Below are 56,270 nucleotides of genomic sequence, written 5' to 3'. Positions count from 1 at the left end.
GTACCAGTCCGGCGCCGGCACGGGCACCTCGAAGCCGCCGTAGACGACGTCGGGCTCGGAGCTGACGACGTCGTCGCTGAAGGTCATGCCCCACACGATGCGCTTGGTCTTGCCGCGGGCGCCGCACCCGGGGCACTGCGGCCGCATCCGGGCGCGCTGCGCGGAGACGGAGTGGGCGTGCATGAGGTCGTGGCAGTGCGTGCACATGAGGTGCACGTCGCGGATGACCTGCTCGAGGGTGCGCCCGCCGGCGGTCGTCGTGCCCAGCCGCACCGCGCCGTCGTCGTGCGCCTGGAGCTCGTGGACGTCGACGAACCGCTCGCAGGTGGCGCAGCGCTCCTCGCGACGCATGGCCCAGCCGGACACCGCGCGGTGTCCGAGGACGCGCAGCACGTGCACGTCGGGGGCCGCGGTGCCCTCGGCGCAGTCGCCCGGGTCGATGGTGTGCACCGGGCCGTCGTGGAACTGGTTGGCGACACCGTCCAGCACGGCGCGGGCGTGCTCGGCGGGCAGCCAGCCGGAGGAGCCGATGTAGGTGTCCGCGCCGTCGAAGAGGTCGGCCCACACGATGGGCCGGTCGGGGCCGAACAGCTCGTCCGTCACCCAGGAGTCGCCGTCGGAGGAACCCATGAGCTCCACCGACGCCACGACGCCCGCGTCACCGAGGACGGTCACGACGACGTCGCCCCGCTTGGGGCCGTCCGGACCGCCGGGCAGCGAGTGCTCGTGGGAACGGGTCGCGATCGCGATGGACTCGTTCAGCCAGTCGGTGGACCAGTTCAGGTACACGGACGGCACGAGCCATGCCGGCAGCGACGACACGGACGGGAAGGCCTCGGCTTCGGTGCTCACGGAGTGCAACATAGCCGGTCGGGCCCCCGGAGCGGTACCCCGGGGACGCGCCCCGCTCAGCGGCTGAACGCGGCGCGCAGCTCGTCCTTCGCCTGTTCCAGGGTCCGGCGGCGGGACTCCGGCAGATTGTCCCCGGCCCGGTTGAGGTAGAAGGTCAGCATCGACATCGCGGACTGGTAGGGCGTGCCCTTGCGCCGCTCGCTCGCCTCGGCTGACCGTTTGAGGGACGCGGCGATCCGGGCCGGGTCGTCCCAGGTGAAGACGTCGTCCTCCAGGTCGAGCGCGTCGGAGTGCTCGGTGACGTCCTGCGACCACCGCTCGTCGTCGTGCTCGGGCTTCGTGGCTGCCATCGTCCGACGCTAGGACGATCGGCGCGAGCTCGCGAGGGCGTTCAGTCGCGCAGCGCCTCCGCCTCGGCGTCGGTGAAGAGCCGCGAACGGATGAGGAACCGCACTCCCTCCGGCGCCTCCACGCTGAACCCGGCACCGCGACCCGGCACCACGTCGATGGTCAGGTGCGTGTGGCTCCAGTACTCGAACTGGGCCCGGCTCATCCAGACCGGCACGTTGAACGTCGCGCCGCCGTCAGCGCCGCCGTCGGCCCCCGGCGCGTCCGGCACGGTCAGGTCCCCGAGGTGGACGTCCGCGTCGCCGGTGAGGAACTCCCCGGCCGGGAAGCACATCGGGCTGGACCCGTCGCAGCACCCGCCGGACTGGTGGAACATCAGGTTGCCGTGCCGGCGCCGCAGCCGAGCGAGCAGCTCGGCCGCGGCGTCGGTGACCGCGACGCGGGCGGGCCGCTGCCGCGCAGCGACCGCCCCGCCGTCGTCCGTCATCTCGCCTCCTCGTGCGAACAGTCGGCCTAGAAGAACCCGTCCCGCACGCCGGAGTAGCTGACGAGCAGGTTCTTCGTCTGCTGGTAGTGGTCCAGCATCATCTTGTGGTTCTCGCGCCCGACGCCGGACCCCTTGTACCCGCCGAACGCGGCCGCGGCCGGGTAGGCGTGGTAGCAGTTGGTCCACACCCGGCCGGCCTCGATGGCGCGGCCCGCGCGGAACGCCGTCGTGCCGTTGCGGGTCCAGACCCCGGCACCCAGCCCGTAGAGGGTGTCGTTGGCGGTCTTGATCGCGTCGTCGAAGTCCGCGAAGTCGGTCACGGACACCACGGGGCCGAAGATCTCCTCCTGGAAGATCCGCATGGAGTTCTTCCCCTCGAAGATGGTCGGGGCCACGTAGTAGCCGCCGGACAGGTCCCCGCCCAGGTCGACGCGCTCGCCCCCGGTCAGCACGCGCGCGCCCTCGGCCTGGCCGATGTCGAAGTAGGACAGGATCTTCTCGAGCTGGTCGTTGCTGGCCTGCGCCCCGATCATCGTCTCGGTGTCGAGCGGGTTGCCCTGCACCGCGGCCTTGGTCCGTTCGAGCGCGTCGCCGAGGAACTGGTCGTAGATGTCGGACTGGATGAGCGCGCGGGACGGGCACGTGCACACCTCGCCCTGGTTGAAGGCGAACATGGTGAAGCCCTCGAGCGCCTTGTCGTAGAAGTCGTCCCGCTCGGCCGCGACGTCGGAGAAGAACACGTTCGGCGACTTGCCCCCGAGCTCGAGGGTCACGGGGATGATGTTCTGCGACGCGTACTGCATGATCAGGCGGCCGGTCGTCGTCTCGCCGGTGAAGGCGATCTTGCGGATCCGTGACGAGGACGCGAGCGGCTTGCCCGCCTCCGCGCCGAACCCGTTGACCACGTTGAGCACGCCCGGCGGCAGCAGGTCGCCGATGATCTCCATCAGGTAGAGGATCGAGGCCGGGGTCTGCTCTGCCGGCTTGAGGACGACGGCGTTGCCTGCCGCGAGCGCCGGCGCCAGCTTCCAGGTCGCCATGAGGATCGGGAAGTTCCACGGGATGATCTGGCCGACGACGCCCAGCGGCTCGTGGAAGTGGTACGCGATGGTGTCGCCGTCGATCTCGGAGATCGAGCCCTCCTGGGCCCGGATGGCCCCCGCGAAGTAGCGGAAGTGGTCGACGGCGAGCGGGATGTCGGCGCCGAGCGTCTCGCGCACGGGCTTGCCGTTCTCCCAGGTCTCGGCCACGGCGATCTTCTCGAGGTTGGCCTCGATGCGGTCGGCGATCCGGTTCAGCACGTTGGCCCGCTCGGTGACGGAGGTGCGTCCCCAGGCGGGGGCGGCACCGTGGGCCGCGTCGAGCGCCCGCTCGATGTCGTCGGCGTTGCCGCGTGCCACCTCGCAGAAGGTCTGCCCGGTGACGGGGCTGGGGTTCTCGAAGTACTCCCCGCTCGACGGCGGCACGTACTCGCCGCCGATCCAGTGGTCGTAGCGGCTGCGGTACTCGACGATCGCCCCGGGCTGCCCCGGGGGCGTGTAGACGGTCATGCTGGCTGCCTCCTCGCAGTACACACCTCGTCGGGTGCGCGGCCTGCGGCGCGGTGCCCGACGGCGGCGCCTCGACGCGCCGTGACGGTCACGTTAGGCGGGCGGGGTTGCAGCACCGTTGCAACGGGCGGGGAACCGGCCGGACGACATCAGCGCAGCACCGCGTCGACGACGGAAAGGTGTGCCCGCGCCCGGCTCCACAGGGGGCTGCCGTGCTCGGCCCGCTGCACGAGGAGGCTCCACGCCTCGACGTCGTCCACGCCGTCGTCGGTCCGGGTCCACGCGTCGAGCGCTGCGGCGCCGGGGCTGCTCAGGACGGCGGAGCGGAGCTCGGCGGTGAGCTCGGCGCGGGCCCGCTCGACGCCGGGGGCCAGCGAGCGCGGGAGCAGCGGCCCGGCGCTGGCCGCGAGCGCCGCTGTCGGGTCCCCTGCCGCGAGGTGCTCGCGCACGACGTCGACGTCGCTGCGCACGCCGGGCGCCAACCGGTAGGGGCGTGACCCGCTGACCAGGGAGCCGGCGACGCGCCGCAGCCGGGAGATCTCGACGCGGACCGCGACCTCGGACAGGTCGCCCGGGTGCAGCAGCACGGCGAGCTCCTCGGCGGTGAGCCCGCGGGGGTGCTCACCGAGGAGGGCGATGATCTCGGCGTGCCGCGGCGAGAGGCGGTGGTCGCCGCCCGGGCCGTGGAGCACGGGTGTGCCGAGGAGCTGCACGAGGGGCCGGCCAGCGTCGACGCCGTCCCCGGGCCACCCTGGCTCCACGCGTTCGCGCGCCGCGAGCTCTCGCTCGAGGCTCGCCACGGTCGCGCGGACCAGGGAGAGCGCGACGTGCGAGGCGGCGGCACGTCCGCCGGTCACGTCCAGGACGCCGAGCACCCGGCCGTCGGCGCCACGGATCGGTGCGGCGGCGCAGTTGAGCGACTGGACGGGTCGGGAGAAGTGCTCGGCGCCCAGCACCTGCACGGCGCGGCGGGTCGCGAGCGCCGTGCCGGGGGCGTTGGTGCCGACGCTCTCCTCGCGCCAGACGGCGCCGGCGACGAACCCGACGCGCTCCGCCGTCGTGCGGGTTCGGGCGTCGCCCTCGACCCACAGGAGCCGACCGGCGTCGTCGCAGACGGCGACGACGAGGCCGTCGTCGCGGGCCGCGTCCACGACGAGCTCGCGCACGAGCGGCATGAGCGGCGCGAGGGGGTGCGTCGTGCGGTAGTCGTCCAGGTCACGGTCGGCGAGGCCGGTCGCGGCGTGCAGCGAGTCGGGGTCGACGCCGGAGCTCCGGCTGCGGCGCCAGGACTCGCCGACGAGGGGGTCCAGCCCGGGCGGGAGGCAGCCGGTACCGAGGAAGGTGTCGTAGGCGGTCCGCACGGAGCGACGGTCGCGACGGACGGTGCCGCGGGGCGCGGGCGTGCCTCCGGGGGCACGGGCGGAACCGGCGAGGTCCTGCGCGGCAGCACGGTCGAACATGGCGCCTCCGACGTCGTCGTGCGGTGGTGGCCTCAGTCTAGGGCTCGGCCGGAGGCCCTGGCAGAGCCGTCGTCTCACATCGTGGTCCCAAATGTTGGACGCCGGGTGTCCTCCCAGGTCGCCGCGTGCCTAGGGTGTGGGCAGACCCCCGCGGCCCCGCCCGTTCACCCACCCACCGGAGGACACCATGCCCGCTCAGCTCGACCCGGACCCCCGCCTGCAGGAGTACGCCCACCCCGAGCGGCTCGTCACCACCGAGTGGCTCGCCCAGCACCTCGACGACCCCGGCCTCGTGGTCGTCGAGTCCGACGAGGACGTGCTGCTCTACGAGACTGGCCACATCCCCGGTGCGGTGAAGGTCGACTGGCACACCGACCTGCTGCTGCCCGTCGAGCGCGACTACCTCGACGGCCCCGGCTTCGCCGACCTGCTCGGCTCCAAGGGCATCGCCCGGGACACCACGATCGTGCTCTACGGCGACAAGAACAACTGGTGGGCCGCGTACACCGCCTGGGTGTTCACGCTGTTCGGCCACGAGGACGTCCGCCTGCTCGACGGCGGCCGCAACCTCTGGGTGGCCGAGGGCCGCGAGCTGACCACCGACGTCCCGAGCCCGGAGCCGGCCGAGTACCCCGCCGTCGACCGCGACGACTCGACGTTCCGTGCCTTCAAGGAGGACGTGCTCGCCCACCTCGGCAACGGCCCGCTCGTGGACATCCGCTCCCCGCAGGAGTTCAGCGGCGAGCGCCTCCACATCCCCGACTACCCGGAGGAGGGTGTGCTGCGGGGCGGCCACATCCCCACCGCGCACAACGTCCCGTGGGCCACCGCGGTCGCCGAGGACGGCACCTACAAGCCGCGCGCCGAGCTCGAGAAGATCTACCTCGACGGCGGCCTGGGCATCCAGGCGGACGACAAGGTCATCACCTACTGCCGCATCGGCGAGCGCTCCAGCCACACGTGGTTCGCCCTGCACTTCCTGCTGGGTCTGCCCGACGTGCGCAACTACGACGGCTCGTGGACCGAGTGGGGCAACGCGGTCCGGGTGCCGATCGTCGCGGGCGACCAGCCGGGCGAGGCACCGCGACGGGCCGCCTGAGCAGCCGGACCGCCTGGGACACTGGAACCATGACCGACGACGCGTCCACCACGCCCGAGCTGCCCGCGCAGCTCGCCGAGATCCGTGAGGACTTCCTGGCGCTGACCGAGCCCGACCGGCTCCAGCTCCTGCTCGAGTTCTCCCGCGAGCTGCCCGAGCTCCCCGAGCGCTACGCGCTCGCACCCGGGCTGCTGGAGAAGGTCGAGGAGTGCCAGTCGCCCGTCCGCGCCTTCGCCGAGCTGGACGACGGCGTGGTGCACTTCTACGCCTCGGCACCGCAGGAAGCACCCACCACGCGCGGGTTCGCCTCGATCCTCGCCCAAGGGCTGTCGGGACTGACCGCCCAGCAGGTGCTGGACGTGCCCGAGGAGTTCCCCCTGCAGCTCGGGCTGACCCGCGCGGTCAGCGCGCTGCGCCTGAACGGCATGGCCGGGATGCTGACCCGCGCCAAGCGGCAGGTCGTGGAGCAGCTCGCCGCGGCCTGACCTCCCGCTCACCCGAGAGGCTCACTCGCCCGTAGCCTGGGCGGGTGAGCCTCTCGAGCGTCCTGCTCCTCCTGGCCGGCTTCGTCCTGCTCGTCGGCGGCGGGGAGGCACTGGTCCGCGGGGCTGCCTCGCTCGCGCGGACGATGGGCATGTCCTCCCTCGTCGTCGGCCTCACCGTGGTCTCCTTCGCGACGTCCAGCCCCGAGCTCGCCGTCAGCGCCGGCGCCGCCCTGTCAGGGTCCCCCGGGCTGGCCGTGGGCAACGTCGTCGGCAGCAACATCGCCAACATCTTGCTCGTCCTCGGCATCTCGGCGCTGATGGTCCCGCTGATGGTGACGTCCCGCGTCGTGCGCACGGACATCCCGGTGATGATCGGACTGTCAGTCCTCGCCCTGGTCCTCGCGCTCGACGGTACGATCAGCACGGCCGACGGCGTCCTGCTGCTCGCCCTCCTGGCCGCCTACCTCGTGGTCACGATCATCCGCTCCCGGCGCGGACGGGACGACGCGCCGCCGGCAGCCGCCGCCGGAGCAGCCGGTGCACCCACGAAGGCGGCCTCCGCACCGAGCCGCTTCCGCGCGACCCGCACGCGCTCGATCCTGCTCGACGTGGTGCTCGTCGCCGTCGGCGTGGCCCTCCTGGTGCTCGGGGCGCAGCTCCTGGTCCGCGGAGCGACGCAGATCGCCGCCACCTTCGGGGTGAGCGACCTGGTGATCGGGCTCACCGTGGTCGCCGTCGGCACCTCGCTGCCCGAGCTGGCCACCACCGTCATCGCGGTCCGCCGCGGCGAGGGCGACCTGGCGGTCGGCAACATCGTCGGCAGCAACATCTTCAACATCGGCGCCGTCCTCGGCCTCACGGCCATCGTGGCGCCCGGCGGGATCGGCGTGGACCCCGCGGCCGTGCACTTCGACCTGCCCCTCATGGTCGCCGTCGCCCTGGCCCTGCTGCCCGTCGCGTTCACCGGCCAGCTCATCCGGCGCTGGGAGGGCACGCTCTTCGTCGTGCTCTACCTCGCCTACGTCGCGTTCGTCCTGCTGGCGGCGTCCGAGCACGCCGCGCTGCAGCCCTTCAGCACCGCGATGCTCGGGTTCGTCCTGCCGGTCACCGCCGTGTGGCTCGTGGCGCTCGCGGCCTACGAGCTCGGGCTGCGGCGCGGCCGTCGCCAGGTGTGACAGAGTTGGTGCCATGACGGTGCTCGTGGCCTACAACGTCTCCCCGCACGGCGAGGCGGCAGTCCGCACGGCGCTGGAGGAGGCCCGGCGCCGCGACCTCCCGCTGCACGTGCTCGTGCTCGACCCGCAGGCTGCCGACGCGCCCGCCCCGGCAGGGCTGGCGGCGGTGCTCGACGGGTCAGCGACGAACCCGACCGTCGTGTACCGGGACGAGCGGACCGAGCCGGCCGACGCCATCCTCGACGCGGCCGAGGAGACCGGGGCGACACTCGTCGTCGTCGGCTCCCGCAAGCGCTCCAGCCAGGGCACCTTCCTGATGGGCACCACCACGCAGCGCGTCCTGCTGGACTCCCCCGTGCCCGTCCTCGTGGTCAAGGACGCCTACGGCGCCTGAGGGCTCAGCGCAGCCGGCGCAAGAACTCCTGAGTCCGTCCGCGCTGCGGGTCGTCGAGGACCTGCCCCGGCGTGCCCCGCTCGTGCACCCGGCCCTCGTGCAGGAACACGACCTCGTCGGCGACGTCGCGCGCGAAGCTCATCTCGTGCGTGGCGACCACCATCGTGGTGCCCTCGTCCCGCAGCGCGACGAGCAGGTCGAGCACCTCGCCCACCAGCTCCGGGTCGAGCGCGGACGTGACCTCGTCCAGGAGCAGCAGCTCCGGGCTGCTGACCAGCGCCCGTGCGATCGCCGCCCGCTGCTGCTCCCCGCCGGACAGCTCGTCGGGGTAGGACCGCGCCTTGTGGGACAGCCCGACCTTCTCGAGCATGCCCGCGCCCGCGGCCTCGGCCTCGGCCCGGCGGCGACCGTGCACCAGCCGCAGCGCCAGGGTGACGTTGTCCAGCACGCGCAGGTGCGGGAACAGGTTGTACTGCTGGAACACCATCGACATCCGGGCGCGGGCGGCGTCGGCGTCCACCCACGGGTCCGCGACGTCGACGCCGTCGAGCAGCACCTGGCCGTCGTCGACGTCCTCGAGCAGGTCGATCACCCGCAGCAGCGTCGACTTGCCGGAGCCGGAGGACCCGACGACCACCACGCACTCGTGCTCGGTGACGTCCAGGTCGATGCCGTCGAGCACGACCTTGCGCGGACCCCGCCGTCCGGTGCCGGGATAGCTCTTGCGCACGCCCCGCAAGGACAGCAGCGCGCCGGTCACCGGATCACCCCCGCGCCGCTCACGCCGCGCAGACGTCCGCGCCACCCCTGCCGGGCCGACCAGGCGTCCACCAGACGGGTCAGCGGGATGGACAGCAGCAGGAACAGCACGCCCGCGACCACGTAGGGCGTGAAGTTGTAGTCGCCCGTCGTGGCGATCTGGGCCGCGCGGATCGCGTCCACGGCACCCAGGATCGAGATCAGCCCGGAGTCCTTCTGCAGCGAGACGAGCATGCTGGCCGTCGGCGCCGTGACGTTGCGGACCGCCTGCGGCAGCACCACCCGGCGCACCGTCTGCCCCCGGGTGAGCCCGAGGGACCGCGCCGCCGCCACCTGCGACGGGTGGACCGACTCGATGCCCGCGCGGAAGATCTCCGCGAGGTACGCGGTGTACGTCAGCACGATGGCGAGGCCGCCGAGGAACGCCGCGCTCACCGGCAGCCACTCGAGGCGCAGGGCCGGCAGCCCGAACCCGGCGAGGAGCAGCACCAACAGCACCGGCACCCCGCGGAAGACGTCGACGTACACCACGGTCAGCACGCGCAGGGGGAACAGCGCCGGCAGCCGCGAGGTGCGCACCACGGCGAGGAGCAGGCCGACGACCAGGCCGATCACCGAGGCCACGACCCAGACCCGCAGGTTGAGCCACAGCCCCTCGGCGACGTCGGGCAGCACCTCGACCGCGCGCTCCGGGGAGAAGAACGCCGTGCGTGCCCGCTCCCAGCCCGGCGCGGTGGCCACCACGTACGCGACCGAGCCGACGACGACGGCGGTCGCCACGGTCGCGACGGCGAGCGCCCGGCGGCGCTGGGCACGCCGGAAGGCGTCGCGCTCCAGCGCCCGCGCGGACGGCTGCCAGTCGGTCATGCGCTCAGGAGAGCTGCTCGATGTCGTCCGAGCTCAGCCAGGTGGTGCGCAGCTCGTCGAGGGTGCCGTCGGCCTCCAGCTCGTCGACGGCCGCCGAGACGCAGTCCGTCAGCTCCGAGTCCTTGTCGAGGACGAGACCCAGCTGCTCGGGCTCGCCGGCGTCCGGCAGCGTGCCGATGACCGTCGCGTCCGGGAAGTACACCGTCGAGGCGGCGACCCCCTGGTCGACGTCCATGACCATCGCGTCGACGGTGCCCGACGTGAGTGCCGTCATCCCGTCGCCGGCGGCGCTGAACGGCACCACCTCGACGTCGTCGCCCCAGGCCTGCTCCGCGGCGTCGAGGGACGTCTGGGAGGCGGTCACGCCCACGGTGGCTCCGGCCAGGTCCGCCAGGCTCGCAGCGTCCGCGAACTCGCCGTCGTCGGCCACGATCACGCCCTGCCGGCTGGTGAGGTAAGGGCTGGAGAAGTCGACGGCCTCGGCACGTTCGTCGGTGATCGTCGTCTGGTAGGCGGCGACGTCGAACGTCTTGATCGCCGGGGACACGATCTGCTCGAAGGTGACCGAGGTCCACTCGACGTCCTCGGCGGCGTAGCCGAGGCGGTCGGCGACCTCGTAGACCAGCGCTGCCTCGAAGCCCTCGCCGCTCGACGGGTCGCCCACGTACCAGGGCTCGAACGGCTCGGAGGCGCCGACGGTGAGGGTGCCGTCGGTCAGGGTCGGCAGGTCCGCCGCCTCGCAGGCAGCGGCGTCGGTCGGCGCCGACGCGGCGTCGTCGGCGGTGGCCTCGGCGTCCGAGGAGGCGTCGTCGGCGCCGCACGCGGCGAGACCGAGCGCGAGGACGGGAGCGAGAGCGGTGGCGAGGACGAGTCGGGAGCGCACGGTGGTTTCCTCCTGGTCAGGGGCGACGGGACCGTCGCAGGCCGATATCGACCCTATGCGCGGCGCGTTCCCCGCGGAACGGCGGGCGCTGTGCGTCCGCTCACAGCTCAGGCGTGCACGTGGCCCTGCTCGCCCGTCGCGGCCGCGATGTCCGACTCCGCCTGCCCGAGCAGCGAGTCGGCGAGCCGTCGCAGCGCGCGCCCGGCGGCCACCTCGTCACCGATGACCGGGACCTCCTCGTCGCCGGGGTCCTTGCGGGCGTGCCCGACCGCCCGGAGCGCACCGACGTCGGCGTGCTCGGGAGGACCGGCCACGAGCACCGCCTCCGCCGTGGTGCTGCCGGCGGACTCGACCAGCGCCACCTGCACCTGCCACGTCACCGACCGTGCGGGCCGTGGCTCGGCCTCCTGCTCCTCGCCCGTACCGTCGCCGCGCTCCTGCACGAGCGAGTCCGGGCCGGGGAAGAGCAGGGTCTCCTCGCCGGTGTCCGACCAGCGCACCCGGTACGGCGGGCTGCCGTCACCGTGCGGGCACTCGACCACGACTCCGTCGCGCACCGCACCACCCACCACGCCGGCGGCGGTCACGATCCTGTCCCCTACCGAGGCCTTCATGATGCTCCCTCCCCGTGCCCTCGAGACGACGCTCCCGTCCCCCATGGTGCTCCCGGCGTCGTTCGCTCGCGTGCCGGCAGGACGGGTCCCATCTCAGTGCGAGCGCAGGGCGTCGATCAGCTCGTCCTTCTTCATGCTCGACCGGCCTTCGATGCCGATCTCGGCGGCACGTTCCCGTAGGTCGTCCACCGTCCAGTCCTCGTAGGACCCGGACTTCCCGCCCTGGGAACCCACCGTGCTGCGGCCCTTGTTCGCCGACGCGTTCGCGATCCGGGCCGCCTTCTCCTTGCTGTTGCCCTCGTCGCGGAGCTTCTCGTACAGCTCGTCGTCCTTCACGCTGGGGCCGGGGTCTCGCTGCGGCATGGGGGCTGCTCCCTTCGCATCGGTGGCCGGCCGCCCGACGACGGCCGTCTCGCCGCCATCGTCACCCCGGCACCGCGGTGGTCGCATCCCGACCGGCGGGCCGCGTCAGGACGAACCCGGCGTGGTGGAGCACCCCGTCCACCAGCTGACCGAACGCCCAGAAGCCCGAGTCGTCCAGGTACGTGATCCGGTCGGCGTGGACCCAGTAGCTCCCGGTGTACGCGTCGGTGCGCCCCCCCACGGGTCTCGGTGTAGCGACCGTCCGGCCGCAGATGCTGCTGCATGTCCCGGCGAGGGTCGTCCCAGGTCGCCACCCAGGTCTCCCGCGCCACGGGGTCGGCGACGTCCTGCCCCGCCGGCCGGGTCGGTCGGCCGTCCCACACCTCGAGCCGGCCCGCGACCCACACGGCGAGCAGGTCGGCCGGGTCGACGACCAGCATGGTGCGGACCTCGCCGGCCCGGACCGGGCGCCGCAGCACCGCGAAGGTGGCCGCGTTGCCGGGACGCAGGTCGTACGCGTCCCGGCGGGCGGGCGGCAGCTGCGCCACGGCGCTGTCCACGAGCAGCGGGACGGCGTGTGCCCCCTCGGCACGGACCACCTCGACACCGGCGTCCGCCGGGCCCGGCGCCAGGCGGCCACCGACGACGTACAGGTCACCGGCCGTCGGCGCACTCGAGCCCTGCCAGACCTGCGCTCCGGTGACGACGAAGGTCCGAGACGTCATGTGGTTCAGCGGCATGTCGTCATCCTCGTGCGTGAGGACGCACCGGACAACGCCGGGGCGCTCCCGGGAGCGGCACACCCTGTCTCCGAGGTCACGCCACGATCTGCAGACGTCGAAGGGCCCCCGGGAGATCCCGAGGGCCCTTCGACGAGGACCGCCTGTGCGGTCCTCCGTGGTAGCGGGGGCAGGATTTGAACCTGCGACCTCTGGGTTATGAGCCCAGCGAGCTACCGAGCTGCTCCACCCCGCGTCGACGTCCTGAACACTACGGCATGCCTCGCACCCGGCGCCAACTCGGCCGCGGAGACCTCGGACACAACGATCCGGGCACGCGGAGCGGCCACGACCAGCCCGGGTACGGCGAAAGGCCCCCGGGATTCCCGAGGGCCTTTCGATGAGGACTGCCTGTGCGGTCCTCCGTGGTAGCGGGGGCAGGATTTGAACCTGCGACCTCTGGGTTATGAGCCCAGCGAGCTACCGAGCTGCTCCACCCCGCGTCGATGTGTTCAACGGTACGGCATCGATTCGGTCGAAGTCCAACCGATCCGGGCGGATGGGACGCAGGTCACAACCGCGTCCCATCCGTCCGGCAGCACCGTCAGCCCTCCAGCTCCTCCTCGGCCGCGAGCGCCTGCTCGAGCGCCGTCTGGAGTCGCTCCTGGGCCTCGCCGTAGGCCGCCCAGTCCCCGGCCTCCAGGGCTTCCTGGCCGGCCGTGAGCGCCTCGTTGGCGTCAGCCAGAGCAGCGTTCAGGCGAGCCTGCGCGTCACCCGTCGGCGCAGCCGGCTCGTCGCTCGGCTCGGACGGCTCCGTGGTCTCGGTCGGCTCCGGCTCGGCCGTGGGCTCCGCCGCAGGATCCTCGACCTCGTCCGTCGGGACGTCGGTGGGCACTTCCGTCTCCGCCTCGTCGGCGTCGCCTGCCTGGGCACCGGAGTCACCACCGAACACCTGGTCCAGCGCGTCGTCCAACGTCTCGGCATAACCGGTCTGGTCGCCGAAGGCCACCAGCACGCGCCGCAGCAGCGGGAACTGCGTCCCCTCCGCCGACTGGATGTAGACCGGCTGGACGTACAGCAGGCCGCCGCCGACCGGCAGCGTCAGCTGGTTGCCGCGCACCACCACGGAGTCGCCGCGACCCAGGATGTTGAGCTGTTCCGAGATGGTCGGGTTCGAGTTGAAGTTGTTCTGCACCTGACCCGGCCCGGGGACCGTCGAGTCACGTGGCAGCTCGAGGAGGCGCAGGGTGCCATACCCCTCGGCGACCTCGCCCGTCGTCGACCCCGCGTCCGCGTCGGCCGCCAGATAGCCCGTCAAGATCTCTCGGTCGGTGTTCCCGCCCGGGATGAACGTGCTCGTGAGCGAGAACGACGAATCGTCCTGCCCCGGCATCTGGAGGGTCAGGTAGTACGGGGGCTGCTTGGAGGCAGCGGTCTCGGACGACGCCACCGGGTCGTCCGGGGTGACCCACTCGTCCGAGCCCGAGAACAGCGCGATCGCGTCCGTGACGTGGTAGCGCTCGAGCAGCGTGCGCTGCACCTTGAACATGTCCTCCGGGTAGCGCACGTGCGCCATGAGGTCGCCGGAGATCTCCTCCATCGGCTGCAGCGACGCCGGGAAGACCTGGCTCCAGGCCTGCAGCAGCGGGTCCTCGGCGTCCCAGGCGTACAGCGTGACCGTGCCGTCGTACGCATCGACCGTCGCCTTGACCGAGTTGCGGATGTAGTTGACCTCGGGCGGCAGGTCGACCGGGACGCCCTGGGCCGCCAGCGTCAGGGAGTCGGTCGTCGCCTCCTGCATCGGCGCGGACGTCGAGTAGGGGTAGGCGTCGGTGGTCGTGTAGGCGTCGACGATCCACTTGACGCGACCGTCCACGACGGCGGGGTACACCTTGTTGTCCAGGGTGAGCCACGGCGCGACCTTCGCCACGCGCTCCTGCGGGTCACGCTCGTAGAGGATCTGCGACTCCTCCGTCACACGGTCGGAGAAGAAGATCTGCTCGTCACCGAACTTCAGCGCGAAGAGCATCTTCTCCAGGAACGTGCCGATCTCCGGGCCCGCCGAGGTCTCTTCGGTCGGGAACTTGTAGAGCACCTGCCGGCCGCCCTCGTCGTCCGCCTGGTAGTCCAGCTCCCAGCTCTCAGAATCTTCCGGCGCACCCACGATGGAGTACTCCGGGGCCTCCGGGCTGAAGTAGATCCGCGGCTCGTAGCCGCCGTCGAACATGTCGGTCAGCGCACCCTGGGTCGGGATGCCGCCCTCGAAGAACGCGGGCTGGCCGTCCGGACCGGGCTGGTTGCCGTAGGCCGCGACGACGCCGAACCCGTGCGTGTACACGGTGTGGTCGTTGGTCCAGTTGCGGTCCGCCAGACCGTCCAGGTTCAGCTCACGCACCGCGATGACGGTGTCGCGCGACTCGCCGTCGATGCTGTACCGGTCCACGGCGAGGTTGTCCGTGAAGTTGTAGAACTGCTTGTTCTGCTGGAGCTGACGGAACGACGGGCTCACGACCTGCGGGTCGAGCAACCGCACCGAGGCGGTCGTCTCGGCGTCGTCGCGCAGCTGGCCCTCGGTGACCTCCGTGGTGGCCTCGTAGGGCTCCGACTCGACGTCGTCGATGCTGAACGCGTCGCGCGTCGCGTCGATGTTGCGCTGGATGTACGGCGCCTCAAGCGACTGGGCGTTCGGGTCCACCTGGAAGCGCTGGACGATCGACGGGTAGATGCCGCCGATGGCGATCGCCGAGACGACCATCAGGCCGACGCCGATCGCGGGCAGCCGCCACGTGTCGCGGAACGCCGCGACCACGAAGAGCGCGGCGACCAGCAGCGCCACCCCCATCAGGATCTCCTTGGAGGGGATCACGGCGTGCACGTCGGTGTACGAGGCGCCGTCGTAGCGCTCGTTGGAGTTCGTCAGGATGCTGTACCGGTCGAGCCAGTAGTTCGCACCGATGAGGACCATGAGCACGGCACCGAGCACGGCGAGGTGGACCCGGGCCGCCGTCGTCGTGCGCGGCGTCCCGGCCGGCAGCGATCCGATGCGCAGCCCACCGTAGAGGTAGTGGGTGACCACGGCGGCGATGGCCGAGATCACCACGACCGCCATCAGGAAGCTGACGGCGAACCGCACCACGGGCAGCGTGAAGACGTAGAAGCCGATGTCGATGCCGAACTCCGGGTCCGACTCACCGAACGACTGACCGTTCAGGGCGAGCATCACGGTGCGCCACTGCGAGGACGCGGCGACTCCCGCGAAGAAGCCGATCACGACCGGTGCGGCATAGGTGACGAGCTTGCGCAGCGGCTCGACGGCCTCGCGGTACTGGTCGAGCGTGGCCTGCTCCGGCGTCGACGGCGCGTAGACGGGTCGCGACCGGTAACCGATCGTGAACGAGCTGAAGACGGCGGCGCCCATGAGCAGGAAGGCGACGACGAACAGCACCGCCCGGGCGATCCACTGCGTCCAGATCACATTGGCGTAGCCGACCTCGGTGAACCACAGGACCTCGGTCCAGAAGGTCGCGAGGAAGATGAGGGCGGCGACGAGGACCGCCAGGATCACGACCGTGATCAGCAGCGGGCTCCGACGCCTCGCTGCTGGCGGTCCGTCCGGTCGTCGGGGTGGGGCGAAGGACACGGTGCGGGCACCTCATTCGTGCTCGGGACGGGACACGTGCAGGCACGCAGGGACGTCAGGACAACGTACCGACGTCTGCCCAGGTTCCCACGATTCCGACACACGGGGGCGCCCGGGCCCTCACGAACCGGTCACGATCACGCTCAGGAGCAGCGCGGCAGGTCCTCGCCCGCTCCGGCGCCGATCGCCTCCACGGCTGCCCGCGCCTCGGCGAGGGTGCTCACCGACACCACCTCGAGGCCCTCCGGCTCGTGGCCGGCCACCTCGGTGCAGTTGCCCGCGGGGGCGAGGAACCACTCCGCACCGTCACGCTGCGCGCCGTACATCTTCTGGCCGATCCCCCCGATGGGGCCGACGCGCCCGTCGACGTCCATGGTGCCCGTCCCGGCGACGACCGCCCCGTCGAGCTCGTCCTCCGGCGTCATGAGATCGATGATGCCCAGGGCGAACATCGTGCCCGCGCTGGGCCCGCCGATGTCCTCGATCTGGATCGTGACGTCCACCGGGAAGTCGTACACGGCGTCGATGAGCACGCCGAGGAGCGCACGGCCGTCGCCCTCCCCCGTCGTGATCGTCAGGTCGGCCGGCTCGCCCGCCCGCTCCACGCCGAGGACGACGTCGTCGCCCGGGGTGACGTCGTCGAGCACGGTGAGCAGCTCCGGATAGCTCTCCAACGGCTCGCCGTCGATCGAGACGATGACGTCCTCGGGCTCGACGACGCCCTCCGCCCCCGTGCCCTCCGCGGCGGCGACCACCGTCATCGTGGTCGGCACCTCGTAGCCGAGCTCGGTCAGGGCCGCGACGGTCGCCGACTCCTGCGAGCTGACCATCTGCGCCTCGCCCTGCTCCTGCTGCTCCTCCTGGGTGACCGGCTCGGGGAAGACGAGCTCCACCGGCTGCACCGACCGTTCGGTCGACGACCATCCCCACAGCACGTCGCCCATCAGGACGTCACCGCCAGGCCCCCCGTAGACCGAGACCGTCGTGAGCCGCAGCTCGCCGGAGGCCGGGTAGGTCTCAGCGCCGGAGATCTCGATCAGCGGCTTCTCCGTCGCGCTCTGCCCCGGGCTCTGGTCCTGCACGCCCAGGGTGTCCGCCGTCGGGCCCGGCGTGCGGACCGCGTACGGGGTGGGCAGCACGAGGAGCACCGCGGCGACGACGGCGGTCACCATCAGCGACGCGACCAGCGTCACCGGGCGCCCGGCCGGGCGACGGCCGATCCTGCTGTCGGCGGGGTCCGTGCCGGCACCACCGGCCGTACCACGGTCGTCGGGCACCCGATGCTCCTGCGCGTGCCCGTCCAGGTCGGCCGCGTGCTGGCTGCGATCAAAGCTCACCGGCCCATCATCGCCGATCGGCGGCGGACGGTGCGCCGTGAGCGAACGACGGAACCCGGCACCCCGCACGGTCGTCGGTCATGGATACCGTGAGCGTGCGGTGGATGCCGCACCGGAAGGAGCCGAGGACTGCGATGAGCGACCTGCCCGACGACCCCGACGAGCGCGAGCGCGCGCTGCGCGACGCCCTGCAAGGCATCTTCGGCGACCGGACCGACGAGGTGCTCGGCCAGATGCGCTCGCAGGGCCTGGACCCGGCCGCCCTGATGGGTGGCGCCGCGCCCGACCCGGCGACCATGCAGCACCTGATGAACCAGCTGCAGCGCCTCTTCACCTCGGGCGGGGGCCCGGTGAACACCGAGGTCGCGCACGACCTGGCCCGTCAGGTGGCGGTGGCCGAGGGCGACCCCTCGTTGACCGGCGCCCAGGCACGGTCGGCCCAGGAGGCCCTCAGCGTCGCGGAGCTGTGGCTCGACGCCGCGACCGACCTGCCGCCGTCGGGCGGGCCGGCACGCGCCTGGAGCCGCAGCGAGTGGGTCGAGGCGACCCTTCCCGCCTGGCAGCAGCTCGTCTCCCCGGTGGCGGCGTCGGCGGCCGACGCGCTCGCCACCGTCCTCGGCGACCAGCTCGGCGACGACATGACAGGTCTCGAGCTGCCCGGCATGCCCGTCTTCCCCGGCGGGAGCCTGGGCGACCTCGATCCGGCGACCATGATGCGCAGCCTCGGGTCGGCGGTCTACGGCATGCAGGTCGGCCAGGCGGCGGGCACGCTGTCCCGCGAGGTCTTCGGCTCGACGGACGTCGGGCTGCCGCTGCTCGCCGAGCCGGCCACCGTGCTCGTCCCCACGAACGTGCGCGCCTTCGCCGACGGCCTCGACTCGCCGTTCGAGGAGGTCCAGCTCTACATGGCGGTGCGCGAGGCCGCCCACGCCCGGCTGTTCGTGCACGTGCCGTGGCTGCGTGCGCACCTGCACGCCCTCGTCGAGCAGTACGCCCGCGGCATCACCATCGACCTCGACGCCCTCGAGTCGCAGGTCCGGGACATCGACATGTCCGACCCCGAGTCGCTGCGCGGCGCGCTGTCGGGCGACGTCTTCGGCCTGCACAACACCCCGGAGCAGCAGGCGACCCTGCTGCGCCTGGAGACGGCCCTCGCGCTCGTCGAGGGCTGGGTGTCCGAGGTCGCGGCCGCCGCATCCCTCCCGCACCTGCCGCACTCCGTGCCGCTGCGCGAGATGATCCGCCGTCGGCGGGCAGCCGGCGGCCCCGCCGAGCACACCTTCAGGTCGCTCGTCGGGCTCGAGCTGCGGCCCCGTCGCTCGCGCGACGCCGCGGCACTGTTCGCGCACCTGCTCGCCACGGGCGGCCCGGAGGCGCGCGACGCGGTCTGGGACCACCCCGACCTGCTGCCGGGCACGGAGGACCTGGACGACCCGTCGGGTTACGCCGGGCGCCGGGCGGCCCAGGCGGACGAGCACTCGGACGTGGACGCCGCGCTCGCGCAGATCTTCTCGGACGCCGATGCGCCGGACGTCGCGGACCACGCCCGCAGCGAGGAGACCCCGGACGACCAGGCTTAGTCAGGTGGCCGACGAGCCGGAGTCGGCGTCGTCGTCGCGCGACCCGTCCGTGGTGAACGCCACGCCCTCGAGGAACCCGCGGGCCCGGTCGGTGCGCGGGTAGGTCTCGAGCAGCTTCCAGAAGTCCGGTCCGTGCCCGGCGTGCAGCAGGTGCGCGAGCTCGTGCAGGAGCACGTAGTCGATGACCCACTCGGGCATGCCCTGCAGCCGGGTGGAGAGCCGGATCGAGCCGTCCACGAGGGTGCACGACCCCCACCGGCGTTCCTGGTTGCTGACCCATCGGACGCTCGTCGCGTGCGCACGGCCGTCGAGGTACTTCACGGACAGCTCGTGCGCCCGCTCGACGAGCTCTTCGTCCGACGGGCGGCGGCGGCGTTCCTTGTCCTCGAGGCGCGCCAGCATCTTCTCGACCCACTCGCGTTCCTGGGCCCGCGAGAAGCGCGCCGGGATGGCCACGACGGTGCGGTCGCCGTCCCGGTACGCACTGACCGTCGCGGTCCGACGACGGCTCCGCCGGACCTCGACGGTCGGCATGGTGTCGTGGGCCACACCATGACCATACCGGGATTGCGTCAAGATCGTGTGACGGGCACTCCGACGGCCCTGCCCGGGAGGCTTTCCACAGGCCTGTGGAGAACGTCGGCACAGCCGCGTCCGACCGTGCCATCGTGCCGCCATGACGTCCACGAGCACGTCCTGCGACCCGCCCGCCCTCCGGCTGCGCCCCGGCGCACCCGTCCTCGGCCGCGGGGCGGGCGAGGTCCAGCTCGGCACCGACGACCGCTGGTCGCTCGTCCTGTCGGGCCTCGCCGAGGCCGAGACCCGGTGGCTCACGGCCGCGGCCACGACGCAGCACTCCTCCCTCGACCGGACCGCGGCGCGCTACCGGGTGGACGACGAACGCCGCCGGGCCATCGGAGCGCTCCTCGCCGACTGCGGATTCCTCGTGCCCGCACCACGCCGCACCCCCGACGTGCTCGCGACGGCCGGAGGCGCGGCGGACGCACCGGTGCTGGGTGCGCTGCTGCCCGACGGCGGAGGGATGGTCACGCTCGCCCGGCGAGCGGTGCGACGGGTGGGCGTCAGCGGCCTCGGCCGGATCGGGGCGCTGCTCGCGGCCCACCTGGCCACCGCGGGCGTGGGGACGCTCGTGCTCGACGACGACTCGCCCGTCCAGGTCACCGATCTCGGCACAGGGACGTACCAGCAGACCGACGTCGGCCGGCGGCGTGCGGTGCGGCTCCGGGAGGCGCTCGGCGCCCGGTACCCCCGCACGTCGTGGGCGCACGCGTGGCACGCCGACACGATGCCCGACGTGGTCGTCGCCGTGTGCGACCGTGTCATCCGTCCCGAGTCCTTCTCGCTCCTGATGAGCGCCGGCATCCCGCACCTGCCGGTGGTCGTCGGGGAGGCGGACGTGACGCTGGGGCCCTTCGTGCTGCCCGGGACCACCGCGTGCACGGCCTGCCGGCACCGGCACGCCACCGATGTCGACGAGCGCTGGCCGGACCTCGTCGACCAGCTCGCGGAGCTCCCGGCGGGGCCCGGTCAGGAGACCGTGCTGTCCACGACGGCGGCCGCCCTGGCAGCCGGCCAGGTGCTGGCGCACCTCGATGGCGCCCGGCCGGCGGCCGTCGGCGCCGTGCTGGAGGTGGCCCTGCCCGAGGCCGTCCCCCGGGTCCGGCCGGTCGAGGTGCATCCGGCCTGCACCTGCACCGTCCCACCACCCCGCCCCCGCCGAGGTAGTACCACCCCGCCCAGGTAGCACGACGCCCAGGTAGCACGACGCCCCACGAGGTAGTACCTCGCGGGGCATCGATCGATGGGTCAGGCCGCGGCCTGGTCGGTCTTGCGGGGACGGCCGCGCCCCCGCTTGCGAGCGACGACGACTCCGTCGACGAAGACCTCGCCGCCCCAGACGCCCCACGGCTCCGACCGCTCGAGGGCACCGGCCAGGCAGCCGGACTGCAGCGGGCAGGCGCGGCAGAGCGTCTTGGCCCGTTCCACCTCGTCGGTGTGCTCGGCGAACCAGAGCTCGGGGTCGTTGGTGCGGCAGGGCAGCAGAGCCGCGAACTGTCGTTCGAGCTCGGCGGCCTCCTCGGCGGTCTGCGCCACCGGTTGATGGGGGGTCCAGCGACTGGTGCCACCGGCGGGGGCAGCGTCGATCAGCCGCTCGTCCAACAGCTGTGCGAGACGCACGATGTTCCTCCGTCAGGTCCTGGGTGTGGTGTGAACGTCGGTGTTCAGGACCTACGGATGACCCTCTGGTGTCAGAGAGACGGATCGTCCGGCCGATGAAGGCCGATTTCCCGGTCAGGAATGACGAAGGCCGCGGGTCCCGGTGGACTCCGCGGCCTGGACCGGTCAGTGGACCGGATGTCTCCAGGGAGCGGAGTCGGGTGCGAGATCGACGAGGGCTGCCCCAGCGTCGCGACGCGTGCGAGCGCGGAAGGACGGCACGATCGTGATCGGGACAGAGTTCTCCCCTGTCGCAATCTTCTTGCCGCCCTGCAGCTGCGTCATGATGATGTCCATCGTCGTGCTCACCTCCTCCGTCATCTCGGGCCACTGCCTCTCGGCAGGTGCCGCTCCAACTCGGTCATGACGAGCATAGACGGCTGGGCCGCACTCGCCACATCTTTTTTCGAACTTTTTTTGGACGACTTCGTCCGGACCTCTCAGGAGCCCGTCGGAGCACTCTCCACGAGAGCGATCAGCGTCGGCCCGTAGCGGTCGATCTTGGCCGGCCCGATGCCGTTGATCCGCGCGAGCTGAGCCGTCGACGTCGGCCGCAGCTCGGCGATCGCCGCGAGCGTCGCGTCGCCGAGCACCGTGTACGCCGGCTTGTCCGTCTCCCGGGCCACCGACAACCGCCACTCGCGCAGCGCGTCGAAGAGCTCGACGTCGGCCGGTCCCGTCAGCTGGGCACGCGCCTGCCCGCGCTGCGTGCGGCTCGATCCGGAACGCCTGCCGCCACGGCCGTCGTCGGGCCAGATGCCGTCGAGGAACCGGGTCCGCTTGCGCGTCGCCCGGCCGCCAGGGTTGCGCGAACGCGCGTAGGAGAGCTCCAGGTGCTCGCGCGCGCGGGTGATGCCGACGTAGAGCAGCCGACGTTCCTCGGCGACGCCCTCGTCCGTCTCGGCGAGGGAGATCGGCATCAGCCCTTCGTTCATCCCCGCGAGGAACACCGCGTCCCACTCGAGGCCCTTCGCCGCGTGCAACGACGCCAGCGTGACGCCGTCGACCGTCGGAGCATGCTGGGCGGAGGCCCGCTCGGCGAGCTCGTCGACCAGACCCTGCAGGGTGGCGGGAGCGTCCTCGGGTGCGGCCGCGGCGACGTCGTCGGCGAGCCCCACGAGCGCCTGCATCGCCTCCCAGCGCTCGCGCGTGGCGCCGCGGGCCGCCGGCGGCTTCTCGGCCCAGCCCGCGGAGAGCAGGACGTCGCGGACCTGCTCGGGCATCGGCTGCTCCGGGTCGGAGGACCTCGCGGCGCCACGCAGCAGCACGACCGCGTCGCGCACGTCCTTGCGCTGGAAGAAGCGGGCGCCGCCGCGCACCTGATAACTCACGCCGGCGTCCGACAGCGCGGACTCGAACGCCGCCGACTGCGCGTTGGTGCGGTACAGCACCGCGATCTCGCTGGACCGTACCCCGTCGGCGACGAGCCGCGCCGCGCGCGCGGCGATCCCCGCCGCCTCCGCCTCGTCGTCGTCGTAGGTCGTGAAGGACACCGGCGGGCCGGCCGGGCGCTGGGCGAGGAGCTCGAGCGCACCCGTGACGCGGCCGCGCCGCAGGACGTCGTTGGCGAGGTGCACCACCTGCGGCGTGGAGCGGTAGTCCCGGACCAGGCGCACGACCTGGGCGTCGCGGTAGGTGCGCGTGAAGTCCAGCAGGTAGTGCGGCGTCGCCCCGGTGAACGAGTAGATGGTCTGCGACGGGTCTCCCACGACGCAGAGCTCCTTGCGCCCGCCGAGCCACTGGTCGAGGAGGAAGTGCTGCAGCGGCGAGACGTCCTGGAACTCGTCGACCACGAAGTGCCGGTACTGCGAGCGCACCTGGTCACCGATGTGCGGGTGCGAGCCGAGCATGTCGGCCAGCATGAGCAGGACGTCCTCGAAGTCGATGACGCCGCGCTCGGTCTTGACGTCCTCGTACGCGGCGATGAGGCGCGCGACCGTCTGGTGGTCGAACCCCGACGGTGCCGGCCGGTCGTCCGTGGCGGCGGCCTTGACGTAGTCCTCCGCCGTCACGAGGGAAACCTTCGCCCACTCGACCTCGCTCGAGAGGTCACGCACGGCGACCCGGTCGACGCTCGCGCCGATGCGACGGGCCGCCTCCGCCACCGCGGGGGCCTTGTGCTCGAGGATCTGCGGCGGCGCACCGCCGACCACCCGCGGCCAGAAGTAGCCCAGCTGGCGCAGCGCCGCCGCATGGAAGGTGCGGGCCTGCACGCCGACCACGCCGAGCTCACGCAGGCGGGTGCGCATCTCCCCCGCCGCCCGCGCGGTGAACGTCACGGCCAGGACCGACGTCGGCGGGTAGGCACCCGTGCGCACGCCGTAGGCGATGCGGTGCGTGATCGCCCGCGTCTTGCCGGTCCCCGCGCCCGCGAGCACGCACACCGGACCGGCCAGGGCCAGCGCGACCTCGCGCTGCTCGGGGTCCAGCGCGTCGAGGATCGCGTCGGGATGAAGCGGGGCGTCCGGGGAGTTGGTCAGTACTGGCATCGTCTGCGATTGTCGCAGGCGTCGCCGACACGCACACCGCGCTATCCACAGGAGGCCCGCATGACCGCCCGTCCCGCCCTGCCCGACCTCGGCACCGTCACCATGTACTCGACCACCTGGTGCGGCTACTGCCGGACGTTGCGCACGCAGCTGGACTCCGCGGGCATCGGGTACACCGTGATCGACATCGAGGAGCAGCCGGAGACGGCGGAGTACGTCGAGCAGGTCAACGGTGGCAACCGGACGGTGCCCACCGTCGTCTTCCCGGACGGCTCGGCCGCGACCAACCCGTCCCTCGCGGACGTCAAGGCCGCCCTGGCCGGCTGACGCGGGCCAGCCACCGGGCCCGTCACCAGGAGCCGGGCAGCCTCGCGCCGAACCACTCCTCGATGAGCGCCCGCGCGATGGAGTGCCGGCCCGGCAGACCGACCTCGCCCACGGACGCGGCCGCCGACAGCTCCGGCCGGGTGAACCACCGCGCGTCGGTGACCTCCTCGTCGTCGGTCCGCACCGCCGTCGCCACGGCCCGCGCCCGGAACCCGAGCATGAGCGACGCGGGGAACGGCCACGCCTGGCTGCCGCGGTAGACCACGTCCTCGAGCGACGTGCCGACGACCACACCCGTCTCCTCCGCGACCTCCCGGCGCACCGTGTCCTCCATCGCCTCGCCCGCCTCCACGAAGCCCGCCAGCGTCGAGAAGCGCCCCGCCGGCCAGGTCGCGGCATGGCCCAGCAGCAGGCGGTCGTCGTCGTCGACGACCGCCATGATGACGGCAGGGTCGGTGCGCGGGTAGGTGTCCCGCGCCTCGACCGGGCAGTGGCGCGCCCAACCGGCCTGGACGACGGCGGTCGGCCCGCCGCAGCGTCCGCATCTCCGGTGCGTCGCATGCCAGCCCGCCAGCGCGACCGCCTCCACCGACAACCCGTGGACCAGCCCCGCCCCTGGTTCACCGGCGGCGAGCGCGTCGACCTGGGCCTGCGCGATCTCCCGCAGCCCGGACCAGCCCGCCGCGCCGCGCGGGGGCGGGGGGTCGCCGTCCTCCGGCAGGACGAGCGCGAGGTGGGCCGCGCCGTCCGACTCCCCCAGGAAGAGCCACAGGCCGTCCGGTTGTCCCGGCGCCGGGAGCAGCGCGGCTCGGGGGGTGTCGCGCCCGACGGCGGCGAGCCGCCCGCGATGGACCACCAGCACCCCGGTGGTCGGGTCGGCGCGCAGCCGCTCCACGAGCCCCGGTTCCGCACGGCGGTGGGCGGCTCGATCGTGCGCCGTGCGGGAGAAGGGCAGGTCGAGAGGGTTCACGGCACGACGCTACGTCACCTCGTCTCGACCGCATGCCAGCGTGCTTCTCCTCGCGGGCCGCTCGGCCGGCATCGTCACGGTCGACTTCCGCCACTCGTCGTCGCCCGACCTCCTGGTGGGCTTGGCCGGCGGCCGTGGCGATCTGCCTGATCACGGTGCCTTTCGTGGCTGGCTGGAGCCAGCAGGTCTGACGCGCGGCGCCCGTCGGCCGGCCGGACACGCCCGGCGACGCAGCGACGCAGGGGCCCGCAGCCGCACTACGGTGGGCCTGTGCCCCGCAGCCAGCTCGCCCTCGCCGCGTTGTCGACGGCCGCCGTCCCCGGCCTCGACGCCCGGACCGTGCGGCGCGACGACGTGCCCGGGGACTACGACGTCGCGATCGTGACGACCGGTTCCGGCGAGGAGTGGATGGTGCGAGCGCCGACCACGGCACTGGCCGGAGCCGCCCTCGAGGCCGAGATCGAGCTGCTCGAGTCGCTCCACCTCTACGTCGACGCCGGGGTGCTGCCCTTCGCGGTGCCGCGGTTCGCCGGCTCGGCGCTGCTGCCCGAGGGTGGCCGCGCCGTCGTCCACGAGCGGCTGGGCGGCTCGCCGCTGGACATCGCTGCGCTGCGTCCCGGGCCCGGCCTGGCAGCCGACCTCGGACGGACGCTCGCCGCGGTCCACGAGCTGCCCGCCGCCGTCGTCGAGGCGTGCGGGCTCCCGTCCTACACGTCGGCCGAGTACCGCGAGCGCCGGCTCGTGGAGCTCGACGAGGCCGCCGCCACGCGGCGGGTCCCGAGCGCCCTGCTGCGTCGGTGGGAGACGGCGCTGGAGGACGTGAGCCTGTGGCGCTTCCAGCCGGTGGTGGTGCACGGTGACCTCGCCCCGGACCAGGTGCTCGTCTCGGGCAACCGGGTGACGAGCATCAGCGGCTGGTCCGACGCCCGCGTCGCGGACCCTGCGGACGACCTCGCCTGGCTGCTCGCCGCCGCCCCGCCGGAGTGCGTGGACGCGATCATGGAGGCCTACCAGCTCCGGCGTACCGAGCTCACCGACCCGCGCCTCGTGGACCGCGCGCTGCTGGTCAGCGAGCTGGCGCTGGCGCGATGGCTCATGCACGGCGTGCGCCGCCGGCTCCCCGACGTCGTCGCCGACGCCGAGTCGATGCTGGCGGACCTGGACGAGGCGACCCGCGAGGACACCCCCGCCTGACTCCTCGCACGAGGCACTCGCGCGCAGCGGAACCGCAGCCTCAGGCGAGAGAGCACCGCCTGAGGCGGAGGTGCAGCGCAGCGTGAGGGCCGAGGGACGAGGCACTCGCGCGCAGCGGAACCGCAGCCTCAGGCGAGAGAGCACCGCCTGAGGCGCTGCCTCATCAGCGCCCTGGGCGAGACCTCCAGAAGCCCGGAACGTACCGGTCCCCGCGGTGGTGTCCCTCGACCCACGTCCTCCCGTCCGGATCGTCTTGCTTCCGGTCCTCGGGCACCAGAGTGCGCAGGTCCCGGAGCACGTCAGCGCTTCGGGTCGCAGCGCGGTCGACGAACCCGTCACCAGCGGATGCTCCGACCACCCTTCGCGCACCGCCGACGGCGTCGTGCACGGCATCCGGCAGACCTTGGGCCAACGCGCGGACCCGTTCGATGAACCAATCCGCCTCGACACCCAGGTCCGCGGCCGCTCGCACGAGGTGCCTCGCTCCGATCGCCCGGAGCCGGTACTCGCCTCCCAGCTTCATCGCCAGCCTGCTCTTGAACCGCACCTCGTGCGGATCCAGCAGGAGCGCGGCGCTGATCACGTCGTACAGCGGCGCGAATGCTGTCGAGGACCCGGCATGCAGCAGTGCGAAGTTCTTCGCGTGAGCGTCCGTGCCCGCCGCCACCCAGTTGAAGGCGACGGCGGACGCGAACTGTTCGCGCGCATCGGCCAGTCGGCGTCGGTCGACCGCGGTGTCGAGCGTGTCGGCCAGCTCACGGACCGAGGGACCACCGTCAGCCTCGTACTTGCTTGCGCGCCACAGGCCTCGCGCCTGACACATGTCCTCCTGGTGCAGGCGGCTGATGGTGCCGTCGTCTCGCACGATGCGGTCGAATCGACGCACGATGACCGCCGCCTGCTCCTCAAAGGTCTCGAGGTGGGTCTCGGCGACACGCAGACCGAGCTGCTGCGCGGCACGCATCGTCACGTGTTCAGCCAGGTCGCTGCCCTCGAGTCCGGCGATACCCACCTTGACGATGTGCGTACTCGGCATGCGCCCCGTCGGCTGGTGCCAGGACCCGTCGACGCGCGTCAGTGCGAACTTGCCCTGCTGTCCACCGAGGGAGAAGCGCCCGCCGTGCTCGTCGAACGTCCAGGCGCTGTCGTCTGCGTGCAGGGTGCGCAGGTGTCGGGCGATGTCTCCCTCGTTCAGCGCCACGACCGCGCCCTCCGCGGTGGGATCCTCGCCCTCAGGCAGCACCTGGACCGCTCCGGCGCAGTCGGCTCCCATGCGCTCCAGCAGCCCGAAGACGGTCGGGCGCCGCAGCTCCAGGTCGGCGGCCCAGCGCTGCCGGACGTCGTCGTTGTCGGGAAGGAGGTTGTCGAACCACGGGCCGGCGGCATCGCTGCCGTGGTACTCCTGCGTGCGAGGCATCGACACGCTCAGCGCGGGAGCCGCCCGTCGGTGCCGGTACTCGGACGTGTAGCGGAACTCGATACTGTCGTCACGGCGGCGCGCGAGCGTGCCGGCATGCAGCCCGTTCAGCCAGACAGCGAGGTGATCAGCCATGCGTGGCGCCCAGGACCAGATCCAGGTCGGGCTCGCCCTCGTCGGGGCTGACGTCCACGAGAAGGTCGACCGTCCGCAGCGCGTCGAGCATCAGATCCAGTCGAGAGGTCGGGGACCCGGCCTCGGCCGAGATGACCCACTGGCGCGACGTAGCGATGCGGCCGGCGAGCTCCGCCTGCGTCATGCCGGCCCGCTTTCTGGCCTCACGCAGCAATCGCCCCAGATCCTCTGCCGTCGAGACGAGCACGATCGTCACCTCCATCAAATGTCAACCAGCCATGACATTCTTGCCAATGTCATCGCTGATTAACACTAGCAGAGATGTCAGGCATGAATAACATGTGCTGCCTACGAGCCGCGGACCAGGGCGTCCAGGCCCGCCTCGTCCAGCAGCTCGGCCGGCCGCACCGTCGTACCGGAGGCCACGTACACGAAGGCGGCGCTCACCTTCTCCACGGGCAGGCCGGACCAGCGGGCCCAGGCCAGCCGGTAGGCGGCGAGCTGCACCTCGCGCTGGGCGCGGTCGGCCGGCTCCCGTGGTTCGCGGCCTGTCTTCCAGTCCACGACGACGACGGCGGGCGGCTCGCCCGGCGCCGGTGGCGGAGCGTCGGGGTCGACGAACACGGCGTCCATACGTGAACGCACCATCACCCCGGCGATCGGCGTCTCGACGTCCTGCTCGATCGCGACCGGGGTGAGCGCGGCCCATGGCGTCTGCTCGAACCGGGTGCGCAGGTCCGCCAGCGCCAGGTCGGTCGCGACGTCGAGCTCGTCCGCACCCGGCATGTCCTCGACGTCCATGAGCGAGGCCGAGGAGTAGAACTGCTCGACCCAGGCGTGGAACAGGGTGCCGCGCCGGGCGTGCACCGTCGGTTCGTTCGGCACAGGGCGGCGGAGCTGCCGGGCGAACTCGTCCCGGTCTCGGGCCAGGCGCACCAGCCCCGACGCCGAGACGTGCGCGGGCATCTCCACCGACGGCTCGTCACGCTCGCCGCGCTCGGCCAGCAGGATGCGGGCGAGCTCGACCAGGTCGTGCCCGGCACCGTCGAGCAGCACACCGTCCGCGGGGGCCGCCCCCGAACGGGCGGCGGCGGCCACCTGCTCCGCGGTCTCGCGCAGCACCTCGCGCGGGGCCCCTCCTCGTCCCTGGTCCGCGCCGGCCGACACGGTGCTGGAGTCCGGGGTGCCGTCGTCAGGCACGTCGGGCGCCGACTCCCGCGCCGGCCAGACGTCCGTCCGCTCGACGTCGTCGCGGGGGTTGGAGATCTCCGCGTCGGGCGCCGGTACCCAGCCCGTGGCGTCGACGAGCCCGGCCTCGGCGAGCTCGGCCAGGAACGGTGAGACGCGCCGCGGGCGGGAGCCCGTACCCCACCAGTGCGCGGTGCAGAACAGCTCACGCCGGGCGCGGGTGAAGGCGACATAGGCGAGACGACGCTCCTCCGCGAGCTGGTGAGCCCCGCAGTCGAGCCGGAACTCGTCGCGCCGAGCCACCAGGTCCTTGGTGTCGGTGGCCGCCTCGAACCGGAAGACCGGCAGGTCGTGAGCGTCCCCGCGCAGGTGGTACGGCAGCTCGCCGAGCCCCGTGAGCCAGCCGCTGCTCGTGCGCCCCTTCGACGTCTCCGCCTGGGTGGGGAAGATGCCGTCCACGAGGCCCGGCACCGCGACCACGTCCCACTCCAGGCCCTTGGCGGCGTGCGCGGTGATCACCTGGACCGCGTCCGGGTCGGGCTCGCGGACGGGCATGTCGAGCCCGCGCTCCTGGTCACCGGCCACACCCAGCCAGGCGAGGAACGCGCCGAGGGTCGCGACGTCGGCCGACTGGGCGAAGCTCGCCGCGACGTCCCGGAAGGCGTCGAGGTGCTCGCGGCCCCGGCGGCTGATCCCCTCGGCGGCGGGCGCACCGCCCGGCCCGGCGCTGACGGCGCTCGCGAGCATCTCGGCGGTGGCCACCTCGACGTCGAGGCCCAGCGCGCGCTCCGCGGCCACGACGAGCTCGGGCAGCGACAGGTAGGTCAGCGAGCGCAGCTCGCGCAGCAGGCGGGCGAGCGCAGTCAGCCGGGTGTGGCCGTCGGGCGTGAGGACCCGGCCGTCGCGAGCGGGCCGGCCCGGCTCGGGCAGGTCGTCGAGCGCGTCGACGATGGACCGGTGGTCGACGACGTCACCCTCGACGACCTGTGCGTGCTCGTCGTGGAGCCCCGGTTCCGACGGGACCGCCTCGGCGTCGGCCGAGGCCCGTCGGCGAGGCGCGTCACGCCGCGCGAGGTCGGCTGCCCACGAGCCGAGGGCGTGCAGGTCGGCGGCACCGAGGTTGACCCGGGGGCCGGTGAGCAGGCGGAGCAGCGAGTCGCCGCGGGACGGGTCGTGCACGGCCTCGAGCAGCGCGACGACGTCCACCACCTCCGGCGTGGTGAGCAGGCCGCCGAGCCCCACGACCTCCACCGGCAGCCCGCGCCGGCGCAGCGCCGTCTCCAGGGCGGCGAACTGCGAGCGGGCGCGGCACAGCACGGCCGCGGTGACCCGGTCGGAGCCGTCGGGTCGGGTGGCGCGCCGCCACCGGGCAGCCACGAAGTCCGCGACGGACTCCGCCTCCTCCTCCAGGGTGGCGGCCACGTGGGCCGTCACCGCTCCGGTGCCTGCGCCGGGCCGCAGGTCGAGCGGCGGCACCCGGACCGCCGTCGTCGGCCCCGCCTCATCACGGAGCGGGGCCGAGGCGACGTTGGCGGCGGCCAGCACCGCGGCGTCGTTGCGCCACGACGTGCTGAGGTAGCGCACCGCGGCGGCGCCTCCGTCGGCGTGGGCGAACCGCTGCGGGAACCGCGCCAGGCCCGACGCCGAGGCGCCGCGCCAGCCGTAGATCGACTGGTGCGGGTCTCCGACGGCGGTCACGGCGTGCCCCGCGCAGAACAGTCCGGCAAGCAGCTCCACCTGGGCGAACGACGTGTCCTGGTACTCGTCGAGCAGCACCACCCGGTACCTGGCACGCTCAGCGGCACCGACCGCAGGGACGGTACGGGCCAGCTCGGCGGCGAGCGACACCTGGTCGCCGAAGTCCAGGGAGTCGCTGTGCCGCTTGCGCCGCCGGTACTCGGCGACCAGTCCCAGCAGCCGCGACCGTTCGGCCACGGACCCGATGAGCTGGTCGACGTCCTTGGTGCGGGCACGCTGCCTCGGCCCGGGCGGAAGGGAGTCGAGCCGGACCACGACGTCGTCCAGCGCCTCGCGCGCCTCGTCCACGTCGAGCAGGTGTTCCCCGAGGGCACCCGACAGGGACAGCACCGCACCGACGACGGTGCTCACCGCCTTGTCGGTGCCGAGGTCGCCGTCCCAGGACTCCACGACCTCGGCCGCCAGCTGCCACTGGTTGGCCTCCCCGAGCAGCCGGGACCCGGGCTCGACGCCGAGGCGCAGGCCGTGGTCCGCGACCAACGAGGCGGCATAGGCGTTGTAGGTGGCGATCGTGGGGCGGGCCAGCAGGTCCAGGTCGGCCGCAGACCGGCCCTGGGCGCGCGCGAGCTGCCCGAGCCGTGACTGCACGCGGGAGGAGAGCTCCCCCGCGGCCTTGCGGGTGAACGTCAGCCCGAGGACCTCCTCCGGCTCCACGAGCTCGTTCGCGATGAGCCAGACGACCCGTGCCGCCATCGTCTCCGTCTTGCCCGACCCGGCGCCGGCGACGACGAGCACCGGCTCGAGCGGCGCCTCGATGACGGCGACCTGCTCGTCCGTCGGGGCCGGCCGGCCGAGCAGACCGGCGATGTCCCGCGCCGAGAGCCGGGGCCGCGCAGGCTCCTCGACGGCACCGCTCGACGGCCCGGGCGGGCCGGGCTCGTCCAGCTCCGGGAACCCGAGCTGGACGCTGCGCGGCTCGGTGCCGAGCGCCGACCAGTCGAGACCGCCGAGCTGATCGGCGCCTTGCTCGGCGCCGTGCTCGGCGCCGTCCCGCCGCTCGGCACCGCGCGCCGGCTCCGGGACGTGCGGGGTGGTCACGAGATCACGCTCCGTCCCTCGGTCTGCACGGGGCAGCTGCGCCGCACCGGGCACATGCTGCACAGGTCGTTCTCCCGGGCGGTGAACGCCGAAGCCGCCATCGTGTCCGCGGCCTGTTCGACGAGCGAGCGCGCCCAGCTCGACCCGTCCGCACCGGGCTCCAGCGCACCCTGCCCGCGCACCGTGGGCCCCTTGGTCGGGGTGCCGACGAAGACCAGCCGCGCGCCGGCGCTGCGCGTCCCCTCCGGCAGGTCCAGGGCACCGTCGGTGACGGCGAGCTGATAGGCGCCGAGCTGCGGGTTCTCCGCCGCCTTGTCCTTCGACGGCGCGCTGCGCCCCGTCTTGAGGTCGGCGACGGTCACGGCGTCCTCGCCGTCGGCCTCGACCCGGTCGATCTTCCCGCGCAGGCGCGCCCGGCCCAGCGTCAGGTCGAAGGCCGGCTCGACCAGCACCGGCTCCCCGGAGTCCTGGTAGTACTCGGCCAGGCGCGCCACCATCTCGTCGGCCCGACGGCGCAGCTGGCGGCTGGGCCAGCCCTCCGGCAGGGCGAGCTCGGGCCACCGCCGGTCGAGCTCGGCACGCAGCACGCTCAACGAGGCCTTCGGGTGCTCCTCCGCGATGCTGTGCACGAGCGTGCCGAGGGTCTGGTGGGTCGCGTCGGGCGCCGTCCCGCCCGCCGACTCGAAGGCCCACCGCAGCGCGCAGGTGGTGACCGTGTCGACCTTGGACGGCGAGACCACGACCTCGTCCTCCGGCCCCCACAGCGCCGCGTCGCTGGAGACGTGCGCCACGCCGTACCAGGTGCGCGGGTCGGCCTCCGGCACACCGGCGTCGGCAAGCCGGGCCAGCAGCGTGGCCGCGGTCTCGGCGCGCGGGTCCGTGCCGCCGTCGGCCGTGTCCGGACGCGCGGTCGCGGACCGCACGAGCTCCGCCCGCGCGGCGGCCACGACGCCCCGCAGGTCCAGCGGCGGCCCCACCGCGGCACGTCGCGGGTCGGGGCCGTCGACGGCGCCCTCGTCACGGGGCGACACCAGGTCGCAGAAGACGGAGGGGCTGTCCTCGGCATCCTCGACGGCCGTGACGAGCAGCCGGCGGCTCGGCCGGGAGACGGCGACGGCGAACGCCCGCAGCTCGTCCGCGAGCACCTGACCGCGGGCCTCCTTGCCGACGCCGTGCGCATCCTGCGCGCGTCCCGCGAGCAGCTCGACGAGCGCCTGGGACCCGAGCAGCGAGTCGCGCAGCCGCAGGTCCGGCCAGACCCCGTCCTGCACGCCGGCCACCACCACGACGTCCCACTCGCGCCCGGCGGCCCCGGCCGGGGTCAACGCCTCGACGGCACGGGCACCGGTGGCCGCGGCGGCGAGGGAGTCGGCGGGCAGGTCCTGCGAGGCGAGGTAGTCGACGAAGGCTCCCACCGACGCGCCCGGCATGCGCTCGACGTACGTCTCGGCTGCACGGAACAACGCGAGCACCGCGTCGAGGTCGCGGTCCGCGCGCACGCCGGCCGGCCCGCCCGCGAGCGCCATGTCGCGCCACCGTTCCGCCAGGCCGGTCGCCGCCCACACGGCCCACAGCACCGTCTGCGCCGTCGCGCCGTCGACCGCCGCGGCCTCGCGCCCCGCAGCCAGCACCCGCGCGACCGCGACCGGGCCGCGACGGACCGTGGACGGCAGCGTCGCCGCCCGAGCCGGATCACCCAGGACCTCCACGAGCAGCGCGTCGGACGACCGCCCGCCCCCGCCCGACAGCTCCTCGGAGCGCAGCGCGCGGCGCAGCCGACGCAGGGACACCGCGTCGAGCCCGCCGATCGGGGACGTGAGCAGCAGCGCCGCGGTCTCGGCGTCGAGACCGGGCACAAGGTGCGCGGCGGCCGGCGGCACGTCGTCGATCATCTCGGCGTCCGGCACCTCGAGGTCGGACGCCTCGGACGAGGTACCTCCGGCCGCGGCGTCGCCGTGGTGTGCGGAGGTCGGCCGCAGCTCGGCGAGCATCCGGTCCAGCCCGCCCGGCCCCGTGCACACGCGTAGAGCGGCGAGCAGGGGGACGACGGCGGGCTCGTCACGCAGCGGCACGTCCGAGCCGAGCAGCGCCACCGGCACCGAGGCCGCGACGAGGTCACGGCGCAGCGCGGCGAGCCGGTCGCCGCTGCGCGCGAGGACCGCCATCCGCTCCCACGGCGTGCCGTGCAGCAGGTGCTCGGCACGCAGCTCGCGGGCGATGTAGGCCGCCTCCTGGGCGGTGCCCGCGAGGACGGCGACGTCGGCCCGCGCCGCACGGAGCGTCGGGACCGGCCCGTCGTGCAGGTCGTCACCGACCGGGGCGTCGCCGTCGTGCTCCGCGCCCTGCGTCGGGTCCGGCCGCGGTGCCGCACCGCGGTGCAGGGCGCCCGACACCGTGGCGACGCGCGACGTGATCGCGCGCGTCACCTCGCGGAGCCGGTCCGGCTGGCGCCACGCCGTGCTCAGGACGACGGTGCGGGCGTCGAAGGCACCCGTCTCGCCGGGCCGGGCGGCGGCCCGCCCGACCAACGCCGGCGCCGCACCGCGGAAACCCTGTACGGCCGCATCAGGGTCGGCGAGCAGCACGAGCCGCGCCCCGGCGTCGTGCAGGGCACCGAGCAGGCGCGCGGTCGCGACGGTCGACTCCTGGTGGTCGTCCACCACCACGAGATCCCAGGTGGGTGCGGCCGTGCCGGGCACGTCCCACGTGGCCAGCGTGTGGGCGGCCTCGTCGACCACGACGGCCGGGTCGTAGCGCGCACCCGCGTCGGGCGTGCCGAGCCGCAGGGCCGTGACGTCTAGGTACTCCTCGTAGAGGCGGGCGACCAGGCGCCACTCGGGGCGCTCGTGGCGGCGCCCCAGCTCGTCCAGGTCCACGGGTGCCAGCCCGCGCTCGGCGGCACGCATCAGGAGGTCCCGCAGCTCCTGGCGCAGACCGCGCAGTCCGAGCGACTCCTCGGGCAGCCCGTCCGGCAGCGGCAGGGGCGCCCCCTCCCCGGCCAGGTGCCCCGCCAGGAGCTCCGCGAGCACCAGGTCCTGCTCCGGCCCCGAGACCAGGGTGGGCGGCGGCTCGCCGAGGGCGGCCGCACGTGTGCGCAGCACCGAGAACGCCGCCGAGGCGGCCGTGCGCACCATCGGGGCACCGATCGTCCGCCCGGCGGCGGCGGCCACCTCGTCCCGCAGGCGCGCCGCCGAGCGCCGGGTCGCAGCGAGCACGAGAACCCGGGACGGCTCGGTCCCCGACGCGATCGCCCGCACCGCCACCTCCCGCGCCACCGTCGTCTTGCCGGAACCTGGCGCCCCCACCACCAGCGTGGCCGGGCCGCGGAGCGCCGTCGCCACCGCCGTCTGCTGCGACTCGTCCAGCACGACGGCGGCCCCGGCGGTCTGCGCGGGGGCCGGCGGCGCGAGGCGGACGGTGGCGGTGGCTGTCACGAGTGAGATTCGATCACGCGCCACCGACAGGCTCGGCCGCCCGTCCGTTCACCCTGCGCGGACGATGCCGCCAGGAGCCACCGCCGTGCATAGGATCGTGGCAGCCCGTCCACCCGGCGCCGCAGGCTGCGGCGCCACGCGCGAAGGAGTCAACGTGGAGATCACGATCGGTGTGCAGAACCTGAGCCGCGAGCTGGTCGTCGAGACCGACCAGAGCGCCGACGACGTCGCCAAGGCGGTCCGCAAGGCACTCGACGGAGCTTCCGCGCTCGAGCTCAAGGACGCCAAGGGCCGCCTGATCATCGTGCCGTCCGCGACCATCGGGTACGTCGAGATCGGCAGCGGCGAGCAGCGCCCGGTCGGCTTCGGGAGCCTCTGAGCCCGACAGCACCTGAGCCTCGGCAGCACGAGCGCACGACGCGGCGACGGCCCGGCGATCGAGATCGCCGGGCCGTCGGCCGTCCTGAGCAGCGGCCGACGGCCGTCTCGGGCCGTCGCTAGGCCGCGAGCCGCATCCGGTCCATGCGGCGCGTGTGCTCCCCCGTCAGCCGCGCCACCAGCCAGGACCGGACGGCGCCCTCGGTCTCCCGGCCCGCGGGCAGGTCCGCGCCCAGCCGGGCGGCCGCCTCGGCACCGAGCACGACCAGCTCCGGACGCCGGCCGAGCAGGACGGTGACCATGCCGAGCGCCTCGCCGACCACCCGCCGACCCCACAGCGCGAGCCGGGAGGCGAGCACCTCGTCGGCCGCCGCCATACGGGCCAGCAGCCAGATCGCCTCGGCGTCGGCCCCGGCGTCGGCCCCGGCCTCCGGTCCCGGGGCGGGCCGCTCGAGGACCTTGCGCACCGCCCGGCCGCGCGACCCGTCGAGGCCACCCGCCACGATCCGGCAGAAGTCCTGCGCGACGCCATGGCCCACGACGCCCTTGAGCAGGCCCTCGGCCCAGGCGTCCGTGCGGGTACGGGCGTCGAAGTCGGCGAGCACGTCGTCGAAGGGCTCCATGACCGCCGCGCCCACCACGCCGGGCACGACGCCGTCGTCGGCGCTCACCAGCGCGAAGAGCGCGCGCTGCCGGGCCAGCGCCCGGTCGGCGCCGTCGGCCAGCGCCTGCCGGGTCGCGAGATCCGGCGCGTCGACCGAACGTGCGGCCAGCAGGCCGAACTCCGCGAGCTCGGTGTAGGCCGCGAGGCCCACGAGCTCGACGACCGGTGCGGGGACGGTGGGGTCGACGCCGGCGGCGGTGCGGGGGCTCATCACCGGACCAGGATAGGCGGCGGCGTGACCGACGCCTCCCGCCGGTCGGTGTGCGTTCGGATACGATGGTGTGGTACTTCGGTTGCCCGGTCGTCTCGATGCTGACCCGCCGCGCTCACCGCGCGATGTACTTCCGCGATCGGCTGCCGACCACCTCGGCGCTGCGTGCGACCCGCGGCAAGCCCTCTGGGCAGCCCTCGCGGTCCGTCGCGCCGACGACATGCGAAGGCACCACGTGACCACCACAGACATCACTCCGGACGGCGCCGCAGACGCCACGGCCGGAGCCGACCCGTCGACCGACGAGCCCGACTACTCGTCCGCCTCGGCCATCCAGGCCCAGGACGTCAGCTTCGCCGACTTCGGCGTTCGCGAGGAGATCGTCCGCGCGCTCGGCGACTCCGGCATCACCCACCCCTTCCCGATCCAGGCGATGACCCTCCCGGTCGCCCTGCAGGGCCACGACATCATCGGCCAGGCCAAGACCGGTACCGGCAAGACCCTCGGGTTCGGCGTGCCGCTGCTGCACCGCGTGATCGCGCCCGGCGAGACCGGCTACGACGAGCTGCCCGCACCCGGCAAGCCGCAGGCGCTCGTCGTTGCTCCGACCCGCGAGCTCGCCTCGCAGGTGGCGCGCGACCTCGAGACCGCGTCCAAGCACCGCACGGTCCGGATCGTGCAGATCTACGGCGGCCGTGCGTACGAGCCCCAGATCGAGACCCTCAGCACAGGTGTCGAGGTCGTCGTCGGCACGCCGGGCCGCATGGTCGACCTGCTCAACCAGGGCCACCTGAACCTGACCCGCGCCGCGACCGTCGTGCTCGACGAGGCGGACGAGATGCTCGACCTCGGGTTCCTGCCCGACGTCGAGAAGATCCTGTCCCGCACCCCCGCCGTGCGCCACACGATGCTCTTCTCGGCCACCATGCCCGGCCCGGTCGTGTCCATGGCCCGTCGCTACATGTCGCAGCCGACGCACATCCGCGCGGCCGACCCGGACGACGAGGGCGCCACCGTCAAGAACACCCGCCAGGTGGTCTACCGCGCCCACGCCCTGGACAAGGTCGAGGTCCTGGCCCGCATCCTGCAGGCGGAGGGCCGCGGCCGCACGATCGTGTTCGCCCGCACCAAGCGCACCGCCGCGAAGGTCTCCGACGAGCTGCGCACCCGCGGTTTCGCCGCCGGCGCCATCCACGGCGACCTCGGCCAGGGCGCCCGCGAGCAGGCCCTGCGCGCGCTGCGGCACGGCAACATCGACGTGCTGGTGGCGACCGACGTCGCGGCCCGCGGCATCGACGTCACCGACGTGACGCACGTCGTCAACTACCAGTGCCCCGAGGACGAGCGCACCTACCTGCACCGCATCGGACGCACCGGCCGCGCGGGCAACAAGGGCACCGCGATCACGTTCGTCGACTGGGACGACGTCCCCCGCTGGCAGATGATCGACCGCACGCTCGACCTCGGTCACCCCGAGCCGGTGGAGACCTACTCGTCCTCGCCGCACCTGTTCAGCGACCTCGGCATCCCCGAGGGCACCAAGGGCCGTCTGCCGAAGGGCGCCCAGAAGCTCGGCGGCCTCGACGCGGAGGAGCTCGAGGACCTCGGCGAGACCGGCAAGCGCACCGCCGGAGACCGCGACGGCGGGCGTGGCGGCCGTGGCGGGCGCGACGGCGGGCGTGGAGGCCGTGGCGGCCAGAGCGGTCGGAGCGGCCAGGGCCGCGGCCCTCGCACCGGCGAGAACCGGCGCTCGGGCGGTCAACGGTCCGAGAACCGGGGGTCCGACGGCGGCACGCGGCCCGACGACAAGCCTGCCGGCGAGGGCTCCGGCGAGGGCCAGCGCCGTCGTCGGCGTCGTCGTCGCAACCCCAGCGGCGGCTCGGGCGAGGGCCAGCAGGACTGAACCGGCACGACAGGTGGGGCCGGCGATCTCGCAAGATCGCGGGCCCCACCTGTGTGCTGTCGGTGCCGTCCCCTAGCCTGCGAGCATGCAGCTCACCTTCACCGCGCCCCTGTGGCAGTGGAAGGCCCGGCAGGACGACGCATGGTGGTTCGTCACCGTGCCGCCCGACGAGTCGGACGCCCTGGCCGACCTGCCGCTCCCACCCCGGGGGTTCGGCTCGATCCGGGTGCGCGTCACGGTGGGCGGCACCACCTGGAGCACGTCGGTGTTCCCCTCCTCGGAGGAGAACGGCTACGTGCTGCCCATGAAGCAGGCCGTCCGCCGGGCCGAGGGCCTGGAGCCGGACGCCCCGGTCCACGTCACCCTCGAACCGCGCGACGTCTGAGCGCCTCGCCAACCCGGTCCGCCCCCCCTACCCCGTGCGCACGAACGCGAAGACCGCGTCGGCGATCTGCTGCACGGCGATCGCCGCGAGCAGGATGCCGGCGATCCGCGTGATGAGCGTGACCCCGGAGTCCCGCAGGACGCGGTGCAGCACGTCGGCGAAGCGCATCGCCAGGTAGAGGCTGACGTGCACCAGCACGATGGCCACCGAGAGCGCCACGATCGCCGGCACGCCCTCGTCCTCCGTGCGCGCCTGCTGGACGAACACCATGGTCGCCACGATGGCGCCGGGGCCGGCCAGGAGCGGCGTGCCGAGCGGCACCAGCGCCACGTTCGCGCCCGGCGTCGCGGCCGTCGCGTCGCCGGAGTCGAACTTCCCGGTCAGGAGCTGCATCGCGACGATGAGGAGCAGCAGACCCCCGGAGGCCTGCAGCGCCGCCAGCGAGATCCCCATGTACTGCAGGAGCTGCTGGCCGAACAGCGCGAAGACCACGATGACGCCGAACGCCACGGCGACGGCCTGCAGCGCCGCGCGGCTGCGCTGCTTGGCGCCCATCGTCGAGGTGAGCGCCAGGAAGACCGGGATGGTGCCGGGCGGGTCCATGATCACCCAGAGCGTCACGAACGCCTGCGTGAACAGCGTCAGGTCGATCACCTGGCTCACGGCCGCAGCACCTCCAGCCCGCCCCGTCGCTCGATCTCCGCCAGCACCGCGGGATCCGTCGTGTTCTCGCCGATCCGGTTGAGCTTGCCACCACCGTGGTAGTCGCTGGACCCGGTGGTCAGCAGGCCCAGCTCGGCGGCGATCTCCCGCAGGCGGGCGCGGTCCGCCTCGTCGTGGTCGCGGTGGTCCACCTCCAGCCCGGCGAGGCCTGCGTCCGCCAGCGCCGCCAGCGTCTCCTCGTCCACCACGCGGCCCCGCTTCCCGGCCCGCGGATGGGCCATGACCGGCACCCCGCCCGCGGCGAGGACCGCCCGGACGGCGTCCGCGGTGTCCGGGGCGTAGTGGGGCACGTAGTACGGGGCGCCCGGGTGCAGCATGGTCGCGAACGCCTCGTCGCGGTCGGCCACGACACCCGCCGCCACGAGCGCGTCCGCGAGGTGCGGACGCCCCACCGTGGCGCCGTCGTGCGTCTGGGCGACGACGTCCTGCCAGGTCACCGGGAAGTCCTCGGCCAGCCGGTCGGTCATCCGACGCGCCCGCATCAGCCGGTCGTCGCGGGTGCGGGCCAGCTCGGTCACGAGGGCCGGGTGCGCGGGGTCGTGCAGGTAGGCGAGCAGGTGGACGCTGATGCCGCCGTCGGGCGTCGCGCTCCGCGTGGAGATCTCCGTGCCGCGCACCAGGGCGACGCCCGTGCTCGCCACCGCCGCGGCCGCCTCGGCCCAGCCGCTGGTGGTGTCGTGGTCGGTGAGCGCCACGACCGCCAGGCCGGCAGCGGCGGCGGCCTCCAGGACCTGACGCGGCGTGTCCGTGCCGTCTGACGCGCGCGAGTGCGTGTGGAGGTCGATCACCCGGCAAGTGTACGGACGGCGATGCTCACAACGTCTCCACGGGGCCTGACGCGGCCGTCCGCCAGCGGTCCTCGACCACGCGCGACCATCGGAAGGATGGACCAGCACACCGATCCGGCACGGCACGACGCCCGCCCCCAGGACGGGCGGTCCACGGCTGCGCGCCCGGGCGTCGTGTTCGTCCACGGGATGCGGACGTCGTCGGCGATCTGGAGCTCCCAGGTGGACCATGTGCGGCGCGCCGGCCACGAGGCGGTGGCCGTCGACCTGCCCGCCCACGGCGCGCGCCGCGCCGAACGCTTCTCCATGGGGCGGGCGTTCGAGGTGATCGACGGCGCGGCGAGCTCGTTCCGCCCCGGCACCCCCGTCGTCGTCGTCGGCCTGTCCCTCGGCGGCTACACGTCGCTCGCGTGGGCCGCGCGCCGCACCCGTGCCGCGCCCGACGGCGGCGCTCCGCACCTCGCCGGGGTCGTCGCCGCGGCCTGCACGGCCGATCCCCGGGGCAAGCCGGTGGCCCTCTTCCGCGACGCCGCCCGGCTCGCCGTCTCGGGGACGACGGCGGCACGGCGGGCTGCTCTTCGCACCTGGCGCGCTCCGCTCGGGTGGGTCCGCAGCCGCCCCGGCGGCACGGACGTGCCCGCCGTCCACACCGGAGCGCCGGGCGGCATGGTGGACGAGGCGTACCGGCCCGGCTGGGACGTCGTGACGGACGCGCTCACAGGGCTCGCCGGCCGGTCCTCCGTGGCGAGCCTGCGCGCGATCCGGGCGCCCGTCTGGCTCGTCAACGGCGCCCGTGACCGCATGCGTCTCGAGGAGTCCCGACATCTGGCCGCCGCCGCCCGCGGCGCGCTCGTCGTGGTGCCCGACGCCGGGCACGACGTCAACACCGAGGCACCCGCGGCGTTCAACCACACCCTCTCCCGGGCGCTCGACGAGTTCGCCCGCCGGTGACCGCGCCTCGACCTGCGGTGCGCCGTCGACCCGCCGTGCGGCAGGTGGGAGACTGGACCGCATGAGCGACACCACCCCGGTCGACCAGACCAGCGACGACGCCGTCGAGGGCCGCGGGAGCAACCGTTCCCACCGTCCCGACTCCCGCGCGTTCAAGGACTTCATCACCTCGCAGTGGGGTCCGCGACCGGACCTCGGCGTGACGCCGGGCCGCGCGGTGCCCTTCACCGCCGAACGGCGCGCGAAGCTGTCCGCGCGCTTCCCCGGCACCCGCCTCGTGCTCCCCGCCGGTCCTCTCAAGCAGCGCTCCAACGACACCGACTACCGGTTCCGGCCCCACTCGGCGTTCGCCCACCTCACCGGGCTGGGCACCGACCAGGAGCCCGACGCCGTGCTGGTGCTGCACCCGGTGGCGCAGGGCGAGGGCGACCCGGGCGCGGACGGCGACGGGTCGAACCACCACGCGGTGCTGTACGTGCGTCCGCTGGCCCCGCGCAACACCGAGGAGTTCTACGCCGACGCCCGCTACGGCGAGTTCTGGGTCGGCGCCCGGCCGAGCCTCGACGACGTCACCACGCTGACGGGCATCGAGGCGCGGCACGTGGACGAGCTGCGCGAGGCGCTCGCCAAGGACGTCGGCGCGGACGGTGTGCAGGTCCTCGTGATCACCGAGGCCGACGAGGAGATCGCGGCACTGATCGAGGCGATCCGCACCGAGGCGGGCACCGAGGAGGACGCGTCGGACGAGACGCTCGCCGAGGCCGCCTCCGAGCTGCGCCTCGTCAAGGACGAGCTCGAGATCGAGCTCATGCGAGCCGCCGTCGGCCACACCGTCGAAGGCTTCGAGGCCGTGGTGCTCGCGCTGCCGCGCGCCGTCGAGCACCGCCGTGGGGAGCGGGTCATCGAGACCACGTTCGACGCCCACGCTCGCCTCGAGGGCAACACCGTGGGCTACGAGACCATCGCGGCCGCCGGCGAGCACGCCACCACGCTGCACTGGATCACCAACGACGGCGTGGTCCGGTCCGGGGACATGGTCCTGCTCGACGGCGGGGTCGAGGTCGACGAGCTCTACACGGCCGACGTGACCCGCACCCTGCCGGTCGACGGCGAGTTCACCGAGGTCCAGCGGCGCATCTACACCGCCGTCCTCGACGCCGCGGACGCCGCGTTCGCCGTCGCCAAGCCGGGGGCGAAGTTCCGTGACGTGCACGCGGCCGCCATGGAGGTCATCGCGGCGCGGCTCGAGGAGTGGGGACTGCTGCCCGTCCCGGCCGAGGAGGCGTTGACCCCGGAGGGCCAGCAGCACCGCCGCTGGATGGTGCACGGCACGTCGCACCACCTCGGCCTGGACGTGCACGACTGCGCGCAGGCCCGCCGCGAGATGTACCTCGACGGTGTGCTCGAGCCGGGCATGGTCTTCACCATCGAACCGGGCCTCTACTTCAAGGCCGACGACCTCGCCGTCCCTGAGGAGTACCGCGGGATCGGGGTGCGCATCGAGGACGACGTGCTCGTCACCGCTGACGGCAACGAGAACCTGTCCGCGGCACTCCCCCGCCGCCCGGAGGACGTCGAGGCCTGGATGGCGCGCCTGCGCGGCTGACACCCGTGCGGCCGAATCCCTTCGGCAGGAAGTGAGGGGGCAGGCAGAGAAGGCGCAGTGCTGTGCTGGTCAGCGGTCGCGCGGGGGGGCGTACGGGTCGTCCGGGTCCACGGTGGACTCCGGAGCGGCCGTGGCAGACCCGGACGGCGGCGTCGGGCCCGTGCGTGACGGGTCCTCGGGCAGCTCCGGCCCCGTGGCGGGCGGCTGCGGGTGCGAAGGTCCCTCGCCGCCAGCACCTCCCGCACCACCCTGCGACCCGCCCGGTCGCATCGCCCCGTAGCGCGGGGCGCCGTCGGGCATGGTCCACCGGGGGTCGGGCGCGGAGGGCGTGGCCGGTGCTGCGGGACGCTCCGGCGTGCGCTGCTTGCCGAGGCCGCTGGGCGAGTCGGCGAGCATCCGCCGCGCCTCGCCGGCCTGCTCGGGCGCGCAGAGGATGGCATAGGTCGAGGCGACGATCTGCGACTGCGACGTGAAGTCTCGCCGGCCTCCGGTGAACGCGTAGGAGAGCACGGAGAACATCAGCCCGAACCCGGCACCGAGGCCCAGGGCCACGAAGAGCACGCTGGTCGCGCCGCCGGCGAACAGGGTGAGCAGCAGGCCCACGAAGAACCCGAACCATGCACCGGACAGCGCGCCGGCGAGCGCCACCCGCCCGTAGGTGAGCCGCCCGGTGACGCGCTCGACCATGCGCAGGTCGGTGCCCACGATCGTCACGTGCTGGACGGCGAACTTCTCGTCCGACAGGTAGTCGACCGCCTTCTGCGCCTCCAGGTAGGAGTCGTAGGCGGCGATCTCCTCCCCCTTGGGCAGGGTCGGCACGCGGGGCACGACGGACTGACGGCTCATGCTCATCCGGCCAGTATCCCGCACAGGACGCCGGAACGGCTACACGAGTCGCGGCGCCCGTAGGATCGGAGCATGGCTTCACCCACCGCCGACCTCGAGGCTCGCGTCCGGGACGCCCTGTCCGCCGTCGTCGATCCCGAGATCCGCCGCCCGCTCACCGAGCTGAACATGATCCGCTCGGTCGCCGTCAGCGCCCCGGCCGCGGCCGACGGCGACGGACCGGACGGCGCGCACGTCACCGTGGGCGTGGACCTCACCATCGCCGGGTGCCCCATGAAGTCGACCCTGGTGCGCGACGTGACCGCCGCGACCGAGCGGGTCGAGGGCGTCGGCTCCGTCGACGTCGAGCTCGGCGTCATGACGCCCGAGCAGCGCAAGTCCCTGCGGTCCCAGCTCCGTGGCGGTGCCGGCGACCCGATCATCCCGTTCGCGCAGGCGGGCTCGCTGACGAAGGTCTTCGCCGTCGCGTCCGGCAAGGGCGGCGTCGGCAAGTCGTCGGTGACCGCGAACCTGGCGGCGGCCATGGCCGCCGACGGCCTCAGCGTGGGCGTGCTCGACGCCGACATCTACGGCTTCTCGATCCCCCGCATGCTGGGCGTCGACCGACAGCCCACCCGCGTCGACTCGATGCTCCTGCCGCCGATCGCGCACGGCGTCAAGGTCGTCTCGATCGGCATGTTCGTGCCTGCCGGCCAGCCGGTCGTGTGGCGCGGGCCGATGCTGCACCGGGCCCTGGAGCAGTTCCTCGCCGACGTGTTCTGGGGCGACCTGGACGTGCTGCTGCTCGACCTGCCCCCCGGCACCGGGGACATCGCCATCTCGGTGGCGCAGCTCCTGCCCGGCAGCGAGATCCTCGTGGTCACCACACCGCAGGTGGCCGCCGCCGAGGTGGCCGAACGGGCCGGGTCGATCGCGACCCAGACGTCCCAGGGCGTGGTGGGCGTCGTGGAGAACATGTCGTGGCTCGCGCAGCCCGACGGCTCCCGCCTGGAGATCTTCGGTTCCGGTGGCGGGGAGCGCGTCGCCCGGAGCCTCACGGAGACCGTGGGCACGGAGGTCCCGCTCCTCGGGCAGGTCCCGCTGGACGTGCCCGTCCGCGAGGGCGGCGACGACGGCACCCCCGTGGTGCTCACCGATCCCGACTCCCCCGGCGCGCAGGTGCTGCGCGACGTCGCGCGGCGCCTCTCCGGCCGGGCGCGCGGCCTGGCGGGCAGGCAGCTCGGCGTGACGCCCGTCGGCTCGGCCGGCCACGGGCAGGGCTGAGCAGCCGTCCCGGAGGAAGCGCCGGATCGGTGATACTGGGGGCCATGACGTCTCCCCAGTGGCTCGATTCCTGGTCCGCCGACGACGGCGCCGCCCGTGTCCGCACCCTGTTCACCGAGGCTTTCGGGGACGACGGCGCGCCGGACGGCGTGTGGTCCGCCCCGGGGCGCGTGAACCTGATCGGGGAGCACACCGACTACAACGCCGGGCTGGCCCTGCCCGTGGCGCTCCCCCACCGCACCTACGTGGCGCTGCGGTCCCGGACCGACGGCCTCGTGCGCCTCGCCTCGGCCCAGGCTCCCGACGAGCGGTGGGAGACGGCGCTCGACGAGGTCACCCCCGGGGTCACCCACGGCTGGGGGGCGTACGTGGCCGGCGTCGCCTGGGCGCTGCGCGCCGCGGGTCACGAGGTCTCCGGGTTCGACGCCGTCGTCGACTCGTGCGTGCCGTTCGGCGCGGGCCTGTCCTCGTCGGCCGCGCTGGAGTGCGCGGTCGCGGTCGCGCTCGACGCGGTCCACTCGCTGGGTCTGGCGGCCGACGACGCCGGCCGGGCAGAGCTGGTGACGGCGTGCGTCCGGGCCGAGAACGAGATCGCGGGCGCGCCGACCGGCGGCATGGACCAGGCGGCGTCGCTCCGCTGCTCCGCCGGGCACGCCCTGCTCCTGGACTGCCGGCCCGGCCTCACCGCGCTCGAGTCCGCCGAGCGGGTGCCCTTCGACCTGGCCGCGGCCGGGCTGACGCTGCTCGTGGTGGACACCCGGGCCGAGCACGCGCTCGTCGACGGGCAGTACGCCCAGCGCCGGGCCGCGTGCGAGCAGGCCGCGGACATCCTCGGGGTCGCCTCGTTGCGCGAGATCGCGCCCGACGAGCTCGACGTCGCCCTGGACAAGCTCGGCGGCACCGAGGACGCCGAGGTCCTGCGCCGCCGGGTCCGGCACGTGGTCACCGAGATCGCGCGCACCGCCGAGTTCGCGGACCTGGTGCGCGCCGGACGGGCCACCGAGGTCGGCCCGCTCATGAACGCCTCGCACGCCTCGCTGCGGGACGACTACGAGGTCTCCGCACACGAGCTCGACCTGGTGGTCGAGGCGGCGCTCGGCGCCGGAGCGCTCGGTGCGCGGATGACCGGCGGGGGGTTCGGCGGGTCAGCCATCGCCCTGGTCCGCGCCGCGGACGTCGACGGCGTCACCGCGGCCGTCCAGACGGCGTTCGACGAGGCCGGGCTCGCAGCGCCCGGGTTCCTGCTCGCACCGCCGTCGGACCCCGCGCGCTGATCGTCGGCGCCGTCGTCGGCGCCTCAGCGGATCATCCCGACGGGTCGTCGCGGTCTTCGCCGCGGCGGAGCTGGGCCAGCACGTCGTCGAAGAACGAGCGCACCTCTTCCCACCGCACGGTGGCGTTGCCGAGGTGCTCCTCGAGCCGGTCGATCTCAGCGTGCTGCGCGTCCTGCCGGCGCCGCTCGGCCAGCTCGCGGCGCACCTCGGCCAGCTTGGCCTCTGCCTCGGCGACGATCCGCTCGAGCTCGCGCTCGACGGCGGCCGCGTCCTCCGGCCTGCCCGTGGTCATGGGGTCACCTGCCCGTCCGTGCGGGCTCACAGCATCGTGGTGATGCCGATGAGTGCCAGCGGGATGCCCACGAACACTCCGAGCACCCAGGCCGCGGCCCACACCTTGTTGGTGGCGGCGACATTACCGAGCCACGTCGCGCCGCGCAGCGGGAGCTGGCGCAGCAGCGGCAGACCGAAGACCACCAGCGCCGCGAACACGTTGAACAGCACGTGCACGAACGCGGCCTGCAGGGCGAGCGTGCCCTCCGCCCCGGTGAACGCGAAGGCCGCGATCAGGGCGGTGACCGTGGTCCCGATGTTGGCGCCCACGGTGAACGGGTAGATCTGCTTGAGCGAGAAGGTGCCGGACCCGGCGAGCGGGATCATCAGGCTGGTCGTGGTCGAGGAGGACTGGACCATCACGGTCATCGCGGCGCCGCTGGCGATACCGGTCAGCGGACCGCGACCCACGGAGGCGTGCAGCACCTCGGCCGCGCGGCCGACCATGAGCACCTTGAGCAGCTTGCCGAGCCAGTTGATGACCGCAAGGATCAGGCCGATGCCGAGGACGATCATCGCGACGCCGTGCCAGGCACCGGGGAGGAACGAGGTGGACCAGCCGAGCAGGTCCGCGAGCGGCTCGGTGACGGCGTCCACGACGGTCCCGAGCGCGCCGAACAGCGTGGCGACGATGCCGCCGTCGGACCCGGAGGCCGCGTCCGCGAGCCAGGCGGACGACTTCTGGAGGAAGCCGAACGCGAGCTCCAGCGGGAGGAAGATGGCGACGGCGATCAGGTTGAAGAAGTCGTGCACTGTCGCGGCGGAGAACGCGCGGCGGAAGGTCTCCCGGTCGCGCACCATGCCCAGGCTGACCAGCGTGTTGGTCAGGGTCGTGCCGATGTTGGCACCCATGAGCATCGGGATCGCGATGCTCATCGGCAGGCCGCCGGCCACGAGGCCGACGGTCACCGAGGTGGTCGTCGAGCTCGACTGCGTGGCCGCGGTGAACAGGACGCCGACCATCAGCGCGACGAACGGGTTCGACGCGAACGCGAACAGCGACTCGGCGGAGTCGCCCGTCGCCACCTTGAAACCGGAGCCGATCAGCTCCACGGCAGTGATGAGGACGTAGACGCCGACGACGATGCCCAGCCAGTTGGCGGTGCGCAGCGCGCGGCCGGACAGGCCGAGCCGCTCGAACGGGCTGACCAGCCGGGACTCGCGCTGGTCGACCTCGGCCGGAGCGGCGGAGGTCACGGACGCCTGCGGCAGGACGTCGGTCATGGAGTCTCCCGTGGAGGTGAGGTGATCGCCCCGGCGGCGACCGCTGCTCGTCATCACTCTCCGAGAGAACCAGGCCAGAGTGACCTCACGCCTGACCCCAGGTGAACAGAAGATGAACAGGCACGGTTCCGTGCATCACAGGTTCATCTCGTCCCGGTCACAGCGGACGTGCCTGTCACAGCGGGAGGGCGTAGCTCGCCACCACCGCCGAGTGGTCGCTCCACCGCTCCTCGTACGACGGCGCCCTGTCCACCTCGACCTTGACCGCCTGGTCGGCGAGCCGGCGGTTCGCGAGCTGGTAGTCGATCCGCCAGCCGCGGTCGTTGGTGAACGCCTGCCCGCGCCAGGTCCACCACGTGTACGGACCCGGCCCGTCACCGCCGTGGGCGCGGCCGAGGTCGGTCCAGCCGCCGTCGAGCCAGCGGTCGACGTAGGCGCGCTCCTCGGGCAGGAAGCCGGCGCTCTTGCGGTTGCCCTTGAAGTTCGCGAGGTCGACCTCCCGGTGGGCGATGTTCAGGTCGCCCGCCACGAGGGCCGGAGCCGCGCCGGAGGCGAGATCGGCAAGCCGCGCCGACACCCGGTCCAGGTGGGCGTACTTGGCGACCATCGTGTGCTCCTGGCCGGGGTTCGTCGACCCCGAGTGCAGGTAGGCCGAGACCACGGTGAGCGGCGCGCCGCCGGGCAGCGTCAGGTCCGCCTCCAGCCAGCGCCCGGTGTCGACGTCGGGCTCCGTGCCGCCGTCGGGCAGCGCGAGCCCGCCGCGCACCGCGGCGATCGGGAGGCGTGACGCGACGGCGACGCCGGCCCGCCCCTTGAGCTCGGACGGCAGGTGGGCGACGTGCCAGCCGTCGAGGTAGTCGCGCACGAGCGCATCGGGGGCCCGGACCTCCTGCAGCAGCAGGACGTCGGGCGAGCGGCGGGAGATCCAGTCGTGCATGCCGCGGCGGAAGGCGGCACGGATCCCGTTGACGTTGGCGGTGGCGATGGTCAGCACGCGGGCCATACCACCACACACCACCGACGGCTGTCAGCGGTGTGCGTCACCCGACCGGGACGTCACTCGCCGGCGTACGCCGCCTCCAGCGCGGCCACGTCGATCTTGGACATCGTGAGCATCGCCTGCACGGTGCGCTGGTTCGCCGCGGTGGAGTAGTCGCCGCAGAGCTCCTCGAGCTGCTTCGGGATGACCTGCCAGCTCACGCCGAACCGGTCCGTGCACCATCCGCACGGACCGGGCTTGCCGCCGTCGGCCGTGAAGAGGTCCCAGTAGTGGTCGACCTCCTCCTGCCCGTCGCAGAGCAGGTAGAAGCTGAAGGCCTCGTCGAGCCGGAGGTCGGGCCCGGCGTTGAGTCCGACGACGTCGAGCCCGCAGACCGTGAACTCGACGATGAACGGTTCGCCCGCCACGACGCCGGGGATCCCCTCGGACGCCGTGAGCACGTTGCCGACCCTGGAGCCGGGGACGTGCTCGGCGTAGAACGCCGCGGCCTCGTGCGCGTCGTTGTCGGCGAACCACAGATGGGGTCGCACCGTGACCATGTCGTTGCCTCCCTCCACTCCCCCGGTCGGGGGTCCTGAGAGGTACGACGCCGCGCACCTGGCGAACTCATCGGCCGTCAGGTCGCAGCGAGCCGCCGCTTCTCCGCCGCCACGTCGTAGGTGGCCGTGGGCCACTGCGGGTCGATGTCCTCCAGGACCCCCAGCAGCAGCGCCTGGACGGCGAGCCTCGCGTACCACTTCGCGTTCGCCGGCACGACGTACCAGGGGGCGCGCTCGGTCGAGGTGCGGTCGAACACCGTCTGGAACGCCTCCATGTAGCGCGGCCAGAGCTGGCGCTCGTCCACGTCCCCCGGGTTGTACTTCCAGTGCTTGTCGGGCCGGTCGAGCCGCTCCATGAGGCGCGCCTTCTGCTCCTCGGAGGAGATGTGGAGCATGACCTTGACGACGCGTGTGCCCGATTCCGTCAGCCGGCGCTCGAAGTCGTTGATCGCACCGTAGCGGCGCTCGATCTCCGCGGGCGGCGCGAGCTCGCGCACGGCACCGATGAGGACGTCCTCGTAGTGCGAGCGGTCGAAGACACCGATGTACCCCGCCTCGGGGACCTCCTTCTCCACCCGCCACAGGAAGTCGTGCCCCAGCTCCTCGGGCGTCGGCTTCTTGAACGCCTTGAGCTGGATGCCCTGCGGGTCGGTGGCCCCGATGACGTGGCGGACGATCCCGCCCTTGCCCGCGGAGTCCATCGCCTGGAGGACGAGCAGCACCGACGGGGCGGCCGGGTCCTGCCTGCTCTGGGCGTAGAGGCGTTCCTGCAGGTCGGCGAGCTCGTCGGTCCCCGCGCGCAGGTCGGCGCGGCCGTGCTTCTTGCGTCCGTCGTAGCCAGGTGTGGTGTCCGCGTCGACGTCGGCCAGCCGGAAGCCCGGCCCGACCCGGAGCAGCTCGCCCGGGTCAGCGGTCCAGCGGTCCTCGCGCGTCACGGTCATCCCGTCATCATCGCAAGGTCGGGGCGGCGGGGGGGGGGGGGGGGGGGGGGCGCCCCGCCCCCCGCCGGGGCGGTCAGCCGACCGTGCGCTCCGCAGCCTCGACCGCGCTGCGGAACAGCATCGCGATCGTCGTCGGACCGACGCCGCCGATCCGCGGCGTGATCGCGCCGGCGACCTCCTCGCAGGACTCGTCCACGTCCGGCAGCAGCTTGCGACCCTCGTACCGGACGCCGCCACCGACGACCGTCACGCCCGGCGTCAGGTGCTCCGGCTGCAGGATGCCCGGGACACCGGCTGCCGCGATGACGATGTCGGCACGCTTGGTGTACTCCGGCCAGTCCGGCACCCCGGTGTGGACCACGGTGACGGCGGCGTTCGCCGTCGGACGCTTCTGCGAGAGCAGCAGCGCCAGCGGCCGCCCGAGCGTCGTGCCGCGCCCGAGGATGCAGACCTCGCGCCCGGCCACCGGGATCTCGTAGTGGGCAAGCAGCGTCTCGATCCCCGCCGGCGTGGCGGGCACGGGACCCGGCATGCCCAGGGCGAGACGCCCCATGTTCACGGGGTGGAGCGCGTCGACGTCCTTGTCCGGGTCGAGCGCCAGCAGCGCCGCGTCGAAGTCGATCTGCGGGGGCGTCGGGTGCTGGATCAGCACGGAGTCGACGTCGTCGGCGTCGTTCATCTCCCGCACCGCCGCCAGGACGTCCGCCTGCGCGGCGTCCTGCGGCAGATGGATGTGCGGCGAGCTGAAACCGAGCTCGGTCGCCTTGTCCATCTTCATGCGGATGTAGCCGGCGCTCGCGGAGTCGTCGCCCACGAGGATCGTGCCGAGACCTGGCCGGTGACCGGCGGCGACGAGCGCCTCGATCCGCGGGGCGAGGTCGGCGAACACGGCCTCGGCGACCGGCCCGCCCGGCAGCATCCGGGCGGTCACTGCTGCAGCTCCGGGTACAGCGGGAAGTCGGCCGTGAGCTTCTCGACGCGGGCGGACAGGGCCGCGGCGTCCGCGCCCTCGCCGTCGCGCAGCGCGACCGCGATGATGTCCGCGACCTCGGTGAACTCCTCGTCGCCGAAGCCGCGGGTGGCGAGCGCCGGGGTGCCGATGCGCAGGCCGGAGGTGACGCGCGGCGGGCGCGGGTCGAACGGGACGGCGTTGCGGTTGACGGTGATGCCGACCGAGTGCAGGAGGTCCTCCGCCTGCTGGCCGTCCATCGCCGAGTGCCGCAGGTCCACCAGTGCCAGGTGGACGTCCGTGCCACCGGTGAGCACGGAGACGCCGGTCCCCGCGACGTCCGCCTGCGAGAGGCGGTCCGCGATGATGCGGGCGCCGCGCAGGGTGCGCTCCTGGCGCTCCGTGAAGGCGTCCGACGCCGCCAGCTTGAACGCCACGGCCTTGCCGGCGATGACGTGCATGAGCGGGCCGCCCTGCTGACCGGGGAAGACGGCCGAGTTCAGCTTCTTCGCGTACTCCTCCTTGGCCAGGATGAAGCCGGAGCGCGGGCCGCCGATGGTCTTGTGCACCGTGGAGGAGACGACGTCGGCGTGCGGCACCGGGGAGGGGTGGAGCCCGGCGGCGACCAGGCCGGCGAAGTGCGCCATGTCCACCCAGAGCTTGGCGCCGACCTCGTCCGCGATCTCGCGGAACGCGGGGAAGTCGAGCTGGCGCGGGTAGGCGGACCAGCCGGCGATGATCACGTCCGGGCGGTGCTCCAGGGCACGCTTGCGGACCTCGTCCATCTCGATGCGGTGCGACTCCGGGTCGACGCCGTATCCGGCGACGTCGTACAGCTTGCCGGAGAAGTTGATCTTCATGCCGTGCGTGAGGTGACCGCCGTGGGCCAGCTCGAGGCCGAGGATCTTGTCGCCCGGGTTGATCAGCGCGTGCAGCACGGCGGCGTTGGCCTGCGCACCGGAGTGCGGCTGGACGTTGGCGTACTCGGCGCCGAACAGCTCCTTGGCGCGGGCGATCGCGAGGTTCTCCGCGATGTCGACCTGCTCGCAGCCGCCGTAGTAGCGGCGGCCCGGGTATCCCTCGGCGTACTTGTTGGTCAGGACCGAGCCCTGGGCCTGGAGGACGGCGCGCGGCACGAAGTTCTCCGACGCGATCATCTCGAGGGTGTCGCGCTGGCGGGCCAGCTCGCCGTCGAGGACGGCGGCGATCTCCGGGTCCACCTCGGACAGTGGGGCGTCGAACGTGGGGTCGGGTGCGCTCATGGCGGCGTCTCCTGCTGTGTCGGCGGTTGCACGGGTTGTCGTTACCGACCGGGCCCAGGCGACCGACCCGTCGTCAGCACAGCGCGTCGCTCCCCGGTGGTGATCCACCTGTACGCCAGTCGCGACGTGGCGATCCTAGCCGATCGTCCTGTCGGGGAGCAGCCGGCAGCGGCCGGCTTCAGGCCGACCGCTCAGGGCTCCGGCACCTCGGTGGTCGCCACCGGCCAGCCGTCCTCCCAGGCCAGGTCCTGGATCGCCAGGCGGAACGCGCCGCCGTCGTCGCCGTCGTAGAAGTGGTACGCGAGCCGACCCTGCGAGAGCGACTGCCCGCCGGGCCCGATCATCGGGCCCTCGGTACCGAGCACCAGGGTGCCGCCGCCCAGCGCCATGTCCTTGCCCTCGGCGTCGAGGTACGGCCCGGTGACGTCCTGCGCACGGCCCACGTGGATCGAGTAGGTCGAGTCGACGCCGGAGCAGCACTTGCCCCAGGAGACGAACAGGTAGTACCAGCCGTCGCGCTCGACGACGTACGGCGCCTCGATCTGGTTCTCCGGCACACCGGAGCGGGTGGCGACCATGGTCGGTTCGGCACCGTCGGCCGGCATGCCGGACGGCCACTCCAGCGGAACCATCTGGATCCCGCCCCAGAACGAGCCGAAGAAGAGCCACGGGCTGCCGTCGGTGTCCTCGACGACCCCGGGGTCGATCGCGTTGTAGCTCGTCTCACCCGCCTGCGAGCGCCACACGGCGCCCTCGTGGGTCCAGCCGTAGTCGGGGTCGGCCGGGTCGAGGGTCGGGCTGGTGGCCAGCCCGATCGCCGACGTGTTCGACCCGAACGTGGAGGCCGAGTAGTAGAGGTACCAGGTGCCGTCGCGCTCGACCAGCTCGGGGGCCCAGTAGTGCTCGACGCCGTCGATCGTCTCGCGCACCCACTGCGGGTCGTCGGCGCTCGACCAGGCCGGGCCGACCCGCTCCCACGTGGACCCGCCGTCGTCGGAGCGGTGCACCATGGGCGCCCCGAGGCCGCGTCCGGGATCGCCGGTGGAGTAGACGAACCAGGGGTCGCCGTCGTCGCCCACCACCAGCGCCGGGTCGTGGGTCCGCAGGTCCCCGGTCAGTGCGAGCGGCTCCGGCGCGGGCTCCCAGGGCCGCAGGACGGCCAGCGCGACGGCGGCGACGGCGGCAACCAGGGCGGCGACCAGGGCGATCGTGCGGGCGCGGGTCAAGGGGTTCCTCACCGGTCGTCCCGCAGGAGCCGGACGCCGTGGGCGGGCACGTCGACGGCGATCACGGTGTCGTGCCCGGTGGCGGCGGTCGCGGGCTCGGTGCGCACCTGTCCGCCCGTCCACACGTCGGTGAGCGTGGTGGGCGTCCCGGGCAGCGCGGCCGCTGCGGCCGGCACCCGGATGCGGCGCGGCGTGGCTGCGGTGTTGAACACGGCGGCCCAGCGGGTCGTGGCGTCGTCGGTGGCGGCGCCCCAGACGACGGTGTCCTGCTCGCGCAGCAGCTCGCGGCCGCCGGTCGAGCGGCCCGCCACCTCGAGCACCCCGAGGTGCGTGAGGTCGGCGACGGTGCCGGGGTCCGTCGACGGCAGGTCGCCGCCGACCATGAGCGGCGAGCGGGCGAGGCACCACAGCGTGAGCAGGGTGCGCCGTTCGTCGGTGGTCAGGGCCGAGTCCCGGGGCTCGCCCCGTTCGGCGCGCAGGCCGATGCGGCCCAGCGGGAGCATGTCGGCGTCGGCCCAGCCGTCAGGTCCCGAGTGCGGCGCCCAGCGGGCCATGCGGCCGAGCTGGGCCTCGACGTCCTCCCACCGGTCCCACAGGTCGTCGGAGACCCGCCAGGCGTCGGCGTGCGCGCGCAGGTGGTCGAGGTGGGCGAGCGAGAGGTCGGTGCCGGGCGACAGCGAGATCGTGACGTGGCGGTCGTGGTTCCGGCCCGCGCGGCGGACGGCGGTGGCGAGGGCCTCGACGGCGTCCGCGTGGTAGGGCGCCAGCATGTCGTCGACCTTGAGGTAGTCGACGCCCCACCCGACGACGTGGTCGATCATCGCGTCGAGCCAGACCTGGGCCCCCGGGTGGGTGTGGTCCAGCCCGTAGCTGTCCCCGTTCCAGGGGCAGGTGCTGGTCGTGTCCGCGATGTCGCGGGTGGTGTACGGCGTGCCGGGCACGGGCAGGTCGGCGGCGACGGCCCGGCGGGCGATCCCGCGCATCAGGTGGATGCCGAACCGCAGCCCGAGGTCGTGGACGGCGTCGGCGAGGGGCCGGAACCCGGCGCCGTCGACGGCGGACGGGAAGCGTTCGGTCGCGGGCTGCAGGAACCCGCGCGTGTCGAAGCGCAGCGGGGCGTCGTCGTTGTACCCGCCGGCACGCGCCGTGGGCTCGTACCATTGGATGTCGACGACGACGGTGTCCCAGCCGGCGTGCGCCATGTGCGTCGCCAGGTACCGCGCGTTCGCCAGGACCTCCTCCTCGGTGACCGTGGTGCCGAAGCAGTCCCAGGAGTTCCAGCCCATGGGTGGACGTGTCCGCGGGGGGTTGCTCGGCATGGTGGATCCTCTCGGCCGGGACGTCGTGGCAGGCCAGAACTATCCCTGCCTGGCGCCTGCCGGTCAACGGGTTCGGGCACTTGCTTCTTCATCGTTGTACATCCGTGACCGGAGCCACTTGACCGACCCACGTGGCGCGTGCAAATGTTGCTTCCGTCGGTGGCTCTCCATCGATGTAAAGCGGATCGGGAGCCGCACTCACAGGACCAGCCCCGTGCCGCGTCTAGGCTCTACGAGAGGACCCCGTGATGAAGAAGTCACGCCTGACCGCCGGCGTCGTCGCCGGGCTCATCGTCGCCGGCACCGCTGCGTGCAGCACCGGCGGCGGCGAGTCGAGCGACGGCCTCACCTTCATGTTCCGAGGCGGCGACGACGAGAAGGCCGCGTACCAGGCCGCGATCGACCGGTTCACCGAGAATACCGGTGTCGAGGTCGAGGTCATCGTCACCGACGTCGACCAGTACGCCACCAAGCTGCAGGCGGCGATCGCCGGCAACACCGTCCCGGACGTGTTCTACATCGAGCAGGCCAACCTGCAGTCCTACGTCAGCTCCGGGGTCCTCATGGACATCACCGACCAGGTGGCCGAGCTCGACGTGGACCTCGACAACATCTGGGACTACGGCGTCAACTCCTACCGCTACGACGGGACGCTCCAGGGCACTCCGGAAGGACGCCTCTACGGGCTGCCGAAGGACATCGGCCCGTTCGCCATGGGCTACAACAAGACGATGCTCGAGGAGGCCGGCATCGACCTGCCGGACGTCGACGAGCCCCTCACCTTCGACGAGTGGCTGCCGATCCTCGAGGAGCTGACCCAGGACACCGACGGCGACGGCGAGACCGACCAGTGGGGCACCGGCCTCAACGTCGAGTGGAACCTGCAGTCGTTCGTCTGGAGCAACGGCGGTGACTGGACCAACGAGGACAAGACCGAGGTCACGGTCGACACGCCGGAGTTCGCCGAGGCCCTGCAGTTCTTCACCGACCTCACCACGGAGCACGGCGTCACGCCGGACCCGGAGCAGGCGCAGACGCTCGACACGTACCAGCGCTTCATGGCCGGCGAGATCGGGTTCTTCCCCGTCGGCCCGTGGGACATGAGCGTCTACAACGAGCTCGACTTCGAGTACGACCTCATGCCCTGGCCCGTCGGCCAGACCGGTGAGACCGCCGCGTGGGTCGGCTCCCTCGGCATCGGGGTCTCCCAGACGACCGACATGCCCGCAGAGGCCGTCGAGCTGGTGACCTACCTGTCCACGGACGAGGAGGCCCAGCAGACCCTCATCGACGCCAACATCCAGATCCCGAACCGGATCGACACCGCCCAGGAGTGGGCGGCGGAGGAGGACGCGGTCCCGGCCAACCGCCAGGAGTTCCTGGACATCGCCGAGGACTACGGCCGCGCCATGCCCGCCGCCTTCACCTACGGCGCCGCCTGGTACGACGAGCTCTGGGTCAACATCCAGCCCGTGGTCGACGGCGACAAGCCGGCAGCGGAGTACCTCGCCGAGGTCCAGCCGCAGATGCAGGCGCTCCTCGACGAGTCGAACGCCCAGGCCGAGATGGCGGCCGAGCAGAACGACGGCTGACACCGATCCATCCCGGGGGGGGGGGGGGGGGGGGGGGCGGCCCGGCCCCCCCCCCCCCCCCCCCGCCCCCGCCGGGGGGGGGGGGGGGGCGCC

At 73.3% G+C, this 56,270-nt stretch carries 50 protein-coding genes, 2 tRNA genes and 1 riboswitch (1 of these 53 cut by a window edge); of the genes, 16 read left to right on the top strand and 36 right to left on the bottom strand.

What is annotated here, in order from left to right:
- From ACH5HR_RS15885 to ACH5HR_RS15865, 5 genes are all read right to left on the bottom strand, one after another.
- Positions 1-852 carry the 5' portion of a hypothetical protein gene (locus ACH5HR_RS15885; protein WP_416478774.1) on the bottom strand. 204 nt of this gene lie to the left of the window's left edge, so 852 of the gene's 1,056 nt are visible here — the first part of the coding sequence; its start codon is at positions 850-852; its stop codon lies off the left edge, out of view.
- A gap of 56 nt (positions 853-908) precedes the next feature.
- On the bottom strand, positions 909-1,202 hold the full coding sequence (locus ACH5HR_RS15880; RefSeq protein ID WP_416478772.1) for a DUF3175 domain-containing protein: 294 nt from the start codon (positions 1,200-1,202) through the stop codon (positions 909-911).
- Between the two features lie 41 nt (positions 1,203-1,243).
- The gene (locus tag ACH5HR_RS15875) at positions 1,244-1,687 is read right to left on the bottom strand and encodes a DUF779 domain-containing protein (protein ID WP_416478771.1); all 444 of its coding nucleotides are present in this window, start codon (positions 1,685-1,687) and stop codon (positions 1,244-1,246) included.
- Between the two features lie 26 nt (positions 1,688-1,713).
- Complete coding sequence (gene exaC / locus ACH5HR_RS15870) at positions 1,714-3,237, bottom strand: acetaldehyde dehydrogenase ExaC (RefSeq protein WP_416478770.1); 1,524 nt, start codon at positions 3,235-3,237, stop codon at positions 1,714-1,716.
- Between the two features lie 149 nt (positions 3,238-3,386).
- Positions 3,387-4,697, bottom strand: coding sequence for a GAF domain-containing protein (locus ACH5HR_RS15865; protein WP_416478768.1), 1,311 nt, complete (start codon positions 4,695-4,697; stop codon positions 3,387-3,389).
- A 187-nt stretch (positions 4,698-4,884) separates the two neighbouring features.
- Here ACH5HR_RS15865 and ACH5HR_RS15860 point away from each other — a divergent pair, with 187 nt between their 5' ends.
- The 4 genes from ACH5HR_RS15860 to ACH5HR_RS15845 are packed head-to-tail and all read left to right on the top strand — an operon-like array spanning position 4,885 to position 7,850.
- Positions 4,885-5,796, top strand: coding sequence for a sulfurtransferase (locus tag ACH5HR_RS15860; RefSeq protein ID WP_416478767.1), 912 nt, complete (start codon positions 4,885-4,887; stop codon positions 5,794-5,796).
- Positions 5,797-5,825: 29 nt separating this feature from the next.
- Positions 5,826-6,281 carry a SufE family protein gene (locus ACH5HR_RS15855; protein ID WP_402372156.1) on the top strand — a complete coding sequence of 152 codons (456 nt, stop codon included), beginning with the start codon at positions 5,826-5,828 and terminating at the stop codon, positions 6,279-6,281.
- 44 nt (positions 6,282-6,325) lie between these two features.
- Positions 6,326-7,456, top strand: a complete 1,131-nt coding sequence (locus tag ACH5HR_RS15850) for a calcium/sodium antiporter (RefSeq protein ID WP_416478765.1) — start codon at positions 6,326-6,328, stop codon at positions 7,454-7,456.
- Positions 7,457-7,469: 13 nt separating this feature from the next.
- Entirely contained in the window at positions 7,470-7,850 is a 381-nt protein-coding gene (locus ACH5HR_RS15845; RefSeq protein ID WP_402372160.1) for a universal stress protein, read from the top strand.
- Positions 7,851-7,854: 4 nt separating this feature from the next.
- Here ACH5HR_RS15845 and ACH5HR_RS15840 read toward each other — a convergent pair whose 3' ends face one another.
- The 10 genes from ACH5HR_RS15840 to ACH5HR_RS15795 form a co-directional block, all read right to left on the bottom strand.
- Positions 7,855-8,610 (bottom strand): amino acid ABC transporter ATP-binding protein, encoded by a 756-nt coding sequence (locus tag ACH5HR_RS15840; protein ID WP_416478763.1) that lies wholly within the window; start codon positions 8,608-8,610, stop codon positions 7,855-7,857.
- The gene (locus tag ACH5HR_RS15835) at positions 8,607-9,476 is read right to left on the bottom strand and encodes an amino acid ABC transporter permease (protein ID WP_416478761.1); all 870 of its coding nucleotides are present in this window, start codon (positions 9,474-9,476) and stop codon (positions 8,607-8,609) included. The genes ACH5HR_RS15840 and ACH5HR_RS15835 overlap by 4 nt, the downstream gene beginning before the upstream one ends.
- Positions 9,477-9,480: 4 nt before the next feature.
- Complete coding sequence (locus ACH5HR_RS15830; protein WP_416478759.1) at positions 9,481-10,359, bottom strand: ABC transporter substrate-binding protein; 879 nt, start codon at positions 10,357-10,359, stop codon at positions 9,481-9,483.
- A gap of 107 nt (positions 10,360-10,466) precedes the next feature.
- A complete protein-coding gene (locus ACH5HR_RS15825) occupies positions 10,467-10,973 on the bottom strand; it encodes a dsRBD fold-containing protein (RefSeq protein ID WP_416478757.1) in 507 nt (168 codons plus the stop codon).
- Positions 10,974-11,066: 93 nt separating this feature from the next.
- Entirely contained in the window at positions 11,067-11,336 is a 270-nt protein-coding gene (locus ACH5HR_RS15820; RefSeq protein WP_402372175.1) for a DUF7218 family protein, read from the bottom strand.
- A gap of 61 nt (positions 11,337-11,397) precedes the next feature.
- Positions 11,398-11,577 carry an Atu4866 domain-containing protein gene (locus ACH5HR_RS15815; RefSeq protein ID WP_416478756.1) on the bottom strand — a complete coding sequence of 60 codons (180 nt, stop codon included), beginning with the start codon at positions 11,575-11,577 and terminating at the stop codon, positions 11,398-11,400.
- A gap of 657 nt (positions 11,578-12,234) precedes the next feature.
- Positions 12,235-12,311, bottom strand: a tRNA-Met gene (locus ACH5HR_RS15810).
- A 170-nt stretch (positions 12,312-12,481) separates the two neighbouring features.
- Positions 12,482-12,558 (bottom strand) — tRNA-Met (locus ACH5HR_RS15805).
- Between the two features lie 101 nt (positions 12,559-12,659).
- On the bottom strand, positions 12,660-15,695 hold the full coding sequence (locus tag ACH5HR_RS15800; protein WP_416478754.1) for a UPF0182 family membrane protein: 3,036 nt from the start codon (positions 15,693-15,695) through the stop codon (positions 12,660-12,662).
- Between the two features lie 143 nt (positions 15,696-15,838).
- The gene (locus ACH5HR_RS15795) at positions 15,839-17,032 is read right to left on the bottom strand and encodes a YlbL family protein (protein ID WP_416478753.1); all 1,194 of its coding nucleotides are present in this window, start codon (positions 17,030-17,032) and stop codon (positions 15,839-15,841) included.
- Positions 17,033-17,166: 134 nt separating this feature from the next.
- Here ACH5HR_RS15795 and ACH5HR_RS15790 point away from each other — a divergent pair, with 134 nt between their 5' ends.
- Positions 17,167-18,612: a zinc-dependent metalloprotease gene (locus tag ACH5HR_RS15790; RefSeq protein WP_402372181.1), complete on the top strand. Its 1,446-nt coding sequence runs from the start codon at positions 17,167-17,169 to the stop codon at positions 18,610-18,612.
- On the opposite strand, the gene ACH5HR_RS15785 is transcribed toward ACH5HR_RS15790, so the two are convergent.
- Complete coding sequence (locus ACH5HR_RS15785) at positions 18,613-19,146, bottom strand: SprT-like domain-containing protein (RefSeq protein WP_416478781.1); 534 nt, start codon at positions 19,144-19,146, stop codon at positions 18,613-18,615.
- A gap of 142 nt (positions 19,147-19,288) precedes the next feature.
- Here ACH5HR_RS15785 and ACH5HR_RS15780 point away from each other — a divergent pair, with 142 nt between their 5' ends.
- A complete protein-coding gene (locus ACH5HR_RS15780) occupies positions 19,289-20,377 on the top strand; it encodes a ThiF family adenylyltransferase (protein WP_416478752.1) in 1,089 nt (362 codons plus the stop codon).
- A 62-nt stretch (positions 20,378-20,439) separates the two neighbouring features.
- Here the strand turns inward: ACH5HR_RS15780 and ACH5HR_RS15775 are convergent, their stop codons facing one another.
- Both ACH5HR_RS15775 and ACH5HR_RS15770 read right to left on the bottom strand, forming a co-directional pair.
- Positions 20,440-20,727 carry a WhiB family transcriptional regulator gene (locus ACH5HR_RS15775; RefSeq protein WP_416478750.1) on the bottom strand — a complete coding sequence of 96 codons (288 nt, stop codon included), beginning with the start codon at positions 20,725-20,727 and terminating at the stop codon, positions 20,440-20,442.
- Positions 20,728-21,290: 563 nt separating this feature from the next.
- Entirely contained in the window at positions 21,291-23,339 is a 2,049-nt protein-coding gene (locus ACH5HR_RS15770; RefSeq protein WP_416478748.1) for an ATP-dependent DNA helicase UvrD2, read from the bottom strand.
- Positions 23,340-23,399: 60 nt separating this feature from the next.
- Between ACH5HR_RS15770 and ACH5HR_RS15765 the strand changes: the two genes are divergently transcribed.
- The gene (locus ACH5HR_RS15765) at positions 23,400-23,666 is read left to right on the top strand and encodes a mycoredoxin (RefSeq protein WP_402372190.1); all 267 of its coding nucleotides are present in this window, start codon (positions 23,400-23,402) and stop codon (positions 23,664-23,666) included.
- 22 nt (positions 23,667-23,688) lie between these two features.
- Here ACH5HR_RS15765 and nudC read toward each other — a convergent pair whose 3' ends face one another.
- Positions 23,689-24,636 carry an NAD(+) diphosphatase gene (gene nudC / locus ACH5HR_RS15760; RefSeq protein ID WP_416478746.1) on the bottom strand — a complete coding sequence of 316 codons (948 nt, stop codon included), beginning with the start codon at positions 24,634-24,636 and terminating at the stop codon, positions 23,689-23,691.
- A 270-nt stretch (positions 24,637-24,906) separates the two neighbouring features.
- Here nudC and ACH5HR_RS15755 point away from each other — a divergent pair, with 270 nt between their 5' ends.
- Entirely contained in the window at positions 24,907-25,830 is a 924-nt protein-coding gene (locus ACH5HR_RS15755) for a phosphotransferase (protein WP_402372193.1), read from the top strand.
- Between the two features lie 163 nt (positions 25,831-25,993).
- Here ACH5HR_RS15755 and ACH5HR_RS15750 read toward each other — a convergent pair whose 3' ends face one another.
- The 4 genes from ACH5HR_RS15750 to ACH5HR_RS15735 form a co-directional block, all read right to left on the bottom strand.
- Entirely contained in the window at positions 25,994-27,382 is a 1,389-nt protein-coding gene (locus tag ACH5HR_RS15750) for a type II toxin-antitoxin system HipA family toxin (RefSeq protein ID WP_416478744.1), read from the bottom strand.
- Positions 27,375-27,638, bottom strand: a complete 264-nt coding sequence (locus ACH5HR_RS15745) for a helix-turn-helix transcriptional regulator (RefSeq protein ID WP_416478742.1) — start codon at positions 27,636-27,638, stop codon at positions 27,375-27,377. The genes ACH5HR_RS15750 and ACH5HR_RS15745 overlap by 8 nt, the downstream gene beginning before the upstream one ends.
- Positions 27,639-27,730: 92 nt before the next feature.
- Entirely contained in the window at positions 27,731-31,366 is a 3,636-nt protein-coding gene (locus ACH5HR_RS15740) for an ATP-dependent helicase (protein WP_416478740.1), read from the bottom strand.
- Positions 31,363-34,800 (bottom strand): ATP-dependent helicase, encoded by a 3,438-nt coding sequence (locus ACH5HR_RS15735; RefSeq protein WP_416478738.1) that lies wholly within the window; start codon positions 34,798-34,800, stop codon positions 31,363-31,365. The genes ACH5HR_RS15740 and ACH5HR_RS15735 overlap by 4 nt, the downstream gene beginning before the upstream one ends.
- 154 nt (positions 34,801-34,954) lie before the next feature.
- On the opposite strand from ACH5HR_RS15735, the gene ACH5HR_RS15730 reads away from it, so the two are divergent.
- Entirely contained in the window at positions 34,955-35,179 is a 225-nt protein-coding gene (locus tag ACH5HR_RS15730) for a DUF3107 domain-containing protein (protein WP_402372200.1), read from the top strand.
- A gap of 118 nt (positions 35,180-35,297) precedes the next feature.
- On the opposite strand, the gene ACH5HR_RS15725 is transcribed toward ACH5HR_RS15730, so the two are convergent.
- Positions 35,298-36,053 carry a ferritin-like fold-containing protein gene (locus ACH5HR_RS15725; protein ID WP_416478735.1) on the bottom strand — a complete coding sequence of 252 codons (756 nt, stop codon included), beginning with the start codon at positions 36,051-36,053 and terminating at the stop codon, positions 35,298-35,300.
- Between the two features lie 235 nt (positions 36,054-36,288).
- Here ACH5HR_RS15725 and ACH5HR_RS15720 point away from each other — a divergent pair, with 235 nt between their 5' ends.
- Positions 36,289-37,956 carry a DEAD/DEAH box helicase gene (locus tag ACH5HR_RS15720; protein WP_416478733.1) on the top strand — a complete coding sequence of 556 codons (1,668 nt, stop codon included), beginning with the start codon at positions 36,289-36,291 and terminating at the stop codon, positions 37,954-37,956.
- A gap of 85 nt (positions 37,957-38,041) precedes the next feature.
- Complete coding sequence (locus ACH5HR_RS15715; RefSeq protein WP_402372206.1) at positions 38,042-38,341, top strand: DUF1905 domain-containing protein; 300 nt, start codon at positions 38,042-38,044, stop codon at positions 38,339-38,341.
- Between the two features lie 27 nt (positions 38,342-38,368).
- On the opposite strand, the gene ACH5HR_RS15710 is transcribed toward ACH5HR_RS15715, so the two are convergent.
- The gene (locus ACH5HR_RS15710; protein ID WP_402372208.1) at positions 38,369-39,004 is read right to left on the bottom strand and encodes a MarC family protein; all 636 of its coding nucleotides are present in this window, start codon (positions 39,002-39,004) and stop codon (positions 38,369-38,371) included.
- Positions 39,001-39,852: a PHP domain-containing protein gene (locus ACH5HR_RS15705; RefSeq protein ID WP_416478731.1), complete on the bottom strand. Its 852-nt coding sequence runs from the start codon at positions 39,850-39,852 to the stop codon at positions 39,001-39,003. Before ACH5HR_RS15705 ends, ACH5HR_RS15710 begins: the two co-directional genes overlap by 4 nt.
- Before the next feature lie 96 nt (positions 39,853-39,948).
- Between ACH5HR_RS15705 and ACH5HR_RS15700 the strand changes: the two genes are divergently transcribed.
- Both ACH5HR_RS15700 and ACH5HR_RS15695 read left to right on the top strand, forming a co-directional pair.
- Complete coding sequence (locus ACH5HR_RS15700; protein ID WP_416478729.1) at positions 39,949-40,803, top strand: alpha/beta fold hydrolase; 855 nt, start codon at positions 39,949-39,951, stop codon at positions 40,801-40,803.
- Between the two features lie 61 nt (positions 40,804-40,864).
- The gene (locus tag ACH5HR_RS15695; RefSeq protein WP_416478728.1) at positions 40,865-42,409 is read left to right on the top strand and encodes an aminopeptidase P family protein; all 1,545 of its coding nucleotides are present in this window, start codon (positions 40,865-40,867) and stop codon (positions 42,407-42,409) included.
- Positions 42,410-42,478: 69 nt separating this feature from the next.
- Here the strand turns inward: ACH5HR_RS15695 and ACH5HR_RS15690 are convergent, their stop codons facing one another.
- Complete coding sequence (locus ACH5HR_RS15690; RefSeq protein ID WP_402372214.1) at positions 42,479-43,261, bottom strand: YflT domain-containing protein; 783 nt, start codon at positions 43,259-43,261, stop codon at positions 42,479-42,481.
- A gap of 66 nt (positions 43,262-43,327) precedes the next feature.
- On the opposite strand from ACH5HR_RS15690, the gene ACH5HR_RS15685 reads away from it, so the two are divergent.
- Together ACH5HR_RS15685 and galK are read left to right on the top strand one after the other, a co-directional pair.
- The gene (locus tag ACH5HR_RS15685) at positions 43,328-44,518 is read left to right on the top strand and encodes an Mrp/NBP35 family ATP-binding protein (RefSeq protein ID WP_416478726.1); all 1,191 of its coding nucleotides are present in this window, start codon (positions 43,328-43,330) and stop codon (positions 44,516-44,518) included.
- Positions 44,519-44,562: 44 nt separating this feature from the next.
- Positions 44,563-45,792, top strand: a complete 1,230-nt coding sequence (gene galK, locus ACH5HR_RS15680; RefSeq protein ID WP_416478725.1) for a galactokinase — start codon at positions 44,563-44,565, stop codon at positions 45,790-45,792.
- A 31-nt stretch (positions 45,793-45,823) separates the two neighbouring features.
- On the opposite strand, the gene ACH5HR_RS15675 is transcribed toward galK, so the two are convergent.
- The 9 genes from ACH5HR_RS15675 to ACH5HR_RS15635 form a co-directional block, all read right to left on the bottom strand.
- Positions 45,824-46,084, bottom strand: coding sequence for a hypothetical protein (locus ACH5HR_RS15675; protein ID WP_402372219.1), 261 nt, complete (start codon positions 46,082-46,084; stop codon positions 45,824-45,826).
- Positions 46,085-46,110: 26 nt separating this feature from the next.
- On the bottom strand, positions 46,111-47,349 hold the full coding sequence (locus ACH5HR_RS15670; protein ID WP_402372221.1) for a Na/Pi symporter: 1,239 nt from the start codon (positions 47,347-47,349) through the stop codon (positions 46,111-46,113).
- Positions 47,350-47,524: 175 nt separating this feature from the next.
- The gene (locus tag ACH5HR_RS15665) at positions 47,525-48,343 is read right to left on the bottom strand and encodes an exodeoxyribonuclease III (RefSeq protein ID WP_402372223.1); all 819 of its coding nucleotides are present in this window, start codon (positions 48,341-48,343) and stop codon (positions 47,525-47,527) included.
- A 62-nt stretch (positions 48,344-48,405) separates the two neighbouring features.
- Complete coding sequence (locus ACH5HR_RS15660) at positions 48,406-48,888, bottom strand: VOC family protein (RefSeq protein WP_416478722.1); 483 nt, start codon at positions 48,886-48,888, stop codon at positions 48,406-48,408.
- Between the two features lie 77 nt (positions 48,889-48,965).
- Positions 48,966-49,829: a polyphosphate kinase 2 family protein gene (locus ACH5HR_RS15655; protein WP_416478720.1), complete on the bottom strand. Its 864-nt coding sequence runs from the start codon at positions 49,827-49,829 to the stop codon at positions 48,966-48,968.
- Positions 49,830-49,902: 73 nt separating this feature from the next.
- The gene (locus ACH5HR_RS15650) at positions 49,903-50,760 is read right to left on the bottom strand and encodes a bifunctional 5,10-methylenetetrahydrofolate dehydrogenase/5,10-methenyltetrahydrofolate cyclohydrolase (protein WP_416478718.1); all 858 of its coding nucleotides are present in this window, start codon (positions 50,758-50,760) and stop codon (positions 49,903-49,905) included.
- Positions 50,757-52,040 (bottom strand): serine hydroxymethyltransferase, encoded by a 1,284-nt coding sequence (gene glyA, locus ACH5HR_RS15645; RefSeq protein WP_416478717.1) that lies wholly within the window; start codon positions 52,038-52,040, stop codon positions 50,757-50,759. Before glyA ends, ACH5HR_RS15650 begins: the two co-directional genes overlap by 4 nt.
- A 45-nt stretch (positions 52,041-52,085) precedes the next feature.
- Positions 52,086-52,173, bottom strand: a riboswitch (ZMP/ZTP riboswitch).
- 58 nt (positions 52,174-52,231) lie between these two features.
- Entirely contained in the window at positions 52,232-53,278 is a 1,047-nt protein-coding gene (locus ACH5HR_RS15640) for an arabinan endo-1,5-alpha-L-arabinosidase (protein WP_402372231.1), read from the bottom strand.
- The gene (locus tag ACH5HR_RS15635; protein WP_402372233.1) at positions 53,275-54,585 is read right to left on the bottom strand and encodes a glycoside hydrolase family 27 protein; all 1,311 of its coding nucleotides are present in this window, start codon (positions 54,583-54,585) and stop codon (positions 53,275-53,277) included. Before ACH5HR_RS15635 ends, ACH5HR_RS15640 begins: the two co-directional genes overlap by 4 nt.
- Positions 54,586-54,833: 248 nt before the next feature.
- On the opposite strand from ACH5HR_RS15635, the gene ACH5HR_RS15630 reads away from it, so the two are divergent.
- The gene (locus ACH5HR_RS15630; RefSeq protein WP_402372234.1) at positions 54,834-56,177 is read left to right on the top strand and encodes an ABC transporter substrate-binding protein; all 1,344 of its coding nucleotides are present in this window, start codon (positions 54,834-54,836) and stop codon (positions 56,175-56,177) included.
- The last annotated feature ends 93 nt before the right edge of the window (positions 56,178-56,270 follow it).

The sequence above is a fragment of the Isoptericola maris genome (assembly GCF_048065335.1).
Lineage (GTDB): Bacteria > Actinomycetota > Actinomycetes > Actinomycetales > Cellulomonadaceae > Isoptericola > Isoptericola rhizosphaerae.
The sequence above is the reverse complement of the archived record's forward strand: the minus strand, read 5'-3'. Positions and strand labels throughout refer to the sequence as shown.

Excerpts from the sequence above, each read along its gene's own strand:
- ACH5HR_RS15880 (WP_416478772.1), bottom strand. The coding sequence starts at position 1,202 with ATGGCAGCCACGAAGCCCGAGCACGACGACGAGCGGTGGTCGCAGGAC.
- ACH5HR_RS15875 (WP_416478771.1), bottom strand. The coding sequence starts at position 1,687 with ATGACGGACGACGGCGGGGCGGTCGCTGCGCGGCAGCGGCCCGCCCGC.
- exaC (WP_416478770.1), bottom strand. The coding sequence starts at position 3,237 with ATGACCGTCTACACGCCCCCGGGGCAGCCCGGGGCGATCGTCGAGTAC.
- ACH5HR_RS15865 (WP_416478768.1), bottom strand. The coding sequence starts at position 4,697 with ATGTTCGACCGTGCTGCCGCGCAGGACCTCGCCGGTTCCGCCCGTGCC.
- ACH5HR_RS15860 (WP_416478767.1), top strand. The coding sequence starts at position 4,885 with ATGCCCGCTCAGCTCGACCCGGACCCCCGCCTGCAGGAGTACGCCCAC.
- ACH5HR_RS15855 (WP_402372156.1), top strand. The coding sequence starts at position 5,826 with ATGACCGACGACGCGTCCACCACGCCCGAGCTGCCCGCGCAGCTCGCC.
- ACH5HR_RS15845 (WP_402372160.1), top strand. The coding sequence starts at position 7,470 with ATGACGGTGCTCGTGGCCTACAACGTCTCCCCGCACGGCGAGGCGGCA.
- ACH5HR_RS15835 (WP_416478761.1), bottom strand. The coding sequence starts at position 9,476 with ATGACCGACTGGCAGCCGTCCGCGCGGGCGCTGGAGCGCGACGCCTTC.
- ACH5HR_RS15825 (WP_416478757.1), bottom strand. The coding sequence starts at position 10,973 with ATGAAGGCCTCGGTAGGGGACAGGATCGTGACCGCCGCCGGCGTGGTG.
- ACH5HR_RS15820 (WP_402372175.1), bottom strand. The coding sequence starts at position 11,336 with ATGCCGCAGCGAGACCCCGGCCCCAGCGTGAAGGACGACGAGCTGTAC.
- ACH5HR_RS15790 (WP_402372181.1), top strand. The coding sequence starts at position 17,167 with ATGAGCGACCTGCCCGACGACCCCGACGAGCGCGAGCGCGCGCTGCGC.
- ACH5HR_RS15785 (WP_416478781.1), bottom strand. The coding sequence starts at position 19,146 with ATGCCGACCGTCGAGGTCCGGCGGAGCCGTCGTCGGACCGCGACGGTC.
- ACH5HR_RS15780 (WP_416478752.1), top strand. The coding sequence starts at position 19,289 with ATGACGTCCACGAGCACGTCCTGCGACCCGCCCGCCCTCCGGCTGCGC.
- ACH5HR_RS15770 (WP_416478748.1), bottom strand. The coding sequence starts at position 23,339 with ATGCCAGTACTGACCAACTCCCCGGACGCCCCGCTTCATCCCGACGCG.
- ACH5HR_RS15765 (WP_402372190.1), top strand. The coding sequence starts at position 23,400 with ATGACCGCCCGTCCCGCCCTGCCCGACCTCGGCACCGTCACCATGTAC.
- ACH5HR_RS15750 (WP_416478744.1), bottom strand. The coding sequence starts at position 27,382 with ATGGCTGATCACCTCGCTGTCTGGCTGAACGGGCTGCATGCCGGCACG.
- ACH5HR_RS15725 (WP_416478735.1), bottom strand. The coding sequence starts at position 36,053 with ATGAGCCCCCGCACCGCCGCCGGCGTCGACCCCACCGTCCCCGCACCG.
- ACH5HR_RS15715 (WP_402372206.1), top strand. The coding sequence starts at position 38,042 with ATGCAGCTCACCTTCACCGCGCCCCTGTGGCAGTGGAAGGCCCGGCAG.
- ACH5HR_RS15700 (WP_416478729.1), top strand. The coding sequence starts at position 39,949 with ATGGACCAGCACACCGATCCGGCACGGCACGACGCCCGCCCCCAGGAC.
- ACH5HR_RS15695 (WP_416478728.1), top strand. The coding sequence starts at position 40,865 with ATGAGCGACACCACCCCGGTCGACCAGACCAGCGACGACGCCGTCGAG.
- ACH5HR_RS15690 (WP_402372214.1), bottom strand. The coding sequence starts at position 43,261 with ATGAGCATGAGCCGTCAGTCCGTCGTGCCCCGCGTGCCGACCCTGCCC.
- ACH5HR_RS15685 (WP_416478726.1), top strand. The coding sequence starts at position 43,328 with ATGGCTTCACCCACCGCCGACCTCGAGGCTCGCGTCCGGGACGCCCTG.
- galK (WP_416478725.1), top strand. The coding sequence starts at position 44,563 with ATGACGTCTCCCCAGTGGCTCGATTCCTGGTCCGCCGACGACGGCGCC.
- ACH5HR_RS15675 (WP_402372219.1), bottom strand. The coding sequence starts at position 46,084 with ATGACCACGGGCAGGCCGGAGGACGCGGCCGCCGTCGAGCGCGAGCTC.
- ACH5HR_RS15670 (WP_402372221.1), bottom strand. The coding sequence starts at position 47,349 with ATGACCGACGTCCTGCCGCAGGCGTCCGTGACCTCCGCCGCTCCGGCC.
- ACH5HR_RS15660 (WP_416478722.1), bottom strand. The coding sequence starts at position 48,888 with ATGGTCACGGTGCGACCCCATCTGTGGTTCGCCGACAACGACGCGCAC.
- ACH5HR_RS15655 (WP_416478720.1), bottom strand. The coding sequence starts at position 49,829 with ATGACCGTGACGCGCGAGGACCGCTGGACCGCTGACCCGGGCGAGCTG.
- glyA (WP_416478717.1), bottom strand. The coding sequence starts at position 52,040 with ATGAGCGCACCCGACCCCACGTTCGACGCCCCACTGTCCGAGGTGGAC.
- ACH5HR_RS15635 (WP_402372233.1), bottom strand. The coding sequence starts at position 54,585 with ATGCCGAGCAACCCCCCGCGGACACGTCCACCCATGGGCTGGAACTCC.
- ACH5HR_RS15630 (WP_402372234.1), top strand. The coding sequence starts at position 54,834 with ATGAAGAAGTCACGCCTGACCGCCGGCGTCGTCGCCGGGCTCATCGTC.